Here is a 54,596-nt window from a genome sequence, read left to right as displayed (position 1 = left end):
AAACGACCGAGCCTGCCGAGGCTGACGCTTCGCTAAGCGAGCCTGTGTCGATCGAGCCGGTGGCTGCGGCGGCCGCCGAAGAGCCGGCGGCTACTGTGAGCGACGAGGTGCCTAGCACCGAAAAGCCAAAGAAGCCGCGGCGCGCAGCCAAGCCCAAGAAGGCGGCCGCCGAGGCTGTCGCCGAGGAGCCGACCGCGGAAGCGGCCGTTCAGGCAGCCGCCGCGACGCCAGCCACGGCATCGGACGGGGCAGCGGTCGCCGGGGAGACACCGAAGGCCCGGCCATCACGCCGCAAGGCGGCAGCCGCCGATACACCTATCGTACCGGTGGTTTCCTCGACCGTCGCCGATGAGCCGGAAGCCAAAGCCGAATCCGAAGAAAAGCCCAAGCGTGCCGGCTGGTGGCAGCGGAAAGGCTTTTTCTAGGCTTTTCAAATTCTTGAATTGATTTTCTGACAAAAAGAATCCCGCGCCGATCGAAACGAACGGCGCGGGATTTTTCATATCCGGCAGGTCGTGATCGCTATGGCGCGAAGATCGACCAGTTCATCATCCTGGCGAGCTTTTCCAGCGCGATCGAACCCAGCTTGGAATTGCCGTTGGCGTTGAGGCCGGGCGACCAAACGGCAAGCGAGGCGACCCCCGGCACGATACCCAATATACCGCCGCCAACGCCGCTCTTGCCGGGAATACCGACGCGGAAGGCGAAATCGCCGGAGCCGTCATAGTGGCCGCAGGTCAGCATCATGGCGCCGATGCGCCGCGCCCGCTCCGCCGACACCACCTGATACCCGGTCGCCGGGTTCTTGCCGCCATTGGCGAGGAAGCGACCGGCCATTGCCAGTTGCCGGCAGCTCATGGCGATGGCGCAATGATGGAAATAGACGCCCAGCGCCAATTCCGGCGCATGATGGAGATTGCCGAAGGATTTCATGTAATTGGCGAGTGCGAAGTTGCGGTAGCCGGTGGCCCGTTCGGAAGCCGCGACCTCGCGGTCGATGATGATGGTCTCGTCGTCGCAGAGGAACTGGATGAAGCGCAGGATCTCGCCGATCGCCTCGCGCGGCTGGTGGCCGGCAAGGAGGATGTCGGAAATGACGATAGCGCCGGCATTGATGAACGGATTGCGCGGAATGCCGTTCTCATGCTCGAGCTGGACAATCGAGTTGAACGGGTTGCCGGACGGCTCGCGCCCGACCCGCTTCCACAGCGCGTCGCCGACATTGCCGAGCGCCAGCGTCAGGGTAAACACCTTCGAGATGCTCTGGATCGAAAAAGCCTGGTCGGCATCGCCAGCCACCAGCACGCCGCCGTCATTGGTGACGGCCGCGATACCGAATTTCTTCGGATCGACCTTGCCCAGTTGGGGAATGTAGGTCGCGACATCGCCGCGATCGGTGCGTTCAGCCATTTCCGCCGCGACTTCCGCCAGCGCCTGTTCGAGCTCCGGCATGGCGCTACCTCAACCAGCGTTCGATGCGCGCCATCGCCTCGACCATGTCGTCGTGGCTGCCGGCATAGGAAAACCGCATCGTGCGGTGGCCCGCCCGGGTGTCGAAGTCACGGCCGGGCGTCGCCGCCACATGCGCCTCGGCCAGCATCTTGCGGGCAAAGGCCATGCTGTCATTGCTGTGCCGGGTGACATCGCAAAAGGCATAGAAGGCGCCATCCATGGGCGCCGCCAGGGGAAAACCCAGCTCCGGCAGGCGCTTCATCAGAAGCTCGCGATTCCAGGCATAGCGCCGCTTCACCGCTTGCAATTCCTCGGTTGCGGTAAAGGCCTCGATCGCCGCGATCTGCGACAGCTCCGGCGGCGAGATGTAGAGGCTCTGGGCGATGCGCTCTACCGGCCGCACGAGGTCTTCCGGCAACACCATCCAGCCGATGCGCCAGCCGGTCATGCAATAGTATTTCGAGAACGAGTTGATCACCGTCACGCTGTTGCTAAAGGCGAGTGCCGTGGTGTCTGGGGCGCCATAGGCCAGCCGATGATAGATCTCATCGGAAATGACGGCGATGCCGAGGGATTCCGCCGTGGTGACCAGGGCCGCCAGTTCATCGGCCGGTATGACGGCGCCGGTCGGATTGGCCGGACTTGCAAACAGCACGCCCTTCAGAGGCTTCTCCCGATGCGCGGCCTGCAGATGGCCGGCATGCAAATAAGCCGCGTCGCCGAGCTCGATTTCGACCACGTCGATGCCAAGGGCTGCCATGATGTTGCGATAGGCGGGATAGCCGGGCGCGGCGATGGCGACCCGGTCGCCGGGATCGAACATCGCCAGGAAAGCGAGATTGAAGGCCGCCGACGATCCGGTGGTCACCGCGATCCGGCCAGGATCGACATCGAGGCCGTAGTGATCCGCGTAATGCCCCGCGATCGCTTTGCGCAGCGGGGCCAGGCCCAAGGTGTCGGTATAGCCGATGCGTCCAACCTCCAGCGCCTTGGCCGCGGCGGCGCGAACCCCGACAGGCGCCGGATCGGATGGCTGGCCGACCGCCATGGAAATCACCGGCACGCCCTGTGCCTTCAGCCGGTTCGCTTCGGCCAGCACATCCATGGCGTGGAACGGCTCGACATTGCCGCGATGGGAGAGCGAAACGACCATTTTTACCCCTGTTGCGAGGATTGAGCGCGCCAGGTCCTGACGCATGCGCCGCACAAATGCCCGATTGATGTGAGGATCACAAGTTGAGGAAGTTTTTCAGGCGCCGACTTTTCATCTTTCGCCCGCTCGTCTACCAGTGGACACATTATGTTGAGCCGACCCAGATCGACGATTGCCCGGGCAGCGCGTGTCTTCGCGACGATCTCGCTTGCCGCCGCGGTTGCAGTGGCCGGTTCGGTGACCGCCTTCGCCCAGGGCGTGCCAGTGGTACGCGACGCCGAGATCGAAGCTCTGGTACGCGATTATGCACGGCCGATCTTCAAGGCGGCCGGGCTGGCGAATGACGGCATCGACATCGTGCTGGTCAATGATTCCAGCTTCAACGCCTTCGTCACCGGGCGCCGGCTGTTCATCAACACCGGCGCGCTGATGACGGCTGAAACACCGAATGAAATCATTGGTGTCATCGCGCACGAAGCCGGGCATATCGCCGGCGGCCACCAGCAGAAACTGCGCGACCAACTCGAACGCGCCAAGACCATGGCCATCATCGCCACCTTGCTCGGTGCCGGCGCCATGGTCGCCGGCGCGACGACAAACAGCCGCGGCCTTGCCGGGGCCGGCATGGGCGTGGCGGCTGGCGGCGGCGAGATGGCGCAGCGCAGCATCCTCGCCTATCAGCGCACCGAGGAAATCACGGCCGACCGCTCGGCTATCACCTATCTCAATGCCACCGGCCAGTCCGGCATGGGCATGCTGAAGACCTTCCACCGCTTCCAGACCGCGCTGTCGCTGTCGGGCGCGCAGGTCGATCCCTACCGGATCAGCCATCCGATGCCGCAGGACCGCATCGCCAATCTCGAGGTGCTGGTCAAGCAGAGCCCCAATGTCGACAAGCTCGACGCGCCGACGCTGCAGCAGCGCCATGACATGATGCGGGTGAAGATTGCCGTCTACATGGAAGGCCAGGCCGCCGCGGCGCGGCTGATACAAAAGATGCGCGGCGGCATGGCGGCGCTATACGGCGATGCCCAGTCGACCTATCTCTACGGCAACCTCGACGCGGCGCTCGCCAAGACCAACGCCCTGATCAAGGCGCAGCCCAAGAATGCCTACTTCCAGGAACTGCGCGGCGATATATTGATGAAGGCGAACAAGCCTAGGGATGCGGCCGACGCCTACGCCAAGGCTGTCAGCCTCGATCCGGCACGGTCCGGCCTGCTGCCTGTCTCGCTTGGCCAGGCGCTGATGGCGGTCGGCACGCCCGACTCGCTCAAGAAAGCTGTCGTGCAGATCAACAATGGCCTGGGGCGCGACAAGGAAAACTCCACCGGCTATCGTTATCTGGCGCAGGCTTACGGCGAGCTGGGAGACATACCGGGCGCCGAGCTTGCCACCGCCGAAGGCCATTTCTATTCCGGTAACTACAAGGATGCGAAGATCTTCGCCATGCGGGCGCAACAGCAGATGAAGCGCGGCGAGCCGCGCTGGATACGCGCCCAGGACATCATAAACTACAAATCATCAGGCAAGAGCCAGTAAACTCATGAACCCTCCGGCCGTGTGCTGCGACACAGCCAGACCGGAAAACAGGCAGAAGGAACGAGAACGATGAAGAAGGCACTGCTGCTGTGCACCACGGGGGTTGCGGTCGCCCTTGCCATGCTGGCTTTCGGTTTCGTGGCCGGCAATCCGCAGGTTGCGAAGGCCGGAACGGCGCAGCCTGTCCAGACGGCGCAGCCTGCCCAGTCGGCCGTGGCCGATACCAAAATCGACCGCGCCGAGGTCGAGGGAATCATCCGCGACTATCTCCTGAAGAATCCGGAAGTGCTGCTCGAAGTGCAGGACGCACTCGAGGCCAAGCAGAAGGAGGAGCAGCGGCTCGCGGCGCTCGGCGTCATCAAGAACGCCAAGGACCAGATCTTCAACTCCACCTTCGACGGCGTCGTCGGCAACCCGAACGGCAAGGTAACGATCGTCGAGTTCTACGACTACAATTGCGGCTTCTGCAAACGCGCCATCGAGGATATGCGGGCCCTGACCAAGTCAGATCCGGATCTGCGTTTCGTGCTCAAGGAATTCCCGATCCTCGGCCCGGATTCGCAGAAGGCCAGCGTCGTTTCGATGGCGTTCCACCTGATGATGCCGGAGAAGTACGGCGAGTTCCACAATGCGCTGCTCGGCGGCCAGGGGCGCGCCACCGAGGCAACCGCGATCAAGATCGCACTTTCGCTCGGCGCCGACGAGGCGACGCTGCGCGAGAAGATGAAGGACGCGTCGATCCCCGAGGCCTTCTCCAAGACTTACGACCTTGCCAACAAGCTGCAGATCACCGGAACCCCTTCCTACGTCGTCGGCAACGAGGTCGTGTTCGGGGCGCTCGGGCAGGAAGTGCTTGCCGAAAAGATCGAGGCGGCGAAAGCCGCGCTTTGACCGGCGAGTGGTTTTCTTCACGGGCACGTTTCGGCCTGTTGTGGACAGTGAAAGAACGCACTTGCGCTCTTTCCGCGGGCGACTATGCCCGGTATAGAGGCCCAGCGCGCCGGCTTGACGTCGGCGCCGGAAAAGGTCGACTTTTTTGAAAACGGTTTTCGTCCTGAACGGTCCCAATCTCAACGCGCTCGGCAAGCGCGAGCCGGGCATCTATGGCGGCAAGACGCTCGCGGCCATCGCCGACGACTGCAAGCAGGCAGGCAAAGCGCTCGGGATCGAGATCGATTTCCGCCAGTCGAACCATGAAGGCGATCTTGTCGACTGGATCCAGGAAGCCGGCGACAAGGCCGCCGGCATCGTCATCAATCCAGGCGCCTACAGCCATACCTCGATTGCCATCCACGACGCCATCCGCTCGATCGCGCCGCTGCCGGTCGCCGAAGTTCACCTTTCCAACATCCACGCGCGGGAACCGTTCCGCCACGTCTCGATGGTCGCGCCGGTCGCTGTCGGCATGATCTGTGGCTTTGGGCCGCTCGGCTACACGCTGGCGCTGCAAGCGCTGGCCGCACGCCTATGACCGGCCAACAAACAGAAGGCTCGAAAATGTCGATAAAGAAGACCGGTGTTGACCAGCAACTGATCCGCGATCTGGCGGGCATACTGAACGACACCAACCTGACCGAGATCGAGGTTGAACTCGGCGACCTGAAGGTACGGGTGTCACGGCAGGCGCCCACCGTCCATGCGATCGCCGCACCGCAACCGGCCTATGCGCCGGCAGCGGCATCCCAATCTGCCGCCGTGGCTGCCCCGGCCGCGGTCGACGTGTCCAAGAACGCCGTCCCTTCGCCCATGGTCGGTACTGCCTACCTGGCGCCGTCGCCGGACGCCAAGCCGTTCATCGAGGTCGGCCAGAAGGTCAAGGAAGGACAGACGCTCTTGATCATCGAGGCGATGAAGACGATGAACCAGATTCCCTCGCCGCGCGCCGGCACGGTGACGGCGATCCTGTTCGAGGACGCGACGCCGGTCGAATACGGCATGCCGCTTGTCGTGATCGAGTAGAGCGAGCCGGATGTTCCAGAAGATCCTCATCGCCAATCGCGGCGAAATCGCACTTCGGGTGCTGCGCGCCTGCAAGGAACTCGGCATCCAGACGGTGGTGGTGCATTCGACCGCCGATGCCGACGCCATGCATGTGCGGCTGGCCGACGAAAGCGTGTGCATCGGTCCGCCGCCGTCGCGCGACAGCTATCTCAACATCCACCAGATCGTCGCGGCCTGCGAGATCACCGGCGCCGACGCTGTGCATCCGGGCTACGGTTTCCTGTCGGAGAACGCCAAGTTCGCCGACATCCTGGCGGCGCACAACATCACCTTCATCGGTCCGTCCGGCGACCATATCCGCGTCATGGGCGACAAGATCGAGGCCAAGCGCACCGCAAAGCGCCTTGGCATTCCGGTGGTGCCCGGCTCCGACGGTGCGGTGACCGAGGAAAAGGAAGCCAGGCGGATCGCCGCCGAGATCGGCTATCCCGTCATCATCAAGGCGTCGGCCGGCGGCGGCGGACGCGGCATGAAAGTGGCGCATACCGAGGCGGACCTCGAAATCGCCCTGCAGACGGCGCGTTCGGAGGCCGGCGCGGCCTTTGGCGACGACGCGGTCTACATCGAGAAATACCTGGAGAAGCCGCGCCACATCGAGGTGCAGGTGTTTGGCGACGGCTTCGGCGGCGGCGTGCATTTCGGCGAACGCGACTGCTCGCTGCAGCGGCGCCACCAGAAAGTTTGGGAAGAGGCCAATTCGCCGGCGCTCAACGCCGAGGAACGGTCGCGCATCGGCGGCATCTGCGCCAAGGCGATTGCCGATCTCGGCTATTCGGGCGCCGGAACGATCGAGTTCCTGTACGAGAACGGCGAGTTCTATTTCATCGAGATGAACACGCGTCTCCAGGTCGAGCATCCGGTGACGGAAGCGATCACCGGCATCGATCTGGTCCACGAGCAGATCCGCGTCGCTTCCGGCGGCGGCCTTTCGGTCAAGCAGGAAGACATCAAGTTCAACGGCCACGCCATCGAATGCCGCATCAATGCCGAGGATCCGCGCACCTTCACCCCCTCGCCCGGCACGATCACCCATTTTCATACGCCCGGCGGCCTCGGAATCCGCGTCGATTCCGGTGTCTACTCCGGCTACAAGATCCCGCCCTACTATGACAGCCTGATCGGCAAGCTGATCGTGCATGGGCGCAACCGAGTCGAATGCATGATGCGGCTGCGCCGGGCGCTCGACGAATTCGTCGTCGACGGCATCAAGACGACGTTGCCGCTGTTTCGCGATCTCGTCGGCAATGCCGACATCGCCAACGGCGACTACGACATCCATTGGCTGGAAAAATATCTGGCCAAGGGCGAATAGCGCGGGGACGCGATGACCCGTCCATACGCGCCAGGCTATCGCATCCCCACCGACCTTCTGCTCAAGGCATACGCCTCGGGCGTGTTCCCGATGGCCGAAAGTGCTGGTGACCCGGAAGTGTTCTGGGTGCGCCCGGAAACGCGCGGCATCATTCCGCTCGAGGGCTTTCACACGCCCAAAAGCCTGCAGAAGACGATCCGCAGGCACCCGTTCGACATCCGTTTCGACTTCGACTTCGAGGCGACGATCGACGGCTGCGCCGAAAAGCGCGAGGAGCGCCGCTCGACCTGGATCAACGCGCCGATCCGCGAAGCCTATGTGCAACTGCACCGGATGGGACACTGCCATTCGGTCGAGGCATGGCGGGGGGGGCGTCTGGTCGGCGGGCTCTATGGGGTCTCGCTCGGGCGGGTGTTTTTCGGGGAAAGCATGTTTTCCAAAGAGACGGACGCGTCGAAGATCTGTCTCGTGCATCTCGTCGAGCGCCTGAAGGCACGCGGCTTCGCGCTCCTCGATACGCAGTTCACCACCGAGCACCTCAAGCGCTTCGGCGCGGTCGACGTGCCGCGCGGCAAGTATGAGAAGATGCTGGGCGACGCGCTGAAGGGCGAAGCGATCTTTTTTCCGTAGGGATCAAGCCCTACTTGGCGGTGGCCTCGAGCGGCGTCTGCGCATGGAACATCATCTTCCAACCGTTGACGCGATGGACATAGCCGGTGCTGACCAGTGCGGCGTAGGGTTCGCCATTCTCGCGCGTCGCATGCGCCTCGTAGGTCAGCATGACGATGTCGCTGCCCGGCTCGATTATGCCCTTGAGCTCGATGTCGAGATCGCGCCAGCGGTTGGGCTTGGTCGCGGTCTCGGCCAGATCGGCATTATCCATCGCCTTGGCCATCCGCGGAAACGCCACCAGGCATTCGGTGTCCGCGTTGGCGGCGTAGTAGGCACTGTCACCCGTCCAGAACCCCTTTTCGAGTTCCAACAACTCGGCCTTGTTGGCCATGATCCGCTTGCTGTCCGACATAGCATATCCTCCGGGCACGTCTTGATGCTCCAACGCGCGCCCGCCATGGCGGTTCCAAGAGATCAGTTGGCGGTGGTCGTGTCCGGTTCCGCGGCGTCGTCCGGCTGTGCCGCGTCCGGAGTGACCGGGGGCTTGGGCCTGGCCGAGGCGGGCTTGGTCGCGGCCGGCTTCGAGGCGTCGGCTTTCGCTCCGTCGGCCTTGCCAGCATCAGGCGCCGGTACATCCGACTTCTGCTTGCATTCCTTCAGCCAGACGTCATAGACGGCGTGCTCGACGGCATTGAGGCCAGGGCTTTCGGCAAACATCCAGCCGGTGAAGATGCGGCGGATCTTGCGGTCGAGCGTGATCTCGTCGACCTCGACGAAGGAATCGGTCTTCGGCTCCTCGTTCTCCGGCCGGGAATAGCAGACGCGTGGCGTCACCTGCAGGGCGCCGAATTGCACCGTCTCGTCGATATAGACATCGAAGGTGATGATGCGGCCGGTGATCTTGTCGATACCGGCGAACTCGGCGACCGGGTTGGCAATGCGATCCGATCCCGCTGCCGCTGGCGGCGCCGGGGCGGCAGGTGTGGGTGAAGCCGCAAAGGCGACGGTGCTGACGGCGAGGCTGGCGGCTAGCGTCAGACCGCCTGTCGATATCAGGTTGAAAAAGCTCATGCAGGGGTACCGGTGGTTCGCGCCCAGGTGATTCCATCGATCGCCAAGGCTAGTCGCCGTTTTCTGATCAGCAAGCAGCTAAACACCAATTGTGGCGATAAAGGACCGGCCTGCACCTTACGGTTACAAACCCGCGCCGTTACGACCCCGGCGTCCAGGCGTCGTAGTCGCCGGTGACCTGCGGGCGATGTTGGTTGGTCAGCACCGAGCCCTTCGGGCGATAGGCCGCGGGCGTGCCGGTCAGATTGGGCAGGTGCGGCTTTTGCCAGTCGCGCGGCCGGTAGTCGTCGCTGGGGGGAGCGACATCGACACGATGGTGAATCCAGCCGTGCCAGCCCGGCGGAATGGCCGACGCTTCCGAATAGTTGCGGTAGATGACCCAACGGCGCGTACGGCCTTCCGAATCGATACCGCCTTCATAGTAGACATTGCCGGCCTCGTCCTGGCCGACCCTCTTGCCGTACCGCCAGGTGTGCAGGCGCGTTCCCAGCGTCTGGCTGTTCCACCAGGTGAAAAACTGCGTCAGGAAAGTCTTCATCTCAGAACCCTCGCGCTGGTGGCGCCCGTTTCCTGCTTATGGCGTCAGGCCCTCGGGAAGGCAAGGGTTTTGCCGCGGGAGCGCGCAAATGGCGCGCCAGGGACCCGACACAAGCCTGTGATCCCTGGGCCTGTGATCCCTGGGGTGGCCGGATGCACGCTTGCCAAGCCTTGCCGCTCTTTCTAAAGCTCTGCGCGCCCATGCGGAAATCCTCTGCGCCCAGGGGCTGAAGGAGGCGACGATTGGCCAAGCAATTGCCGACCACCGACATTCGCATCGGTGCCGACCTGATTCGCCGCCGCAAGGGCGGCACGCCGATCGTCTGCCTCACCGCCTACACCTACCCGATCGCCCGCCTGCTCGATCCCCATGTCGACCTTCTCCTGGTCGGCGACAGCGTCGCCATGGTCCTGCATGGCCATGAGACGACGCTGGGCGCCTCGCTGGAGATGATGATCGCGCACGGCCAGGCCGTGATGCGGGGCTCGGCCAAGGCCTGCGTCGTCGTCGACATGCCGGCCGGCACCTATGAGGATTCAGCCGCGCAAGCCGTGGCCTCGGCGCGGCGCATCGTTGGCGAGACCGGTTGCCAGGCGGTGAAACTCGAGGGAGGCGTCGACATGGCCGCTCAGATCGCGGCGATCGTGGCCGCCGGTATCCCGGTCATGGGCCATATCGGCCTGCAGCCGCAATCGGTCGAGAAAGACGGCGGCTACAAGATCAAGGGCCGGACGGACGAGAATGTTGCCGCCCTGATCGCCGACGCGCTCGCGGTCGAGAAGGCCGGTGCGTTTTCCCTGGTCATTGAAGGAACGATCGAGACGGTCGCCGCGGACATCACCGGCCGCATCGCCATTCCAACCATCGGCATCGGCGCCAGCAGCGAGTGCGACGGCCAGATCCTGGTCATCGACGACATGGTCGGGCTGACCGTCGACCGGGTGCCTAAATTCGTCAAGCAATACGCCGATCTGCGCAGCGTGATCGCGCATGCCGCCGAGCGCTACGCATCGGAGGTACGGGACCGCGAATTCCCCGGCCGTGCCCATGTCTTTTCAAAAACAAATGGCGGGGATGAAGCATGAGCCGGCCCGACGTCGTCGACAGCGTTGCCGAGCTTCGCGCACGCATCCGCGACTGGCGGCGCGATGGGCAGCGCATCGCCTTGGTGCCAACCATGGGCGCATTGCATGACGGGCATCTTTCGCTGATCAAGATCGCCCTCGAAAGAGCCGATCGATGCGTGGTGTCGATCTTCGTCAATCCGACGCAGTTCGCGCCGAGCGAGGATCTCGACAAATACCCGCGCCAGTTGGCCCGCGACCTCGATATGCTGACGATGGCCAAGGCCGATCTCGCCTTCACGCCTGATGTCAACGAGATGTATCCCCTCGGTTTTGCGACGAAAATCTCGGTCGGCGGCCCGTCAGCCGGGCTCGAAACGGACTTTCGACCCACCTTTTTCGATGGCGTCGCCACAGTGGTGGCCAAGCTTCTCCTGCAGGCCGTACCCGACTTCGCCATCTTTGGCGAAAAGGATTATCAGCAGCTTTGCGTCGTCAAGCAGCTTTGCCGCGACCTCGACCTGCCCGTCGAGATCATCGGCGCACCGACCATTCGCGACGCGCATGGCCTCGCCATGTCGTCACGCAACGCCTATCTCGATGAAGCCGAACTCCAGACCGCCCGCCAGTTCAATCTTATCCTGCGCAAGGCGGCAACGGCGCTGGCGGCGGGCGCAGGTCAGGAAGAAACGATCGCCGAAGCAAGCCGAGCCCTGATCGTCGCCGGCTTCCAGAAAGTCGATTATGTCGAGGCCCGAGAAAGCCTGACACTTGCGCCATGGCGGCACGACCGAATGGGCCGCGTCCTCGCCGCCGCCTGGCTGGGAAAAACCAGGCTGATCGACAATGTGGACGTTTCCACCGCCTGATCGGCGTTCGCGCTATCGATTGCTGTTTGCAGTCTCAACGCTGCCGGCGCCAGGCACACAGCGGAAACTCGAATTGCTGATACGCGAACTGTCGCCACCTGCGACCGCGCCGATCCTGGCCTTCACCCGTCCCGCTTGCGGCTTTCCCAGCCTACTCCTCGGTCGGCATATGCAGGTACATTGACTGGATGCCGACCCTGCCCGGACCCGTGAAGCGGTTGACGATGAAATTCATGTTGGCGCCGAAGAAGCCGCTCGACAGCCGGTCGATCTTGGTTTCCATCCTGACCGAGGCATCCTTGAACAGCCAGCCGCCGGGTTCGATGTCGATGGTTTCGCCCGGAGCGAGCGTCTTTTCAAAAACGTTGCCGTAGCCGTGCAGCCAGACGATGCCGTCCCCGGTATCGCCGCGAAACCGGTCGATGAAGAAGCCGCTCTGGCCGAACAGCATTGTCGCCAGGCCGCGTACACGCTCGAACGTGTAGTCGACATTGCCGGTGGCGGCCAGGAACTGGTGCTCGCGCACCTGGATCTCCTCGCCTTGCCGCAGGTGAATCGGCACGATGTGACCGGGTCCGTCGCGGCTGAAGGCGACGACGCCCGCTCCCGACGCCTCGGTGACGAAGATCTGCATGCCGGCCATCATGCGCTTCAGCGCCCCCTTCAGCGATTTCAGGCCGATGGTGATCGTGGAATTTTTCCACAGCAGGATGTGGTGCTCGAAATAGACAGGCATCCGCGTCACGTCGACGGAGAGCACGGGCACCAGTTCGCCCGCTATGTGATAGGTGACGCCGCCAAAGGTTTCGCCCGACACCTCGGTCGGCATCAGTTCCGGCAGGCTTGGCATGGTTCCCCCCAAGCCGTCCCGCGCGCGTCGGTTTATTCCGGCTTCGAGCGGGTCGGCCTGAGCAGCTTTGGTGCCGGACATCAGGGCCGTCAAACGAAAACGGATCCCGGGACGGGCACTCGCGCGAAGGTGATCACGCCGCTAGGTGGTCAGGCAGCAAGTACCCGTTCATAGATCAACGCCGGGATGGCCGAACCGGCGGAGCCGCAATTCTCGGTGCGGCCGGCTTGAACGAAGCCATTGGCTTGATAGAAGGCAACGGCGCGGGTGTTCTTCTCTTCCACTTCGAGCCGAATCCCATGGGCTTCCGGAAAACTCTCGATGATTTCGTCGAGCAGCATGCCGCCGATGCCTCGGCCCTGCAGCGCGGGAAGCACATAGAGCTGCCTGAGCATAACCACGCCGCCGTCACCGACGGCTTCGGCAAACGCCATACCGCCAATGCGCTTGCCGTCATCGGCAACGAGGAACTCGCTGCTCGGCTTGACCAGCCTGGCCTTCAACGAAGCGATGGAGTGCCATTCATTGGTGATCTCGGTGACCCGTTCGGCGCCGTAGATCGCGTCATAGGTGGCATGCCATGTTTCGACCAGCAACGCCCGGACGGCTGCGAGGTCGCGATCCCCGGCGGTGCGGACGAACATGCCTTTACTCGATGCCCAGCTTGGCCTTGACGAGATCGTTGACGGCCTGCGGATTGGCCTTGCCGCCAGTCGCCTTCATCACCTGGCCGACGAACCAGCCGGCCATGGTCGGCTTGGCGCGTGCCTGCTCGACCTTGTCGGGATTGGCCGCGATCACCTCGTCGACCGCCTTCTCGATGGCGCCGGTGTCGGTGACCTGCTTCATGCCACGGCTTTCGACCAGTTGGCGAGGATCACCACCCTCGCTCCAGACGATCTCGAACAGGTCCTTGGCGATCTTGCCGGAGATGGTGCCTTCCTTGATCAGGTCGATGACCGCACCGAGTTGGTCGGGCGAAACCGGAGCGGATTCAATGTCCTTGCCGGCCTTGTTGAGAGCGCCCAGCAGATCGTTGATGACCCAGTTGGCGGCGAGCTTGCCGTCGCGCCCGGCCGCTACCTTCTCGAAATAATCGGCGATCGGCTTTTCCGACACCAGGATCGCTGCGTCGTAGGTCGAGAGGCCGAGCGAGGAGATCAGCCGCGCCTTCTTGTCGTCGGGCAGTTCCGGCAATGCCTTGGCCAGGGCGTCGACATAGGCCTGGTCGAATTCCAGCGGCAGAAGATCGGGATCGGGGAAGTAGCGGTAGTCGTGCGCCTCTTCCTTGGAGCGCATCGAGCGCGTCTCGCCCTTGACGGCATCGAACAGCCGCGTTTCCTGATCAATCTTGCCGCCGTCCTCGAGGATAGCGATCTGCCGGCGCGCCTCGTAGTCGATGGCCTGGCCGATGAAGCGGATCGAATTCATGTTCTTGATTTCGCAGCGGGTGCCGAATTCGCCCCCTGGCCGGCGCACCGAGACGTTGACGTCGGCACGCAGCGAGCCTTCGTCCATGTTGCCGTCGCAGGTGCCGAGATAGCGCATGATGGTGCGCAGCTTGGTCACATAGGCCTTGGCCTCGTCGCCGGAGCGCAGGTCGGGTTTCGACACGATCTCCATCAGCGCCACGCCGGAGCGGTTGAGGTCGACATAGGACATGGTCGGGTGCTGGTCGTGGATCGACTTGCCGGCATCCTGCTCCAGGTGCAGGCGCTCGATGCCAACCTCGATGTCCTCGAACTCGCCCTGGCGGTCGGGACCGACGGAAACGATCACCGTGCCCTCGCCGACGATCGGCTGTTTGAACTGCGAGATCTGGTAGCCCTGCGGCAGGTCCGGATAGAAATAATTCTTCCGGTCGAAGACCGACTTGTGGTTGATCGCCGCCTTCAGGCCCAGGCCGGTGCGGATCGCCTGCTTGACGCATTCCTCGTTGATGACGGGCAGCATGCCGGGCATTGCCGCATCGACTAGGCTGACATTGGCATTGGGCGCAGCCCCGAATGCGGTCGAGGCGCCGGAGAAGAGCTTTGCCTCCGAGATGACCTGAGCGTGAACCTCAAGGCCGATAATGATCTCCCAGTCGCCGGTGGCACCTGATATCAGGCGTTTTGCGTCGGGTGTACGGGTATCGATGATGCTCATGGCCTGCCGTCAAATTCCGGATGATTGCCGAATGCGCTGCACATTCAGCAGGTACAAATCGTACCCGCTTCGCTAGTGCAAACCGCCAGAAGAGACAAGCGCAAAGCCTCGGTCTGGCCTTCCCAGCCATTTTCGCCTATAGGACGCTCATCCCAATGGAGAGTGGATGTCCACTTACGCTCAGTCCCGGTAAGGCCCTGACCTCTCGATGAGGCAGGGCAGAAAACCTGAAACCCCGTGCCGCGAAACTTCGCGGCGGCGGCATTTTTCGTTTTCCCGGAAACTCTTCACATGGATATTTCGCGTACTGAACAGCGCATCCTGCACCTGCTCGCGCAGGGCGGACGCATTGAAATCGAAAAGAACGACAAGAAAAGGATCGCTTCCGTCAAATGCCTGACCCGCGACGGCTGGCATTATCCTGATGTCGATCTCGACCTGTTTCGAAAATTGAAACGCAAGAAGGCGGTTTCGTCGTCGGGCGGCGGGCCCTACCGCATCACAAGGCGCGGGCTCGCACTCGTCCGCTCCGAACTCGACAACAGATAGACCAGGGTTCCGCCGGTCGGCCCTCCGGCCGGCGGCTTCTTTCACAGTTCAGGCGGTGGCGATGTAGGCGCGTATTTCCTCGGCCTCCCGCTCGACGTCCTCGATGCGGCGCTTGACCACGTCGCCGATGGATACGATGCCATCCAGCAGGCCGTCCTTTTCCACCGGCAGATGGCGGAAGCGGCCCCTGGTCATGATCTCCATCACCTCGTTGACGGTGTGGTTCTCATTGCAGATCTTCACCTTCGGCGTCATGGCCGAGCGCACCGCGATGTCGAGCGCGGCGGCTCCTTCCTTGGCGATCACCCGCACGATGTCGCGCTCGGAGAGGATACCGACGATCTTGCGATCGCCATTGGTGATGACCAGTGCGCCGATCTTGTGTTCTGTCAGGATGCGAATGGCTTCGCTGAGTTTTTCGTTGGGCCCGAGCGTCAGCACGTCATGGCCCTTGCTCTCGAGAATTGCCTTAACTGTCATGGCGTCCTCCTCTACTTTGCCAACCGGTTCCTGACCTGACCGGGTTTCGCATAAGAGTGAACATCGTGCGCCGTGATGGGTTGCATTTCAAGTGTGGTCGGGGGCTTCCCATTCAGGCGCTTGCCATCCCCTGTCGAACCAGCGCAGGCCGAAGAAGCCCGCGACAAAGCCGCCTATATGGGCCTCCCAGGCGATCTGGCCGTCCACGCCCGGCGCGAAACCGAGAAGGCCGGTGGCGAGATTGATGATCATCCACATGGCCAGGAAAATGACGACGCCGCGCGAGCGCAACACGATCGCGACCGGCAGCACCGGGCCGGCGAAAGCAGCCTTGCCGGCCGAGCGGTCGGTGTGGAAGCCAAAGCGCGCCGCGGCCCCCATCATGCCCGATATGGCGCCCGATGCGCCGACCAGCGGCGCTTCTCCGTATGGATGCATGGCCCAGAAGAGCGCCACCGAAGCCAGTCCGGTGGCGGCAAAGAACAATGCGAACCGGAGCGCGCCGAGACGATTGGCCAGCGGCGAGCCAAAGGCGGCGAGCCAGACCATGTTGATGGCGATATGGGCAAAGCCGCCATGCATGAAAGCGTAAGTGAAAGGCCGGGTGAAAAGGAACCAGTCGAAGCCGTATTGGCCGGTATAGAGGACCGGAATGAACGCCCCGTCATAGAGCAGCGTCATTTGCTGGGCGTCGTTCAGCACATAATGCTGCAGCAGATAGACGATCGCGCAGATGCCGATCACCGCCAGCACGATCGGCGGCAGGTTGAACACCGGCTCACGCGCCGGCGGCGGCATGGCTTCGGCCGGTTCGGGCTGGGACGGATATTGCGGTTCGCTCATCTGCAATCGCACTCTATGCTGGTTCAGTCCGGGGCTGGTTCAGTCTGGGGCTCGTTCGGCCTGGCCAGCATCTAGATCACCGCCGATGGAACCGCAAACGGCGAATCGTCCCGCTCGGAATCACAGGAACGAATCAAAAAAGAAGCCGTCCAAGGTTTCCCTTGAACGGCCGGTCGAGCCCCCTGCTCCCCTAAAATTCTTGACTGAAGTGCTGCCGATCGTCGCGAAACGACCGCTTCTGGAGTGGTTTTGGTGTGCCACGCGGCTCGCCAGGGCGCAACGTAAACCACTTGTTAACCTTAACGGCCCCGACCCGTGAACAAGTGTTAACGACGCTGGCACGCTTCCTGCTCCGGAACGCATGTAGGTCATCGGAGGGCGCCCTTCTGTTCACCGATGGGACATCAGACGACAGAATGCGCGGAGCTTTTTAGTATGAACCAAAACGGATCGATCACGCTGTTCCACTATTGGAACCGCCTGCGTGACGGACGCCCCGCTCCGAAGCGATCGGAAGTCGAGCCGGCCGACATCAAGTCGCTGCTGGCCGATACGTTCATCCTGGAAAGGGACACGCGTGGTCAGCCCGTGTTTCGTCTGGCCGGCACCAGGCTCTGCGCCTGCTACGGCCGCGAACTCAAGGGGTTTTCCTTCCCGTCGCTGTGGCGCGAAAAGGATCAGCGGCTGGTTTCGCGGCTGATCCACGGGGTTTTCGACCAGAAATCGGTCGTGCTGATCATTTTCGAGGGCTTCAGCCGCAACGGCCGCTCCAACAAGTTCGAATTGCTCGCCCTGCCGCTCGATGGCGGCATTGAAAATCCGCGCTGCCTCGGCGTGATCAGCGCCGCGGAGAAGCCGTTCTGGCTGGGCGCGGATCCGATCACGGACGCCTTGATCGATTCAATACGCGTTATCGACCCGGAGAAAGAGCTGCTGAACAACCGTCCGGCGATCGACGTTCCCTCGCTCGTTCCCGACGAGATCGGGGCGCCCGACACGATCTCGGCGCTCGGCCGGGCGCGCCGCATCCGCCACCTCGTCGTCTTCGACGGCGGGCGCGAAGATAGTTGATGATCACACAGTCCCGCGGGCCTGTTTTTCCCCTTTGTTAACCCGCTTTGTTGTACTTCTCTGATGAAGTCCCTCGCATTAAGGCGCGGGATGCCAAACGGGGTGTAGGCAGTCATGAGGTCAGCGGCGGTCGACTATGCGCCGTCCCAAGCTGAAAGGCGTAACTTTCAGCGCGTCCGGGTCAAGATATACGGACGATTCATGCTGGAGGACCGCACCGAGCACCCCTGCCAGGTCGTGGACATGTCGCCTGGCAACGTCGCGCTTCGCACCGACCGCATCGGCATGCCCGGCGAGAAAGTCATCGCCTATATCGATCATATCGGTCGCATCGAAGGTGTCTTGACGCGCACTTTGCCGGACGGCTTCGCAATGACGGTGATTGCGTCCGACCGCAAGAAGGACAAGCTCGCGGCGCAATTGACATGGCTCGCCAACAAGCACGAGCTCGACCTGCCGGAAGACCGCCGACACGAGCGCGTCTCGCCACGCAACCCGACCAGCGTGCTGCAGCTCACCGACGGCCGTCAGTATCAGTGCCGGATCATCGATCTGTCATTGTCCGGCGCCGCGATCGAGATCGAGGTCAAACCGGCGATCGGTGTCCAGGTCATGCTCGGCACGATGCGCGGCCAGATCGTCCGGCATTTCGAAGATGGCGTCGCCATCGAATTCGCCGTCATCCAGCGCCCCGAAACGCTCGATTCGGAATTCAACACGCCGCGCGCCTGATCAGGCAGCAAGTACACCTGTCAGGCCGGCCCTCGCGGCCGGCTTTTTGATTCCGGAGTGCGTCGATCGATGCGTCCTCGGGGCGACAGGTCGCCATAGTCAGATAGGGCCCGCGCGAGGCCCACCAGATAAACCAATCCCGCAATCCGAACAATTCAATACTCAAATGATTCAAATTTTATGTTTATTCTACGGGCGTTTTACTTAAAATCTACTCCGTGCTTTTGCGTCAAATAAATCCACATGTGGCAATGTCTCCTTCGAACGGGGAGACTGAATAATGAAAAGAACGAGGGGCAAGCTGTTGCTGGTGGCAATGGCGATGCAGTTTTCCGCCTGGGGATCAGCATATGCCGCGGGACCGGCCTACATGCATACCGGCGGACGCACCACGCAGCCTGTTGGCCACTATGAATTCTGCCAACGCATCCCGGGCGAATGCAACGAGAAGACCCCCAAGGGAGAACCGGTCGACCTGACCCGCAAGCTCTGGGCGTCGATCGTCAGCATCAACAATTCGGTCAACACCCGCGTCAAGCCGCGCACCGACATGGAAAACTACGGTGTCGAGGAATACTGGGCCTACCCGGACAGTGGCTATGGCGATTGCGAGGACTACGCGCTGGAAAAGCGGCGCGAGCTGATGAATGTGGGGGTGCCCGCCGGCGACCTTTTGATGACGGTTGCGCGCCAGCCGAACGGCGACGGCCATGCGGTTCTGACCGTGCGCACCAGCCTCGGCGAGTTCATCCTCGACAATCTGGAAACCAAGGTGCTGTCCTGGACGGACACCGACTACACCTATCTCAAGCGTCAATCGACGGAAAATTCCGGCGTTTGGGTAACGATCAACGACGGCCGTTCCGACGCGGTCGCCAGCGTCCGCTGAGGACGCCAACAAGGTCAGGCGCGTTGCACGGCTGCGACGCGCTCAACGAGAAACCCGGTCGAGTCCCCACCCTCCCCGTCCCCAACGACCGGGTCAAAGGAGCCGGCCCCGTCCCCGGGCCGGCTCCGCCATTTCTGTAGGGAAGATGCTAAACTGACCCGATGACACGTGGCGCATCGCGCCGCCCCCGCCTTTCCACGCACAACAGATCGATGCACAATCGGGCCGTTGGTTTCGTTTCCTGGGTCACATTGATGCTGGAAATCCCGGAAGATCGATGCGAGCGCCATCGCCTATTCAGGGCGATCGACGACGCCTTCAAGGCCGGTGACTTCGACGAACTCGGCAAAGCCTTGGGCGGCTCGCCTCGCTGGTTCGACGAGCGCATGCCGTTCGAACTCGGTCTTGGCAATCCGCTGGAATATGCGATCTACTGGAGCCCTCTCGGCTTCGTCGCAACGCTGATCGAAGCCGGATCGAGCCCGAACTACGAAGATCATGCCGGATTTCCCCCGATCATCGCGGCGCTGTCCACCGAACGCGCGGACAAGCTCGACATCATCCGCATCCTCGTCGATCACGGCGCCGATCCCAACATGCGGGGCGTCAACGACTGGACGCCGCTTCACTATGCGGTGGCCATCCGCAGCGTCGAGGCGATCCGCCTGCTTCTCGCCGCCGGCGCGGACCCGACGCTCGAAACCCGTATCGATGACTACACGACGGCCCTTGAGGAGGCCGACAAAGCCGGCTTTGAAGCCGGAGCTTCGTTGCTGCGCGATGCGACGGCCAAGCGACGCTCCAAGGGACGATGAGTTGCAGCGACGAACCGGGCGACACCCATCGCCAAAGCCGGCTTCAGACCTTTTTCAGCCCCGCCTTGAAGCGCCCGGCGTTGGCGACGTAGTGCGCGGCGGAGCCACGCAGCCGCTCGACCGCCGCGTCGTCCAGCACCCTGATCGCCTTTGCCGGTGAACCGACGATCAGCGAATTGTCCGGGAATTCCTTGCCTTCGGTGACCAGGGCGCCGGCGCCGACCAGTGAATTCTTGCCGATCCTGGCGCCGTTCAGCACGATGGCGCCCATGCCGATCAGGCTGTTGTCACCAATCGTGCAGCCATGCAGCATGGCGCGATGGCCGATGGTGCATCCTTCGCCGATGGTCAGCGGAAAGCCGGGATCGGTGTGCATAACCGTGTGTTCCTGCACATTGGTGCCGGCGCCGATGACGATGGGCTCGTTGTCGCCCCTGATGACGACGCCGAACCAGAAGCCGGCATTGCGGCCGATCCTGACGTCGCCAATCAGCGTGGCGTCGGGCGCGATCCAGTTCGAATCCGCATCGGCGAAGCTGGGCTCGGTTCCATCGATCGCATAAAGCGGCATTGTCGGTCTCCGAATCGTCTCAGGCTGGAAACCCTAGGAGACGGACCGCCCAGGAAGCAATGGCGAGCACGACGATGCCCAGGGCCAGCGACCAGGCAATAGCGGTGCAGCCACATGACAGGAGCGCCACTATCGAAATGCGGTCCTGGCGCCGCGCATCGAGGGCTTCGTTGACCAGCATGAACGGCCCGGCACCGGCAGTGACAGCCAGCGAGCGCAGCACATGCGAGGGCGACACATAAGGCTCGGCGAAGGCGACCTTGCGACCCGATACCAGTTCCATTGTCGAGCCCGTCAGGCCGCAAACCGTCAGCCCGACGACAAAAGCGAACAGCAGGAGTTCCATCTGGGCCATATTAACCCTCCATTTACCATGAAATCGCACAGTCGTTTCAGAAAGGCTGCAAGAGCCGTGCCGTGCGATGTGTGCCGCCGCGGGGCACCCGGATGGTGATGGACGAGGACCGAAATGAAGCAGGCAGCGATCGCCGACGGCCCAGAACTCACCGTGGTCGATTCCAAGCTGATGAAGCGGGTGTTCTACGCGTTCGCGGCTCTGGCCTTGCTGTCGATAGCCATCAGCCTTGGCGGTAAATGGTTCGGCCGTTCCATTGCCATGGCCGGATACACCGACGACGCGACCGTGCGCGAGGTGGTGATCGGCCACAACATCATCACCGTGCCGGCCAATTTCATCAGGTTCGAGCCAGCCCGGCGCGACGGCATCGCCTCGCGCCTCGACCTCTATCTGCGCTATCCCCAGATGGACGGCTACAGCGAGGCGTCGCGCGATGATTTCAATCACGCCGGAGCCAACAGGAACATCATCTTCCTGTCCTTCGAGCAGCAGATGATGTCGCGCGACATGAGTGGCCGGTTCGCGCCAATCTACAGCGCGTTGATCGTCCAGCCCGGCATTCCAGGGCTTGGCGGCACGACGGTCTATGGGTTCAATGAAAAATCAGGCTACATGAACGAGGTGCTGGTCGTCGGCAAGCGCGCGGGCAAGGACCCCTTCGTGGCCCGCTGCCTCAGCGGTCCTAGCGCCAGCGAATCGCTGGCTCCTTGCGAGCGGGACATCCATGTCGGGGATGATCTCAGCCTTACCTACCGCTTCCCAAGGGAATTCCTCGGCGACTGGCAGACGCTGGACGCGGCGATCACGGCCGAGGCAGGGCTGCTCCTCAAGGCCAGACATTGACCGGCTGAAAGCGGGCCGGCCGCGCTCGACGCGGCCTGCCGTGGCATTGCGGGCTCAGGCCAGGTCGATGTCCAGGATCGCCATCGAGAAATTATAGTCGCCGTCGTCCTCGTCCTTGAAGACGATGCCGAGGAATTCGTCGCCGACATAGACCTCGGCCGAATCTTCCTTGCGTGGCCTTGCCTTGACCTCAAGCTTGGGGTTCTGGAAGACGCGCTTGAAATAGGCGTCCAGCTTTCTGATTTCGTCCGGCTTCAAAAGTCTTCTCCGATCATCGGGCTTGCTCGTTTGAACGGCGCTTCTGGCACGTCGACAATGGCGATGTAAAGGCAAGCCGGTCTTATTGCACCGGAAGCGGCAATGCCGCCGGGCAAATCGCAATCATGCGGGCACTGCCAGCAAATCAGATATCGAAACTGATCACGTGATCCATCTTCTGCGACGGCAGAAGCTGGTCCATCTGGCGCGAAGGCTGGTCGCAGCCGGTCTCACCGACCACGCGGGCCGGCACGCCGGCGACCGTCTTGTTGTGCGGCACAGGCGACAGCACCACCGATCCGGCGGCAATCTTGGAGCAATGGCCGATTTCGATGTTACCGAGAATCTTGGCGCCGGCGCCAATCAGCACGCCGTAGCGGATCTTGGGATGGCGGTCGCCGCCGGCCTTGCCAGTACCGCCCAGCGTCACGCCATGCAGGATCGACACGTCGTCCTCGATGACCGCAGTCTCGCCGACGACGAGGCCGGTGGCGTGATCGATAAAGATGCCCTTGCCGATGCGCGCGGCCGGATTGATATCGGTCTGGAAGACAGCGGACGAACGGCTCTGCAGGTAGAGCGCGAAATCCTTGCGCCCGTGGTTCCACAGCCAATGCGCCAGCCGATGGGTCTGGATGGCGTGAAAGCCCTTGAAGTAGAGCACCGGCATGATGAACCGGTCGCAAGCCGGGTCGCGGTCATAATAGGCCTGGATGTCGACGCGCACCGTGGTTGGCCAGTCCTTGTCGTCGGCGAGCATCGACTTGAAGGTCTGGCGGATGAGATCGGAGCCGATATCCTGATGGGCAAGCCGCTCCGCGATCCTGTGAATGACCGCCTCTTCCAGGCTTTCCTGGTTGAGGATCGTCGAATAGAGGAACGCGGCCAGCAGCGGGTCGCGGTTGACCGCTTCCATCGCTTCGTCGCGGATCGAACGCCAGATCGGATCGACCGGCTGCAACGCGCCGTGGCGGGAAATGCTGATGCTGTTCATCGACGTCTTATCCTGCGTCCTGCTAGTCTGCCTGCTTGTCCGGCCGCACATATAAGCCAGATCATAGCACGATTGAACTCAATTTTCCTTAGTGCTGTGTCAAATGGATTTGGTTCGCAGGAATTCAAGCAGCCATGGAAAACGAACCCTTGATCGACGACGCCCTGAAAACCGAGCTTTCTGTCCTCTACCATGCCGCCGGCCGCCATTACCACAACCTCGCCCATATCGAAGCGATGCTAACGCTGGCCGGCGACTATCGAACGCTTCTGGACGACCCCGAAGCCGTCGAAGCGGCGATCTGGTTCCACGACGCCATCTACGACAGCAGAGCCAAGGACAATGAGGCGCAAAGTGCCGCGCTTGCGGAGCAAAAGCTCGCCGGCCGCACCGATGCCGGGCGCCTGAGCCGCGTCAGCGCGATGATCCTCGCCACCGCCACGCACCAGTTGCCGCTGTTCGACGACGCAGCGGCGACGCGCGACGCCAGCCTGTTCCTCGATATGGACCTGTCGATCCTGGGCGCTGACGCAGTTGCGTTCGATGCCTATGAACGGGCGGTTCGCCGTGAATATGGCTGGGTTGAAGAGCCGATGTGGCGTGCTGGCCGCGGCGCGGTGCTTAAGACCTTCCTTGCCCGACCGCATATCTTCCACACGCAGGAGTTCCAGCAGCGCTTCGAGCCGCAGGCAAGGCTGAACATGGCGCGTTCGCTGCAGGCCTTGACCTAGCTTAGTTTCGGAATCCGAGGCGCTCGTCCCAGGAACCGGCGCCTCAAAGCGGATTTTCGGCGTAGAACTCCAGCACCCGCTGCTTGAAGGTCTTGTCCCCGACGGCCAGCATATGGTCGCGGCTCTCGATGTAGAAGGCCCTGGCGTTGGGCATCAGCGCCGCGAGCTCGTCCGGCGATCCACCAATGTCGTCGATGGTACCGACCGCGATCAGCGTCGGCTGTGCGATGCGGGCGATGTCGTCCTCACCAAGCAATTCCCGCGACGTGGCGATGCAGGCGGCAAGCGCCTGGCGGTCGCTGCGGGTCTGGTCGGCGAAGGCGCGAAAAGCGCGGCCGCGCGGATGGGTGGTCGCGGACGGATCCTCGGCAAGAAGGGCGGCGGCGATCGGATCCCAATCGCCGACCCCATCGATCATGCCGATGCCGAGGCCGCCAAAGACCAGCGTCGCCACCTTGTCCGGATCGGACAGCGCCAGGAAGGCCGCGATGCGCGCGCCCATCGAATAGCCCATGACATGGGCCCGCTCGATACCGAGATGATCGAGCAGGGCTGCCGCGTCCGAAGCCATTTTCGCGGGCGTATAATCGGCCTCGTCGTAACTCTTGGATGACGCGCCGTGGCCGCGATTGTCGAAGGCGATGGCGCGATAACCGGCATCGTTGAGCGTCTTGAACCAGCCGGGCGACACCCAGTTGACATAGTGGCTCGAAGCAAAGCCATGAATCATCAGCACCGGATCGCCCGCGCCCGAGGCCGGCTGGCGGTCGAGGAAGGCAAGATCGAACCCGTCATGGGAAAAAAACTGCATGGGAGGTGATCCCCGGCTCAGTCGGAGTCGACGTTCGGAGAATCGCCCTTGTCGGCGGGCGGCATGCCAGGACCCGATGCCGTGCCGATTGCCGGATGGCGCAGCAGATCGCCGTCCGCGATGCCGTCCCTGGCGGCAGTGCCGGCCTTGAGTTCGAGCACGAAGCGGACCGGCTCGCCCGGCGACACGATCGCCTCGGATTGCGGCTCACCCTGCTTGATCGCGCGGATCCTGCCGTCCTGGCCGACAAAGATCAAATCGAGCGCCATCGGCGTGTTCTTCATCCAGAAACTGACGTCGCGCATCTCGTCGAAGACGAACAGCATGCCATGATTGGCGGCCATGTCCTCGCGAAACATCAGGCCGGCTTCCCGCTCGGCCTCGGTATCGGCGACTTCGATCGAGAAGGAGCGTTTGCCATTCTTGGTCACGGCAACCAGCGGCGCGGAATCAACTGGAAGGATCATCGCCCGGCCATCGGCCGCGCTGGGTACCTGGAAATAGAAGAATGCGGCGGCGGCGACCATGACGGCAGCCACGGCGCACATCACGCCCGCCGTCAGCCCGTTCCTGTGTGTCATATGAAATCCTCGGCCGGTTCGCCCTAGTGCGAGACCGGCAAGGTGCCCATATCGGGGTGAATTTCGGCGGCCATAAGGCCTTTGTCACCGCGGCCGAAACGGACAAGCACGACCTGCCCCGGCCGAAGCTCGGTGATGCCGTAGCGCCGCAAGGTCTCCATATGGACGAAAATGTCCTCGGTCCCCTCGCCGCGCGTCAGGAAGCCAAACCCCTTGGTGCGGTTGAACCATTTGACCAAAGCGCGTTCGAGCCCGCTCTCCGGCGTCACCGCGACATGGGTGCGCTGTTCCTGCATTTCCGCGGGATGGACGGCGGTGGTGACATCCATGGAAAGCACACGGAAGGCCTGCAGCCCGCGCTCGCCTTGCTTCACAAGACAGACCACGCGTGCGCCTTCCAAGGCTGTCTGGAAGCCGTCCCGTCGAAGACATGTCACGTGGAGGAGGATATCGCCCGAAACACCGTCATCGGGAAGGATGAAGCCATATCCCTTGGCCACATCGAACCACTTGATGGCACCGGCGATTTCGGCCAAGTCGGCGGCGTCGCCGCCTTCGTCGCGCGTCAAGGCGTCGCCAAGGGTATTGGCCCGCCCGGTCAAAGAGGCCTTTTCCCCCATAAGAATGCCCCCTTTATTCAAGAACACCGCAACTGATTCTTGATACCAGATTAACACCGCGGCTTCCGGTGTGTGCAAGAGCTGACGTGCCTTTTTTCACGGTTCATTGCGGGAATACCGGATTTGTTCTTTGCCGGCGCCGCCTGACGCCGGACGATTGCCCTTTGACCGGGCCGACCCTATGTTGCGCGCGACCCAACAGATCGAGGAAAACACATGCGCTATCTGCACACCATGGTCCGCGTCGCCGATGTCGAAGCCTCGCTCGATTTCTACTGCAACAAGCTCGGGCTGAAGGAAGTTCGCCGCTATGAAAACGAGCAGGGCCGCTTCACGCTGATCTTCCTGGCGGCGTCCGAGGACGAGCAGAGTGGCATCGCCGACAAGGCGCCGCTGGTCGAACTCACCTACAACTGGGATCCTGAAGACTACAAGGGCGGGCGCAATTTCGGCCACCTCGCCTACGAGGTAGACGACATCTACGCGACCTGCCAGCGACTGATGGACAATGGCGTCACCATCAACCGGCCGCCGCGCGACGGCAACATGGCCTTTATCAGGTCGCCGGACGGCATCTCCATCGAGCTTCTGCAGAAAGGCCCCGCCAAGGCCAAGGCGGAACCGTGGGCATCGATGGCAAACACCGGAAGCTGGTAATCGATCACCTTTTCGAGTGGCCGGCGGCCACTCCCATGGTGTTTCGCGTGGCTGTGCCTATCTATCCGGCTATGGCGCCTTCAGCGAAAAGCGGCGCCACGTCACGAGATTGAGCTTCGGAGAACCCCTTTCATGCCGACCAGCCATGCCAATGTCGCCACGGCGCACGCGAGCCGCTATCTGCAGCAGTTGTGCAAACATTGGGCGCACAAGTTTCCCGTCGAGTTCGACCCCAACCACGGCGTCATCGACCTTTCACTCGGCCGCACGATCATGGACGCCGACGGGGCAGCGCTGCACATCACGGTATCGACCGACGAAGCCGCTTCGATCGAGCGGCTCGAAAGCGTCGTTGCCGACCACATCAAGCGCTTTGCGTTCCGCGAAGAACTGGCCTTCGACTGGAAACGCGCCGAGGCGGCGTAGTTCTTTCTGCGTGTCGCCGCCGCGCATTTCCGGCGAGACGCATGGCTCAATCGCTATCGGACTTGCGCGCCATCTCCAGCAGCGCCAGCACCGAGCGCCAATTCCGGGCCGTGCCCGGCACTTTCAACGTGCGTGGAATGAGGTTGGCGAACACCGATTTGCCAAGCCCGTCCGGCGCGCTGAGATAAAGGACGTCGCCCTTGACCTCGAAGCGCTCGGGCCCGATGCATTTTTCGGCCAGCCGCGCCACCTCATCGGCGGTCGGCTCACGCTCCAGCGCGTAGGCATGGAGCTTCGTGTGGTCGGCGGCCGCTTCCGGATAGGGATTTTCGCGCACCAGCCGTTCGAACCATCCGAAATCGCGCACCATGATGCGCGAATGGAAACCCCATTTTGCCTCGAAAGCCGCCTCGATTCGCTTGGTCAGCGCCGCCGCGTCGCCCTTGTCGGACCGGAATACGGCATTGCCGCTCTGCACATAGGTGGAGACGGCGGAAAAGCCGAGATCCTCGAAGAACGACCGCAGCTCGGCCATCTTGACGATGCGGTTGCCGCCGACATTGATGCCGGAAAACAGGGCGATGAAGACCTTTCCGCTCATATGATGAAACCCGCCAGTGTTTCGTTGTCGGTGATGTCCTGATACTGGACGCCCTCGGCCTCGAAATTCGCCTTGAGCAGATCGAAATTGCGGCGATCCTTGGTTTCGATGCCGATCAGAACCGAGCCGAAGTTGCGCGCCGACTTCTTCAGATATTCAAAGCGCGCGATGTCGTCATCCGGACCCAGCATTTCGAGGAAGTCGCGCAAAGCGCCCGGCCGCTGCGGGAAGCGGATGATGAAGTACTTCTTCAGGCCTTCGAAGCGCAGCGCCCGTTCCTTGACATCCGGCAACCGCTCGAAATCGAAATTGCCGCCTGACACCACAGCGACAATGGTCTTGCCCCGGATTTCCTTCCTCGAAAAATCCTTCAGCGCATCGATCGCCAACGCGCCGGCGGGTTCCAGGACAACGCCTTCGATGTTGAGCATCTCGATCATGGTCGCGCAGAGCCGGTTTTCCGGGATCAGCCGCACGCTGTCGGCGGCAAACTCCTTGAGATAGCGCAAAGGTTCGCGGCCGATCTCGGCGACCGCCGCGCCGTCGACGAAGTTGTCGACCTTGGCGAGCCTCAGCCGTTTTCCGGCCGCAAGGCTCTCGCGCAGGCTCGGCGCGCCGGCCGGCTCGCAAAAGACGAAACGCGCATCGCGGCCCTGATCGGCGAAATAGTGCGTCACCCCGGCAGCCAGACCGCCGCCACCCACCGGCAGCATGACGATGTCGGGCATGCGCCCGCCCGACATCTGGTCCGCGATCTCATAGGCAACCGTCGCCTGCCCCTCGATGATGTCCTTGTGGTCGAAGGGCGGCACCATGTGGGCACCGGAGCTTTCGGTGAATTCGAAGGCGGCGCGGTAGCAGTCGTCGAAAAAATCACCGACCAGCCTGATCTCGACGAAGTCGCCGCCAAACAGCCTGGTCTTGTCGATCTTCTGCTGTGGGGTCGTCACTGGCATGAACACGACGCCCTTCTTGCCGAAATGGCGGCAGACAAAGGCAAAGCCCTGCGCATGATTGCCGGCGGATGCACAGACAAACAGCTCGGCCTGGTTGCCTTCGCCAAGCGCCTTGCGGAAGAAATTGAACGCGCCACGGATCTTGTAGGACCGCACGGGGCTCAAATCCTCGCGCTTCAACAGCACCCGCGCGCCAGTCTTTTTCGACAGATAGTCATTTTCCTGCAGCGGTGTCTGCGGGAAGATCTGGCGGATCGCGGAGGCGGCGGTGGCGACGCGCGCGGAAAAGCTGGTCATGGCAAGATCATCCCGGATCGCCCGCTGGCGAGTTAGACAATAACCCTATTACACATCCGGAACCCTATTACACATCCAGCTCCGCAAGACCATTGCCCGGTCGAGCCCGTGCCTGCAACGGCGCCTTCCCGAAATGCTTGCAAGCACTTGCGAATGTTTGTTCACGCTTTTTGATCGAGCCTAGCCGGGCATCGTTGGACGCCCGAAGTCGACATCCGGCGGGATGCAGGCCCCTGCCTTCCGCCACGTTGCGGCCTTCCTGCCGCTTTGGCTTTCGCGCAACACTGCGATGACCGTCACGAGGCGCCGACCGCATTTTGGCTGGACATGACTTACTTCCGCCGCACTTCGCCTGCTGGGGAGATATCGCGGAGGGTGGATGGCCCTTTTTGGGCTCGATCGGAATTTTTGACGTGCATTTGAAGACGATTTGCATTCTAGCGCTCGCCTTGCTGGTGGCAGGCTGCGGCGGCCGCAAAACCGAGGAACTGCTCGGCAGCGCGGTCATGTCCGCGCCGGTGACGGAAATCGCGGGCAACCACTCGATCTTCATCGCCACGACGCGCAAGAAATCCGACGATCCCAACAAGGTTTTCGACGGCGAACGCTCGGCGACGCTGAACTACGCCCGCGTCAACGTCACCGTTCCGGGAGTCCACACGACCGGCCAGATCGAGCGTCGCTCACGCGGCAAGTCGGATGATCCGGCCAAATATTTCATGGCTTCCGAGGTCGTCGGCTACGATACCCAACCGAAATTCTCCAGCGCGCTCAACGCCGACATCGCGGCGCGCGGCGGCCGGGTGATGGTCTTCGTCCATGGCTACAACACCGGTTTCGACGACGCCGTCTATCGCCTGACCCAGATCGTGCATGATTCCGGCTATCCCGGGACACCGGTGTTGTTTTCCTGGGCCTCGGGTGCCAAGACCACCGACTATGTCTATGACAAGGAAAGCGCCAGCGCCGCCCGCGACCAGCTCGAAGTGACCCTGCGAATGCTGCAGCAGTCCGGTGCGCGGCGCATCGACATTGTCGCCCATTCGATGGGGACCTGGGTGACAATGGAAACGCTGCGCCAGATGGCCATCAGCGGCGACCGTGATCTCGGTGGCAAGCTTGGCGACGTGGTGCTGGCCTCTCCCGACATCGATGTCGACGTGTTCAAGAGCCAGATGCGCCGCTACGGCAAGCCCGACAAGCCGTTCATCCTGCTGTTGTCGGACGATGACCGGGCGCTCAGGCTCTCCGGCCTGATCGCCGGTTCGCGGCCGCGCGTCGGCGATTACAAGGATGCCGCGGATCTTGCTTCCTACGGCGTGACGGTCGTGGATCTCTCGAAGGTCAAGGGCAGCGACAGCTTCAACCATACGAAATTCGCCGACAATCCGGCCCTGGTGAAGATGATCGGCCAGCGGCTGCGCGAGGACGATGGTTTCGCCAGCGATCGGGACGTGACCGACCGCATCAGCCTGCTTGGGCAGTAGATGCGGCGCAGCGGATTTCACCGTGCACCATTGCCGAGCTTTGAACTGGACCGCGCCGGCCTCTGGCCTTATCGGAATAGTCAGTGACGTCATGCGTTTGACGTCCCCCGCTGCGGGAGCCGACGTGTGACTGTGCGTTTGAAGGGTTTGCTCGTCCTCGCATTTGCGCTCGCCATCGGCGGCTGCGCCGGCCCTACGCATGACCTCCTCAACAAGACCACCATCGCCGCACCGGCTTCGGACATCGCGGCCACGCATGAGATTTTTGTTGCGACGACGCGCCAGAAGGCAACGAAGGATCCGCGGCAGGTGTTCGATAGCGATCGTTCCCTGACCACCAGCTATGCCCGTGTCGACGTCACGGTTCCGAAGAGCCATCAGGTCGGCGCCATCGAGCGCGCCAAGGGGACCGCCAACAGCAACCCGGCCAAGGACTTCACAGCCAAGGATGTCACCTACTATGAAGGCGCGCCGCAATTCGCCAAGGCGGTCGGCGCCGACATCACCATGCGCGGCGACCGCGCACTGGTCTTCGTGCATGGCTTCAACAATGGTTTCGACGACGGCATCTACCGGCTGACGCAGATCGCCCACGACACGAAATATCCGGGTACCCCGGTGCTGTTCTCATGGGCCTCGAGCGCCAAGACAACAGGGTATCTCTACGACAGGGACAGTGCCAATGCCGCGCGCGACGACCTCGAGGCAACGCTCAGGATGCTTGCCAAGACTCGGGTCAAGAGCATCGACATCATCGCCCATTCAATGGGCACCTGGTTGACGATGGAGGCGCTGCGCCAACTCGCCATCACCGGCGACCGGGATCTCGGCGGCAAGCTCGGCTATGTCATCTTGGCCTCGCCGGACATCGATGTCGACGTGTTCAAGAAGCAGATGATCCGCTACGGCAAACCTACCAAGCCCTTCGCCATCCTGCTTTCAGGCGACGATCGGGCCCTGAAGCTGTCGTCCCTCATTTCTGGCGACAAGCCGCGAGTCGGCGATTACGGCAATGCGGCGGACCTCGCCTCCTATGGCGTGGCCGTGGTCGACCTGACCAAGACGAAGGGCGGCGACGGCGGCCTCAACCACGCCAAATTCGCCGACAACCCGTTCCTGGTGCAATTGCTCGGGAACAGGTTGCGCACGCCTGCCGGCCTGGCCGCGGACGAGGACCCGGCACAGCTTAGCAATATCGGTCAGGGTCTCGGAAAGGTCGTCGGCTCCGCCGCCGAAGTCATCATCACGACGCCGTTCAAGGTGCTGACCATCGCCACCGGCGGGTAGACAGCCAAGAGCGGACGGCTGGCCTCAGACGAACAGATCGACTTTCTGGAACGTCGTCACGTCGATCAGCCCGACGTCGGAAATCCTCAGCTCGGGAATGACGACCAGCGCCAGCAGCGAGTGCTGCATGTAGGCGTTGTTGAGGGAGCAGCCCATCTTGCGCATCGCCTCGGTCAGTTTCTCAGCCTTGGCGGCGACGATCTCGGCGCGCTCGTCCGACATCAGCCCGGCGATCGGCATTTCGACCAGTGCCAGTTCCTTGCCTCTGGAGAACAGCACGACGCCGCCGCCGACTTCTCCCAGCCGATTCACGGCCAGCGCCATGTCCTGCTTGTTGGTGCCAACGCAGATGATGTGATGGGCGTCATGGGCGACACTGGAGGCCATGGCACAGTCGGCCATGTAACCGAAACCGGAGACGAAGGCATTGGTGACACCGCCCGTGCCCTTGTGCCGCTCGACCAGCGCGATCTGGCATATGTCGTTGCGGCGATCCATGGCGACCAGCCCATCCTCGACTGGCAGATCGGCCTCCAGTGCGCGCGTGGGTGCCTGGTTCTCGATGACGCCGATCACCCGCACCCGCACTTCGTTGGCGCCCTTGGGTGCCGCGATATCGAAATCGCCGGCCTTCAGTTTCTTGCCGAGCTTGACGGTGTTCTTCGCCGTCTTCGGATAATCATAGGCCGGAATATCGATGTCGAGCTTGCCGCCCTTGGCCAGCCTGACGCCGCGCGCATAGACCTCGTCAATGCTCATTGCGGTGAGATCGGAGACGATCAGCAGGTCGGCCAACCGCCCCGGCGCGATCGAACCGATCTCGCGTTCCAGCTTGAAATGCTGGGCGGTGTTGAGCGTCGCCATCTGGATCGCGGTCACCGGTTTCAGCCCCTGTTGGATGGTGTGGCGCACCACCCGGTCCATGTGGCCTTCATGGACCAGCGTGCCGGAATGGCTATCGTCGGTGCACAGGATGAAATTGCGCGGATCGATGCCGCTCTCCGTCACCGCCTTGATCTGCGAGGCAACATCGTACCAGGCCGAGCCCAGCCTGAGCATCGCCTTCATGCCCTGGCGCACGCGGGCGATGGCGTCCTCGGCGCGCGTGCCCTCGTGGTCATCCTCGGGTCCGCCGGCGACATAGCCGTGGAACGGCAGACCAAGATCGCGCGAGGCATAGTGGCCGCCGACCGTCTTGCCAGCCTTGACCGTCGCGGCGATCTCGCCCGACATCACCGGATCGTTGGCGGCGACGCCAGGGAAATTCATCACCTCGCCAAGTCCGATGATGTTTTCCCAGGTCATCGCTTCAGCGACATCGGCGACCGTCAGCTCGGCGCCGGCATGTTCAAGCCCGGGCGCCGAGGGCACACAGGACGGCATCTGCACATGCACGTTGATGGGCATGGCCACCGCCTCGTCATGCATCAGCCGCACGCCCGGCAGGCCCAGCACATTGGCGATCTCGTGCGGATCGATGAACATCGAGGTGGTGCCGTGCGGGATGACGGCGCGGCAGAATTCGGTGACCGTCACCATGCCGCTCTCGACATGCATGTGCGCGTCGCAAAGGCCGGGCACGAGATAGCGTCCGCCTGCGTCGACCACCTTGGTGCCCTGCCCGATCGTGTGGCTGGCATTCGGCCCGCAATAGGCGAAGCGGCCGCCTGATATGGCGATGTCGGTGCCGGCGATGATCTCGCCCGAATGGACGTTCACCCAGCGCCCGTTGCGGATCACGAGATCGGCGGGTTTGCGGCCCATCGCGACATCGACCAGATCGGTCGCCATTTCGGTCCACGGTTTGGGTTTCGTCGCACGGGCGGGCGGCTTCCTGGCCATCAAAGACTCCTGTTTGCCCGACTGTGCCAAGCCGACGGCGTTTTGGCCAGCGAGGAAGCGTGGATTTGCCCGGAGATTGCCGGATCGGCGCCGAAGCCGACCTCAACTATTCCTCGATCGACGGCACGGTGGAATTCGGCGGGCCCGGAAATGTCGTAGGCGATTGATCGTGTGCTGGTCTACGGCATAGGCGGCGTCGCCCTCGCCGGCGTCGAGACGTCGCAAGATGCGGGCACCGCCTTCTCAGACACACGCACCACCGTCGGCTGGACCGTCGGTGTCGACGTCGATTACGCGCCGACCGACAAGTTCTGAGCGTCGCCACCGCGTTGCTCAACAAGCTGCGCGCAGACCGATCTTGCCGGAAGTGGGGGGCGGCCGGCGTCCCCAGTGGGCGGGGGAATGGGTTGGGCCTGAGAGGCGCCGGCCATGGCGGATCAAGTCCGCCGCGCAGATATTTACCGATGCCCACGGCGCGGATAATTCCGTGATCGCGCCAGTATCGTTGCGCGATCTCCTCTGGGTTGCGTGTTCAGGCACCGCAGAACACGACTTGACGGGCTGTGTCTGGCATCTGAAAAGGGCTGGGCTGCGGACGTGGCGGAATTGGTAGACGCAAGGGACTTAAAATACGGCTCCGGCAATCCCGATGTGTCCGTAAAGGTCCCGACCAGCTCGGTTTTTCGGTAATTGTCTAATCTCGATAGCCGCTTGCGTACCTCTACGTCCCTGCCCCTCATCGCCCGTCCGGTGCCAATTGCGGTGCCAATTTTTTCCTGCGAGTATCTGCATGAGGCGCATCAGCGGGTTGCGATAGCACCGATGCCGGTGGCGAGGGAAGGGGTTTGGACAAGCAAAGACATAATCCCCAAAGTCATCGCGACAGGGTTTCAGAATTGGCAGACTGTTGCCTGCGCGGCCATACTTGTTGGGTGTCGCCCAGGCGCCCGCTCCGCGCCTTTTCCGCAAGCCCGCGCTTCTGTTGCCTGCGGCATATGCGCGGCCTTGTCAGTATTTCGATTGCTCCCGGCGTGGCATTTGTCGCATTCTATTTGTTGCGCCTGGTCGTGAGCGCATCGCCCAGGTCGTGCTTGTCGGGATCCTTCAGGTTTTCGCCCGCTGCGTCACGATCTTCAGCCGGATCATCCTTCGCCGGCAAATAACCGCGAGGACGGTTTTCCGGCGGGCCTTCCCAGCGTGGCTTCTGATCGGTGCTGCCGGGAGGGCCATTGTCGCGTGAGGTCATATAATCTCCCTAGATTGTGGAGATCTGGATTGGTCAACCGTGTTTGACTTGCCTGGTCGACGGCCCGCATCTCCTGGAACGGGATGCTGCCCAACCAGCCACCGAGCGAGTTGTTCCAATCGCAGGCCAGATAATCAGCATCCACATTCCGACAACGAGGTATCGACAGGGGAGACTTGCCGCTGCTAGGCCCAGCCGGTCGCGCTCTTGAAGGAACAAGCTAGCCGACGCTAAACTCGACCTCTCGAAGCATGTCGGAGACGGTGATGAACGGTGGAGCAAAAGAGGGCTTGCCCGCCTGCGCCGAACGCTGGGCGCTCGCCCTGACCGAGCGCAGGAGCGTCACCGGGAGCGAGGATGAAGCATCGTTCGGGCCATGGCTTGCCGGCAAACTTCGCCAAGAGACAGCCTTTCGCCATGCGGAAATCTGGACGATCGAGGTCGAGCCCGGAGACGGCCGACACTGCGTGGCGATGCTGCTGCGCGGAGGTGGCCGGGCCACTGTGGTGCTGACGGGACATTACGACACCGTCACGACGCGCGACTATGGCGAGCTTGAGGAACTCGCGACCCGGCCGGGCCTGCTCACGCCTGCGCTCGGCAAGACCCTGGCCACAGCCGAGACGGCCGCCGCCCGACGCGCACGCGTCGATTTTGCCTCCGGAGAGTTTCTCGCCGGACGCGGTCTGCTCGACATGAAGGCGGGCCTTGCCGCGGGATTGGCCGTCTGCACGCAATTCGCGGAGAGCATCAATCCGGCGGGGAACATCTTCTTCCTCGCCGTACCCGATGAAGAGAACAACTCGGCCGGCGCGCGCAGGGCGGCGCAGGCTCTTCCTACCATCGCCGACGAATGCCAACTGGAATTTGCGGCCGCGATCAATCTCGATGCGATCGCGGACGATGGCGACGGCAGTAAGGGGCGAATCATCGCGCTGGGCACTGTGGGCAAGCTGCTGCCGACGGCTTATGTTGTCGGCGTTCCCGCCCATAGCGGTTTTCCGCTGAATGGCTTGAATGCCGCGACGCTGGCTGCCGCGATAGCCACGCGTGTGGAATGGGCGCCGGAGCTGACCGATCAGTCCCGGTCGGAGCCCGGCACGCCGGCGAGCCTGCTCAGCATTCGCGACGGCAAGGCCGGCTATGACGTGACGACACCGGCAAGCGCCTATGCCAGCTTCAATGTACTGAGCTATCGCAGGACACCCGGCGAGGTGTTCGACCGGTTCGAACAGCTTTGCGCACAAGCGGCTTCGACTTGCCTGGGCGCTCTCAAACAGCGGCTCGGCCCGGGTAACGAGCCGGCCGCTATCGACGCAGTCGACAACATTGCCCTATACCGTTACGAGGCTGTCGCTGACCGCCTCGATGGGAAAGCCATATCCAGGGTTGGCGCACTGGGCGCGTCGCTCGCGGCCAGTGAACTTTCGCTACCTGAACAATGCCGGCTTGTCATCGAAGAGGCATGGCGGCTGAGCCGTTTGTCAGGTCCGGCGGTGGTCATAGGCTTTGGCTCCATACCTTACCTGCCAACGAACCTGTCGCAGACCCCCGCAGCCAGAAGGCTGCGCGCGATTGCCGGCGACATTGCCGCCAACGCAGACGGACTCTACGGCTGTACGATTGCTTGCGCCGATTATTTCGCCGGCATCTCCGATATGAGCTTCTTTGGTGAAGCGGCAGAATCCTCGCTCGATGTGGTCGCCCGCAACACGCCTATGTGGAGCGACGGGGTGCGCTGGCCCGCGCACCGAGGCCTTGCCAATATCCCGACGATCAATATCGGCCCGTGGGGGCGTGATTATCACACGCCGCTCGAACGGCTGCACACTGGGTATGCGTTCAGCGTCCTGCCACGTGTTCTCAGCCAAACCTGCAGGGCCCTGCTTAACGCGGAGTGACGCAGCCCCGCCTCATATCCCTGCGTGGGCAAGGGCACAGGCCGGTTCCCGCCCGAGTTCAGGGCTTGGCTGGCTGCGTGGGCTGGGTGCCTTGCTGATCCCCGCCGGAGCTCGTCTGAGGCGTCGGATTGCTGTCGACTTTCGGATTTTTGTCGACAGGCTGACTGTTCACCGTATCGGTCTTGGACTTGGCCGGATCCGCGCTGTTCTCATTGCACCCAGCCAACGCGAAGAGCGCCGCAATTAGCAGAATCGTTCTCATTTCAAGTCCTCCTGACCTGCTTTCGGCACCACGTCGGACCAACGTCCCGTGCGGTCGAAGCGAACCGACAGGCCCTGTTTCATTGCCTTCCTGGCCAGCATGAGGTCGAGTTCCGCATCATTGACGGGGCTGCGCATGACCGACCGGATGACATTGCAAGCCAGTTCCGTCGAGACGAAGTCACAGGTTTTGCTTCTGGCGACGACATACTGCTCGATCAGTATATCAACGCGCCTGAGGGCGATGTCTTGCGCATACTGCATCCGCGGCTCCCTTTGCCGCCGAACTGTCGGCCACGAAGGTTGTTCCACCTTGCCCGAGAAAACTTGTCGACCGGGAGCGCGTCGTCGGACGCGGGCAACCGACCACGGAACAATCCTGGCTTGGGATGGTTGGGGGCGGCGGTCAGGAGCGGAGGATATGATGACGGCAACTAAACTCGCGGTGGTAACCGGGGCCTCAAGCGGCATCGGCAAGGAACTTGCCAAGCTCTGCTCGAAGGCCGGTTATAACCTTGTCATCGCGGCCGATGAGCCGGCGATCAAGCAGGCGGCAGAGGCGCTGTCTTCGCACGACGTGGCGGTCGAGGCGCTTGAGGTCGACCTGGCAACCGTGGAGGGCGCCGACAGATTGGTGTCGCGGATCGGAAATCGGGATATCGACCTGCTCTTTCTGAATGCGGGGCGCGGCCTGGGTCACGGCTTCGTCGACCAGGACTGGAACAAGATCCGTCGCATCGTCGACACCAATATCACCGGAACAATTTATCTGGCCCATCAACTGGCCGCGAGGATGGCCAGGCGCGGACGCGGGCGTATTCTGTTTACCGGATCGATCGCCGGCTTCATGCCGGGCACGTTCCAGGCAGTCTACAACGGCACCAAGGCGTTCATCGATTCTTTCGCCATCGCGCTACGGCACGAATTGAAGGACACCGGCGTCACCGTGACGGTGCTGATGCCCGGTGCGACGCAGACTCGGTTCTTCGAACGTGCCGAAATGATGGACACCAAGGTCGGCACCGACGAGAAGGACAATCCGGCCGACGTCGCGCGCGCCGGCTATGACGCGTTGCTGGCGGGCGAGGAACAGGTCATCAGCGGCTGGAGGAACAAGCTCCAGGTGGCAGCCGCCCATGTCACCCCGGCTGGCACCCTGGCTGAACAGCACCGCAAGATGGCCGAACCGGGATCGGCTCCGAAAGGCTGACTTGTCGACGACACGCCGAGGCCGTCGGCCGACACCCGGGCGGCCCCGCATCTTTCCACATCCACCGGCCGACGCGATCGCATCGGCCCTTCCAGCCCAGGGAGCAACATGATGAAAGCCCTCACATGGCACGGCAAAGGCGATATACGCTGCGAACAGGTAGCCGACCCGGCAATCGAGGACGACCGCGACGTTATCATCAAGGTGACGTGTTGCGCCATATGCGGATCGGACCTGCATCTCATGAACGGCTATATGCCGACCATGAAGTCGGGCGACGTGCTCGGCCATGAAACCATGGGTGAAGTGGTCGAAGTCGGCAAGGGCCATTCGAAGTTCAGGAAAGGCGACCGCATCGTGGTGCCTTTCAACATTTCCTGCGGCGAGTGCTGGTTTTGCAAAAGCGGGCTGTTCTCGCTGTGCGACAACTCCAATCCCAATGCCAAGGAGGCGGCCAAGGTGATGGGACAGTCGCCGGCCGGCCTGTTCGGATACTCGCATCTGGTCGGCGGCTACTGGGGTGGCCAAGCCGAGTATCTGCGCGTTCCGTTCGCCGATGTCGGCCCCATCAAAGTGCCCGACGGGTTGGATGACGAGCAAGTGCTGTTCTTGTCCGACATCTTTCCGACCGGCTATATGGCGGCTGAGAATGCCGGCATCGAGCCGGGCGACACGGTGGCGATCTGGGGCTGCGGTCCAGTCGGCCAATTCGCCATCCAAAGCGCATGGATGCTCGGCGCCGGTCGTGTCATCGCCATCGACAAGGTTCCCGAGCGGCTCGCCATGGCCCGCGACCACGGCAGGGCCGAGACGCTCGATTTCAGCAATTCCGACATCTATGACGCCCTGATGGCGATGACCGGCGGTCGTGGCCCGGACCGCTGCATCGATTGCGTCGGTACCGAATCCGATCCGGGCGCCAGCTTCGACGCCATGGTCGACAAAGTGAAGGCAGCCGTCTATCTCGGCACCGACAGACCGCATGTGCTGCGCGAGGCGATCTACTGCTGCCGCAAGGGCGGTACGGTCTCCGTTCCCGGCGTCTATGTCGGACTTCTCGACCATATCCCGTTTGGCGCCGCCATGAACAAGGGGCTCACCTTCCGGATGGGTCAGACACATACGCAGCGCTACCTGGAACCGCTCCTGGCCAAGGTTCAGGAGGGCGAGATCGATCCCTCCTTCGTCATCACCCACAGGGCGGATCTCGACGCCGGTCCCGACCTCTACAAGACCTTCCGCGACAAGCAGGATGGCTGCATCAAGGTGGTAATGCGGCCTCATGGCTGAGACTGAACCAGCCTTTCCACCCAAGAATGACCTGATGCCGCAAAACCCGCCATCCGGTCGCCAAGTGCCAGCGGCTTTCCATCGCGGAGGGGACGAAACCGATACCGACGCCGGAGCCCGCCGGTGGCCCCAAGACCGTCGGCCCCTACCCTATAGTCAACACCACACGACAATCCCGCTGCCAATCGCAACATCGGCCGAAAGCGTCAGGCCGGCGCCACGCCGCGACCGACGGATGAACCGATTGACTGACACTTCCGGCCCCGAGGATACCGATACCTTGGAAGCCATCCCGGGCAACGCCGCCTAACGGCGACGACCTGAAACCCTCTGCCTCGGCCGCGGCGCCGGGCGACGGAACAAGCTGGGACCAAATCCGTTGTGCCGAGGACGGACGGTGTTCAGTGACCAAGCGTTTGACCGAAAGAAAGCCGGTTACGGCGACAGGTTTGGGCTCGGTGTCGACCAGGCGCCTGCAGGCCGCGCAGGATGAACGGTCTTGCCAAACAGGCAACGTCCGTTCTTGATCAAAGAAAGGATAGTGGGGTGCGCAATCTGCGAGGCGTGCGGCTTCTTATCGTCGAGGATGAATGGTTGCTGGCCGACGACCTTGCACGCTATTTCAGCAATATGGGCGCGGTGATTCTGGGCCCGGCGGCCACGCTCGAACAGGCCGCGATACATACGCAGACGGCCGAGGCGGCGATCCTGGATATCGACATCAACGGCCGCCGGGTATCCCCTATCGCAGACCAATTGCTCCGGCGGGGCGTGCCCTTCGTGTTCTTCAGCGGCGTAGGCGATATCACCATTCCTGAGCATCTGCGTTGTGCCAGCAATCTTTGGAAATCCTCCACCAGCAAGGAAGTCTCCAATGCCTTGTTCCCGCCGTTCTCGCGCGACGACGACAAGCCGACCTCTCCCGACGACGTGTTCGCGCTTCTGCCCAAGCTGAGGCTGGCGGCGCGTTTGCTACTCGCAGACGTCAACGCTTCCGATCGACTGGTCGAGAGGACGCTCGAATTGGCGCTCCGCGATATCGACCAAAGGCAGGCCGGGCTCTCCACCGAGGATTGGCTGAACCGCGTCATGCACAATGTAGTCAGTTCCGGCGGTGCCGGCCTTCTGAACTGAGGCTGCAATGCCGCGACGCGCTACCGATCTATCCGTGCGCCGCGGACCGAGGCTGTCGCTCTAATACGGTCACGCTTGACGAATTTTTTGAAGCGGCTGGTCTTACCGGCGCCGGTCTTGGCCCGATGAAGAAACGCCAGATCATGTCCTCGAAGATACGAAAGAACTCTTCCCATTCGATAGCTACGAATGATTCTTCCGGTTCGCCGAAATCGATGCTTAGAACGCCACCTTCTCGCCGGCCGCGCACCCGGCTGGCCTACCTTTCCGCTCCTCTGCCTATTTGCGGATGTCGTCATGTCGATTGTCGTCTGCGCTTCGGACATAGGAGGTCTCCTGTCGATTTCGGTGCCGCCACGTTCTGCCTTCCCCGTGGCGTCGAGGGTGCCTAACACCATCCCGACGGCGGTGTTCCAGGAACAATTGCGACCGGCATCCGTTGGTGGCCATCAGCGATTGAGAGGTCCCGCATGGTTGCGCCACGAGCCGCTTGGAAAGGTTTTTTGAAGGTCGGATCCGTCACCTGTGGCGTGAAGATAATTGGCGCCACCAGCGAGGCCTCCAGGATCCATTTCAAGATACTCAATCGCAAGGACGGGCTGCCGGTCAAAAGTGCCTATGTCGATGAAGCAACCGGGGAGGCCGTTGATGCCGAGGATCAAGTGAAGGGTTTCGAAATCGACACTGACGACTACGTCCGCATCGAGCCTGACGAGATCAAGAAGCTGAAGCTTACCTCAGCCCATACATTGGAGGTCGGCGAATTTGTCGAGTTGGGCGATATCGACACACGCTACCTTGAAAAGCCCTATTACCTGATCCCTGCGGACGGCGCGGCGGCCGAGGCCTTTGAAGTGATCCGCAAGGCCATGGAAAAGAAAAGGGTCGCTGCCCGCTCTTGTGTGGTCCTCTATCAGCGCGGTCGTGAAGTCCTGATCCAGCCCTTCGGCAAAGGCATGCTTCTGACCGAGTTGCGCAGCGACAGCGAAGTAATCTCCGAGCAAAGCGTTTTCAAGGAGATCAAGAAAGTCGAATACGATTCCGACCTTACCGAAATCGCCAGCCTGCTTATCGAAAAGAAAGTGACCAGGTTCGATCCCTCGAAATTTGAAGACACTTACGAAGATGCGCTGATCGCGATGATCGAAGCCAAGCGCAAAGGCGAAGCGCCGCCAAAATCCGCTCCCCGGCCAAAGGAGAACGTCGTCAACCTTGCCGAGATATTGCGCAAGAGCCTAGCGCAGGAGGGCAGCGGGTCGCGGAAGGGCAAAGCTACCGCCTCCAAGAAGAGATCGGCCTAGTTGCCACCATCAATCGTAGCCGCGGATGTAGGTCGTTCGCGCATGCCGGACCTCCTTGCAAAGCGGGACGCGTGCCGTCACACTGGACGCGAAGAGATCGACATTCCTCAGAGGCGACGATGCCCCGCTCGAGCCAGACCACCCCTCCCACTGGTATCTTGGTGGATTTGAAAATCGCTTCACTCCTGACCGCGATCGAACAGGAGAAGGTACCCGATCGGTTGATCCGACTTGCCGTCGAATTGCAGAACGCGCTTGTCGAAAAGCGGCGGCGGGAATTGACAAACTGATCCACGGGGAACTCGGCCCTTGGACAATCGCTGGATAATCCCATCAGGGATGATGGTCGGTGCCGAGATCAAGCTGTCCGTCCGACAAATGTGCTCGCCGTTCCACCAGTGTCTTGAGTGACCTTTCGCCGAGTGATTCCAGCACGCCGGCGCGCGCCCGATTGAGCCGGCTTTTGACCGTCCCGATCGCGCAGCCGCATATATCGGCGGCTTCCTCATAACTAAACCCCAGCACTCCGATCAGCATCAGGATCTCACGCTGATGTTCGGGCAGCTGCTGAATGGCACGGTGAACCTCCCTGCTCTGGACGGACCATTCCTGCGTGGCTTCCGAAATCGGGCGTAAGGACGCGCAATCGAGGAGACCGGGCGCCTCCCGGACGGCGGCTTTTATTCGGGTGTAATACGTGTTGCGCATGATGGTGAAGAGCCACGACTTCATGCGTGTTCCGGGTTCGAATTTGTCGGTATTGGCAAGCCCCTTAGTCAGTGTCTCCTGCAAAAGGTCGTCGGCGTCATCGGGGACACGGCAGAAGGTTCGCGCGAAAGCCCGGAGGGCGGGTATAAGATCGACGATGGAATTCTCTTCGTTCGGCTTGTTGACCAACGCATAGCGTCCGGATGACAACGATCCAACTCCCAAACAGTACGAGTGTGAATGCAGCCTAAGCTTAATGCGCGGCTGTTTGGTTCGTTCCGCCACGCCTTAAGCTCCGGCGAATAATGTCCGGGCCGAAGCGTCGGACGACATGGCGTCGCCAGCAGCGCTTTTGGAACAAGGCTGGGTACGGGGAGTTAGGTGCCGTGACCGGCCAGCCGGGGCACAACATCGAACCGGCGAAATGGGCCGAGGCTCCGGGTCGGCGGAGTGCAAATTGCGGTTCTACTCTCGCAGGCATGTGAATGGAGCGCGCCTAGGCGGATTCCATCCGATCCTGACCTACAGACCGGACCTGACTCCATTGATTTCCGGTATCAAGGAACCAACTCGCCGTTCGCCGGTTCGGTCGCCATCCACCGGAGAGACAATTCGGCATGTCCAACGCAGCAGAGATACTCATCGAGACACTGATCGCATGGAATGTGGAGGTGGTGTTCGGCCTTCCGGGAGATGGCATAAACGGCATCATGGAAGCGCTTCGCACAAGGCGCGGAAAAATAAAGTTCATCCAGGTCAGGCATGAGGAATCGGCTGCGTTCATGGCATGCGCCTATGCAAAATGGACCGGAAAGCTGGGCGTCTGCCTGGCCACATCGGGCCCCGGCGGCACACATCTCTTGACCGGGCTCTACGACGCGAAGCTTGACCAGGCGCCAGTCCTGGCAATCACGGGAATGCAGTTTCACGATCTGATCGAGACGTTCACCCAACAGGATGTCGACCTCACACGCGTGTTCAACGACGTTGCGGTCTACAATGTTCAGGTCTCCGACGCCGCCCATATGGAAAACGTCGCCAGTCTCGCGTGCCGCACCGCTTTGGCACGCAAGGGCGTTGCTCATCTTTCGATTGCCAGCGACACCCAGGAACAGGAGAGCGAGCCGACGAAACGCTCCAAGCGCAATCGTCCCGAGCACACGCCGCAAAATATGTTCACAGGCCATATGGTGGCGCAAGACGTCGAGTTGGACAAGGCAGCAGCCGTTCTCAACGAGGCCCCGCGCGTGGCGATCCTGGCCGGCCGTGGTGCGCTGGGGGCGGCAAGCGAACTGGAGCGAACTGCCCAGCTGCTGCAGGCGCCGGTGGCCAAGGCCCTGCTCGGCAAGGCGGTGCTGCCGGACGATCATCCCTACACGACCGGTGGCATCGGCATTCTGGGAACACTGGCATCGCAGGATATGATGGAGAACTGTGACGCCGTGCTGATCGTCGGTTCGACTTTTCCATATATCGAGTACTACCCCAAACCCGGACAGGCCCGGGGCGTCCAGATTGATTGCGACGCGCAACGGATCGGCCTGCGCTTCCCGGTAGAGGCGGGGCTCGTCGGCGATGCGGCCGAGACATTGCGCGCGCTCAACCGGCGGCTGACGCAGAAGCCTTCCAATGAATTTCTGCTGCGGGCGCAGGACAACATGGGCAAGTGGCGCGAAATGATGCGGCAGTCCGAGGACGCGCAGGCCCATCCCGTAAAACCACAATTGGTCGTCCGCGCATTCGGAGAAAGATTGGCCAGCAATACGGTGCTGGCAACCGATTCAGGCCAGAATACCGAACTGGCGGCACGCCATGTCGACTTGCGCGAGGGCCAGGCATTTGGCCTCTCGGGCGCTTTGGCGTCGATGTCCTGCGGGCTAGCCTACGCAATCGCCGCCGGGATCGCATTCCCTGGCCGACCGGTCGCCGCCATCGTCGGTGACGGTGGCCTCGCCATGCAGCTCGGCGAATTCTCCACCGCGGTGCGTTACGGCGTTCCGCTGAAGCTTCTGGTCCTCAAGAACAATATGCTCAACCAGATCGCGTGGGAGCAGATGATGTTTCTCGGCAACCCGCAATTCGGCTGCGAACTGGCGCCGATCGACTTTGCCAAGGCGGCCGAGGCAATGGGCGCAAAGGGGTTGCGCATCGATCGGGCCGACCAGATCGAGGCTGTTCTGGACGAAGCGTTCGCCGTCGACGGCCCGGTGATAGTCGAGGCGCTTGTCGATGCCTATGAACCGATGATGCCGCCCAAGATGCCGTCCCACTATGCCAGGAATTTCCGGAAGGCCCTGCCGCAGACGCCGGGCCACGAACAGATCGAAGAGAATATCGCCCGGGAGCCCGCCAGATCTATGATGGATGTCTGACGGGTGCGGGTCCAACAAGGAGAATCCGCCATTGCGCTTTTTCGCGGCACTTGTGATTTCAGTTCTGTTTCAGCTGTCGCCCAGCCATGCTCAGACTGCGGGGCCGCGGGCAGCGGGCGACTTGTCCCTGCCCTTGGATCCGTTGGATCAGGATGCGCCAGATCAGGGTCAATTCGATTTCAGCAACGGGTTTACGCGGGTCGCCATCATCTCCATTGACGACCTTCCCCCGGACGTCAAGATGCAGGCCGAGCGTATCGTTGCCCAGACCACCGCGGATGACCTGCGAGCCTTGCAGAACTCGATCGACGGGTCCCAGCAGGCAACGGCGGCGCTAACGCAGAATGGGCTGAACTCCTCCCAGGTCATCGCGGCCAACGTCGATGGAGACGGTACGCTTACGCTGGTCATTCAGACCACGACATAGAGATCATCCGGAGTTCGAGCCATGGTCACTTCCCGATGCTCAACCGGCAGATTGGATGGGCCCATCACGGGCTACATGCCGCGATCTGGAACATATAGGCAGTACGAGCGCTGGGGCTTGGCGTCCCCGCCGGGCTTGCATTCGTGAAAATATTCATCGTGCGAGCGTTTGATGCGGTGATCGCTGTAGGGGATCAATTCTCCGGTCGACAGCTGATATCCGTTCCGGGTTTCCTTCACGTCCGAAGCAGGCGCCTGGTAGCAGTCGACACCCGAACAGCAGGAGCTGTCATATTGCCATCCGGCCGGGGCCTGGTGGGCGGCGGCCGGAACGACGTGGAACGCCAGGGCAAGAACCGTAGCCAGCGTGCGCCGGGAACCCTGGCTCGATGTTCCTTGCAGGGGCACCGGCGTTCCTTGATCCTTGGACCTTCTGCTCATTGCCGTTGACCCCTATTGCGTGAGGCCTGATGCACGTCGATCGACCCAAGCTATCCCGGTGGCTTCCGGAGCCCGCTGCCCGGGGGGAGAGGCAGCGAGCCACTGGGGACTGACCGGAGGGGGGAAGGCATCCGGCCGCGTCCCTAACAGCGATCATGGCACAATGTTCCAGCGGTTTCCGGTTTCGGCGGAACGCATCTCAATGTGCCCACAACTGCCGCCGCAGCCACGCAGCGATCCTGTTGCCGGTCAAGATCCTGCGGACCCGCGCAGAAACCCACCCTGCCTGCATGGTGGAGCCGACATGACAGCTGCACACGATATCGTGCAATTGCCAGTCGGAGAGTTCGAAGAAGCGCTTGGCTTCGCCGTAGCTGTCATTGCTCAGGCCGCATGCACGCAACAGCGAATCTTCGAACGCGACCGTGATCGGCGAGCCTGCGGCGCGCGCTTCCTGCCGCACCGAGGCGCGCATGTGTTCGGTGCCGGTAAGCGCGGCGAGGCATCGCGACGGGTTCTCCCCGAGAAGGTCGGCCCAACGTTGCAACCTCTGCGTCCTGGTCATGCGCGGGGCAGGCACCGAGGCGTTTACCTCAGCGATCGCCTGCAATTGATCGAGTGTCTGGTGTTTCATGGCTGGCTCCTGTTGCTCGCTCCAGCATCCTTCGCCGGAATCTCGCGGTAAGGTGCGGTCGTGGAAGCCCGCGCCGTCCTGAGGGAAAGAGGCGCGGGCCGATCTGGTGTTTCCACCGATCTTCCGCAGACACCACGCGGCGGCATCTGAAGCGATCCAGAACTGCCAGCGTCGACCAATGTTCCACGCCCGCGTGTATTATTTGGATGATCTTGCCAAGGACGGCCGGGCCTCCGAACCAATCACCCGCCGGCTGACCCGTCATTGAATTCTGCGGCTCGGACGGCGCATGTCAGGGACGACGCAAGCCGAGGACGAGGCTGGTCAACGTAGCGGTCGCGCAAGCCACTGCAACCAGCGTCACGATCCCGGCGGAGTTGCCTGTACCAAATGGGTCGACGTCTTTCGATGGCAACTCACCTGTCGCAGGCACGTCCCCGTGCGCCAGCGCGCCCAGATCCGATCTGCTGCCGTGCCGAACCGAGTAGGCGCGCGTGAATTCCGCACCGAGAAGAAAAATTTCCGCTGAATAGTAGACCCACAACAATATGACGAGGAGACCGCCGGCGGCTCCGTAGGACGACGCGATGGCGCTGGAGCCGATATACCAGCCAATAAACGATTTTCCGACAGTGAACAGAAAAGCAGTGACGACAGCACCGATGCCGACATCGCGCCATGTCAAGTTTCGATCGGGCAGGATTTTGTAAATCGCGGCGAACATCATCGAGATCAGCACGAACGACGAGACCAGATTGATGGCGGCGAGGATCAGGGCGCCAAACGGCATGTGAGCGTTGATGATATCGCCTAACACCGCGATCGCCGCGCTGGCCGCGAGCGATACGAGCAGCATGAAACCCAGTGCAGCGACCAGGCCCAGACTTGCCGCCCTTGCACGCATAAGGCGCGACAACGAAACACCCTGCGGTTCAACCTTCCATATCGTGTTCAGCGACTGCTGCATCTCGCCAAAGACACCTGAAGCGGTTACGAGCAAGGTGGCGATGCCGATCAGCGCCGCCAAGGTCCCGGACGATTTTCGGGACGCGCTTGCCAGTACGCTCCGCAGGAGGTCTGCGCTTTCCGGCCCCATCAGACCCGACAGTTGGGCAGACAAGGCCACTTGGGCGGCCTCGTGACCGAAAGCAAGGCCGGCGATCGCGACGACGATGAGCAGTATCGGCGCCAGTGACGTCGTGGCGTAGAACGCAATCGCAGCGCCGTGGCTTAGCGCATTGTCGTTGACAAAGCCCACGGCACTTTCGCGCACCAGGTTCCAGGTGTCCGTGATCAGGGGTCGCATGGTCGAGACCGTAAGCCGTGCCTGCAATGGCGTTCACTAGCAATGCGCGCGGACTGCCTATGTTCCCGTTGCCGGCGATGTGGTCACTTCAAATGCGCCTCGCGGCCGATGCCAACATTGCGCTGCTTTCGCATACGGCCAGGCGACAACCGCGTCATCCTCGTCGCTTTCCCTGAATCCGATGCGGTTCGGCTTCGCCTGTCATCTGGGAGAGTTCGGTCATCGGACACAGCAAACGCGGCCGCTTCGGATCGGAGATATCGAGCATATCCCAAGGGATGCGATAGAAGCCATCGCGCCGCCGCAGCCTGAAAAGATCGAGCAATGCCGAGCCGATAGAGAAAGCAGAAAGCCGCTCCAGCGCGGCATAGATGCCAACGTGAAATTCGGTCACCACGAGATCGCCGCCCACCTGTTCGGCGTGTATCTCCTCTATATGGCCTACGCTTTTGCCGCGTAGCGACAGCACGCGCCTGCCGGCAAGATGTTCGAGGTTGACGGTGGTGGTCATGCCTACGCCCCCGGTATGCGACCGATGAAATGATCGCGCAGCCAATCCTGCCAGTCGAAGATCGACGTCTCGCGCCCGTCGATGTCGAACTCGATATCGAGCCCGATATCGCGCACCTTCTTCCAGGAAATCCGGTGCGGCTCGCTATGGCGGTCTCCCCCAAGCCACGCGGCAAGCCGGGCTGCCCAGCGACCGGGCCGTGCGCCGAGGCGACGCGCAAGGGTGATCGAGCCGAGCTCGGCCGCGACAATCCGGGGCGGCTTTCCGGGCCGCAGCTCGGCAACCAGCCCGTCGACCTTGCCGATCTTCACTCCCTTCCGGTCGAGTACTTGTTTGTCGAGGACATCGCGCAGCAAGTTCATCATACGTCTCCGAATATCTGCAGCGGAATCGTCACCACCGCGAGCACGAAGGCGAGCGTGATGATGAAGATGACGGCGGCGTTTGAGACGATGCCGTTGCGGTGCGCGCCGACATAGCGCTCGTCGTTGAGCAGAAAGAGGAATGGAACCACGGTCAGCGGCAGGCTGGCGGCCGTTAGCGCCATCGAGAATATGGTGAGCTTGAGCGGGTCGAGTCCCAGCATGATGGGAATGGCGGCCAGAAACAATGAAACGGTATAGACGGTGCTGAACCCGGGATCGTCACGCGGTTTGAGATCCTCACCCCAATCCCAGCCGAAACCTTGCGCCACCAGATAGGCCTGTTGCAGCCCGACTTCGACCGCCGCGCCGAAGCAGGCAATGCCGAGCGAAGCGACGAACAGCACAAAGCCCCAAAAGCCGAATATCGGTATCAGCATCAATGGCAACTGATGATAATCATCCACCTGCACGATGCCATTCGTTGCAAGCACGAGCGCGGATACGATCAGCACGCTGACCGAGATCGTGCCGCCGAAGGTCATGCCGAGCCAGGCAATCGCCCTGTTGACCCCAAGATAGCTCTTGTCCCATTTGTCCTCGATCGCTCCCGAGGAATAGAACATGAACAGGTATGGCGATATCGAAGCACCAAGAATGCTGACCGCCATGAACCAGTAGTTTGCCGCGTCGTGCGCCGGCAAAGAGGGCACGGCGCCAGCCGCGACCGCCTTCCAATCCGGCTTCAGCATGACCGCGCCGACGACGAAACACAGCGTCACCAGACCGAGGATCGAGACGCCTTTCTCGATCAGGCCGAACGTGCCTTTCCAAAGCATCAGCCATGCCAGCAGGGCAGCCGGCAGTGCCCACCACTGAAAACCGATGCCGGTGGCCAGTTCCAGCGCGATCGAAACGCCGCCGATCTCTGCCGACATCACCAGGAAGTTGACCAGCAAAGTCGCGAGCAAAGGCCACAGGAAAACTTGAAAGCCAAACCTCTCCCGAATTCCGTCGGCAATCGTGTGCTGGCTCACAGCGGCAAACCGCCCGGCCATCTCGACGAGAAAAATGATGCAGAGCGTGCCGAGAACCACTGCCCATATCAGGTGGAAACCGAAGGTCGCGCCGGCCTGGGCGGCAGTCGCCATCGACCCCACTTCGAGAAAGCCGCCAACGCTGGTAACGACGCCGAGCGATATTTCCAGAAGCTTCTTCATGGTTTCGGCGCAAAATATCTGGCGTAAGCGGCAGCCAGGGCGCGGGCAGCCGCCTGAGCGTCGTCCTGTGCGTTTCGCACCTCGGAGCGACTGCCGGTTTGCAGCCCCGCTTCGGCCCGCGCGACCGCTTCAGACATCCGGCCCACGGCGGCGGCCAACGCGGCCTGTTCGGCAGGTTCGGCTGATCCGACGGACCGGAGTTGCGACTGGACGTCGGAAAGCGTCTTGCCGACGGATTGCAACGTGCGGACCGCATATCGGGACGGCGCCTCGCCTGCCGCCCAGACATCGAGCGTCATCGCGACCGTCTGGGCCGCCGATGCGGCGGTTCGCGATTGCTGGTCGATCTGATCGGAAGGCGAACATGCGGTGCAAATCGCAAGCGTCAGCAACCACATGGGGCCAAGAGGGCCAGCTTGGCCTTTGCCGTCGATTGCAAGGCATTGGATGCGCCACACGGTAAGCTCCCCGCGCCAGAGACAAGCATCCGGCGTTTTGCCTTGACCTAGCGCGCCGCGACAGTGCGTCAACGGGACCGAAGTCCTGCAGGCCCTCGTATCGGGCCTTGGCAAGTCGGCCTGTAGCCTGAACACCCGTAGCCAAGTCACATGACGGAGGAACAATCGTCGCTGCGGCAAGTTGGATCGTTGCAATACATCGTCAGGTCGCTTGGGCAGGGAAAGAGACGAAAATGACTTCGGAATCGCGTCGCTCGCCACGCAAACCGTATGGCGGACCGGCCGGCGGCTGGGGCTCCGCAAAATCTGTCACAGCAATCACAGTCCAGGAACACGTGCCTCTCAAAGGGCCGAAGCTGCTGGCGTTGCAGAACAAGCCGGAAGGCTATATGTGCGTCAGCTGTGCCTGGGCGAAGCCGGCCAAGACGCACCCGCTCGAGTTCTGTGAGAACGGCGCGAAGGCGACGGCTTGGGAAGTCACGTCGCGGCGCGCCGGCCCAGATTTTTTCGAGAAGCACACTCTGGGCGAACTGGAACGCTGGGCGGACCATGATCTGGAGGAACAGGGGCGGTTGACCCATCCCATGCGCTGGGATGCAGCCACGGACAGGTACCTACCGGTGGCGTGGAGCGAAGCATTCGCCGAGATCGGACGGGAACTGCGTGCGCTCGATCCGCGGCAGGTCGACCTCTACACCTCAGGGCGCGCCTCGCTCGAGACCAGCTACATGTATCAGCTGTTCGCTCGCATGTATGGCAGCAACAATCTGCCCGACAGTTCGAACATGTGCCACGAAAGCTCGTCGGTGGCTCTTCCCGAAAGCATCGGCGCCTCGGTCGGCACGGCGATCCTGTCGGACTTCGAAAACACCGACTGCATATTCTACATCGCCCAGAATGTCGGAACGTCGTCGCCTCGCCTGCTCCACGACCTTCAGGATGCAGTCAATCGCGGCGTAAAGATCGTCACCTTCAACCTGCTTCACGAGCGTGGCCTGGAGCGCTTCGTCAATCCGCAATCGCCCGTCCAGATGCTGACCGGCAAAGAGACGAAGATTTCGTCGGAATACTACCAGGTCAACAATGGCGGCGATATCGCGGCGCTGTTCGGCGTCTGCAAGGCGCTGATCGAGGCCGACGACATTCTAAAGGCCTCCGGCAAAAGCATCGTTGCGGGGGAGGATGGCAAGCCGAAAGATCCCGGCAATGCGGCAATGGTCGCGTTCGCGGCCTCAATGCGCGCAGCCGACAAGAAACACGTGCTCGACCACGATTTCATCAATCAGCACACGACCGGGTTTGAAGAGTTCGCTGAGGCGTGCCGTGGTCATCGCTGGGAGGAGCTGGAGCGTGTCTCCGGCCTCAGTCGCGACCAGATGATGCAGGCCGCTGCGACCTATGCCAACGCCGATGCAGTGCTGTCCGTCTATGGCATGGGGCTGACGCAACATCTGATGGGGGTCCAGAACGTCCATATGGTCTGCAATCTTGCCTTGCTGCGCGGCAATATCGGCAAGCCCGGGGCAAATATCTGCGCCGTGCGCGGGCATTCCAACGTGCAGGGCCAGCGCACCGTCGGGATCACGGAAAAGCCGGGTCTCGTCCCATTGGACAAGCTCGCCGAGCTGTATGGCTTCCAACCGCCGCGCTGGACCGGCCGCTCGACGGTGGAGACATGCGAAGCCATCATGAATGGCCAATCCCGTGCTTTCATCAGCCTCGGCGGCAATTTCCTGAAAGCGGTCCCAGATACCGACGCAATGGAACAGGGATGGCGCAAACTGCGCCTGAGCGTTCAGATCGCGACGAAGCTGAACCGTAGCCATGTCGTGCATGGCGAGATCGCCTACCTGCTCCCCTGTCTGGGGCGTATCGAAGTGGACGAACAGGCGACAGGCCCTCAAGCGGTCTCCATGGAAAGCTCCATCGCCCATTTCCATGGGTCGCGCGGCCAAGCTCAACCCGCGAGCACGGAACTCCTTTCGGAACCGGCCATCGTCGCCGGCATCGCCAAGGCCACGCTCGGTGACACCAAGGTTCCATGGGACGCCTGGGTCGGCAACTATGCCGAAATACGGGACGCCATCGAGCGCACCTACCCGGAAACCTTCAAGGACTTCAACAAGCGGCTTTTCAAACCGGGGGGCTTCGCCAGGCCGTTGCCGGCGCGCGAGCGCAAATGGGTGACACAAAGCGGCAAGGCGAATTTCATCACGCCGGAAAGACTTTTTCCGGAGTTGGGGACTGAGCGGAGCGCCGATGTCCTCCATCTCGCGACGCTTCGCTCCAACGACCAGTTCAACACCACGATCTACGGTTACAGCGACCGTTTCCGCGGCATCAGCGGCACGCGCCGGGTCGTGTTCCTGAACCGAAAGGACATTGCGCGTCTGGGGCTCGCCGAGGGCGAGAACGTCGACCTGACGACAGCAATCGACGCGGCGACCGCTCGCGTCGTGACGAACTTGAAGGTCGTCGCCTATGACATCCCGAAGGGTTGCTGCGCGGCCTATTATCCTGAGACGAACCCGCTGTTCCCGCTGGCGCATCACGACCCGAAGTCGAAGACGCCATCCTACAAACTCTTGCCGGTCCGTCTCAGCCGATCGCGCACCGGTCCTGATGGTTGAATTCCAGAGCGGTATCTTTCCACGAGGATCGCTCTATCTCATTGTTTAACGCAATTCCGGGCCGAAACCATTCTAGTCGCTCCTGGGATTGCTCTCGGGCGGAGGGCCGCTTGGCAGAGAAGGTTTCCAGCTCTTCGAAGGCAGTGTTCGCGCTGGCGGGAGTTCTATTCCTTGCCGCTTCCGGGGCGATCCTGGGATGGTTCCGGCAGCCGAGAGAGCTTCGCCTCGACCCACCCCTCTCGGCCAATCTCGACCGCATCAAGCTGATGCCAAACGGCATCAGCGGATCGCCTCCCGAAAGCTATTTCGCAATCGGCAAACCTTATGAATCCGACGCCTGGAACCTCAGCCAGGGCAAGCGGCTTTATGCGTGGTTCGGTTGCGGCTCCTGCCATGGCGACGGCCGCGGCGGCGTCGGTCCCTCCTTCCTCGATGGCTGGTGGCTTTACGGCCCCGAAATGGTCTCGATCGTCGCCTCCATTCGGGACGGCCGCCCGCATGGCATGCCAGCCTTTCGCGACCGGATGACCTCGGAACAGATCTGGCAGCTTGCCGGGTATGTGCAGACGATCGGGTCCTACAAGCCGAAGGTGGCCGCGCCGAGCCGCAACGACGACAGGCAGACCCGCCCGGCCGAGAATCGCGGGCCGGCGAAGATACTCTTCGACGAAGGGCCGGCGGGCGTTCACCCGGATCAGGGGCCGACACCTTGAAGACGCACCGCGCCCTCCCGCTATCCGTCCTTGTCCTCGCGTCGGGCTGCGGCGGCTATCAGTCGGCGCTCGGCGCCAAGGGCGCACCGGCCATCCATGTCGAGCACCTCATCGTCGGCATCGTCGCGGTATGCACGGTCATCTGGATCCTTGTCATGATGATGCTTGTGCTGGCGCTCGTGCGTGCACGCCGCAGCGTTGCGAGCCAAGCGACCGGATCCGAAAAGCCGCTGACCGTGGCGGTATCGGCGGCGATCGCCGCGACCGTTGTCATCATCGCCGGGATGACCATCGCCAGCTTCTACACCACGCGCAACATCGGTCTTCCCGACAGCACCGCCCTGACCATCACCGTGCGAGGACAGCAATGGTGGTGGCAGGTCTTTTATGCCGATTCCCCGGCAGGCCCTGGCTTTCAGACCGCCAATGAAATCCACATACCCGTCGGCAGGGATGTGCGGCTCCGGCTCGAAAGCCCCGACGTGATTCACTCCTTCTGGGTGCCGAGCCTCGCGGGCAAGCAGGACCTTGTCCCCGGTCGGACCAACAGCCTACTGCTCAGGGCTGAAAAGCCGGGCGTCTATCGCGGGCAATGTGCGGAGTTCTGCGGCCTCCAGCACAGCCACATGGCCATCCTGGTCATCGCCGAAACGCAGGCCGCCTTTGAAGGCTGGGCCGCAACCCAACGCCTGGACGCTGCCGGGTCGGCCGATCCCGACATAGCCGCCGGGCAGGCGTCGTTCATGGCAAAACCCTGTGCTGCCTGCCACACGGTCCGCGGCACGCCTGCCGGCGGCACGACCGGGCCTGACCTCACGCATGTTGGCGGCCGGCGGACGATCGCCGCCGGGCTGCTGGAAACCACCCGCGGCTCGCTGGCGGCCTGGATAGCCGATCCGCAGACGCTCAAACCCGGAAACAACATGCCGATGGTTCCGCTGACGAGCATCGAGCTGCGAAATATCTCCGCCTATATGGAGAGCCTTAAATGACGCAGGATGGCGACGGGCTGCGTGACAGTTCAATGGAAGGGTCCGAACTCCACCGTCGCCTCACGGCGATCTGGTCGACGCCGTCCGGGCTGTGGGGCGCGCTGTCCACGGTCGATCACAAGATCATCGGCCGGCGCTACGTCACCACGGCCTTCGTCTTCCTGGCCCT

At 62.2% G+C, this 54,596-nt stretch carries 63 protein-coding genes and 1 pseudogene (2 of these 64 cut by a window edge); 32 read left to right on the top strand and 32 right to left on the bottom strand.

The window, feature by feature from the left end; translation table 11 throughout:
• On the top strand, positions 1-425 hold the 3' portion of the coding sequence (locus tag EN824_RS12520) for a ribonuclease E/G (protein ID WP_135932338.1). It extends 2,551 nt beyond the left edge of the window; 425 of the gene's 2,976 nt are visible here — the last part of the coding sequence; the start codon falls outside the window, past its left edge; the stop codon is at positions 423-425.
• Between the two features lie 97 nt (positions 426-522).
• Here EN824_RS12520 and EN824_RS12515 read toward each other — a convergent pair whose 3' ends face one another.
• Together EN824_RS12515 and EN824_RS12510 are read right to left on the bottom strand one after the other, a co-directional pair.
• Positions 523-1,452 (bottom strand): glutaminase, encoded by a 930-nt coding sequence (locus EN824_RS12515; RefSeq protein ID WP_127279912.1) that lies wholly within the window; start codon positions 1,450-1,452, stop codon positions 523-525.
• 4 nt (positions 1,453-1,456) lie between these two features.
• On the bottom strand, positions 1,457-2,605 hold the full coding sequence (locus EN824_RS12510; protein WP_135928783.1) for an aminotransferase class I/II-fold pyridoxal phosphate-dependent enzyme: 1,149 nt from the start codon (positions 2,603-2,605) through the stop codon (positions 1,457-1,459).
• Between the two features lie 147 nt (positions 2,606-2,752).
• On the opposite strand from EN824_RS12510, the gene EN824_RS12505 reads away from it, so the two are divergent.
• The 6 genes from EN824_RS12505 to aat all read left to right on the top strand — a co-directional run bounded on the left by EN824_RS12505 (position 2,753) and on the right by aat (position 8,090).
• Positions 2,753-4,147 (top strand): M48 family metalloprotease, encoded by a 1,395-nt coding sequence (locus EN824_RS12505; RefSeq protein ID WP_135932337.1) that lies wholly within the window; start codon positions 2,753-2,755, stop codon positions 4,145-4,147.
• A 69-nt stretch (positions 4,148-4,216) separates the two neighbouring features.
• On the top strand, positions 4,217-5,038 hold the full coding sequence (locus tag EN824_RS12500; protein WP_135932336.1) for a DsbA family protein: 822 nt from the start codon (positions 4,217-4,219) through the stop codon (positions 5,036-5,038).
• Between the two features lie 145 nt (positions 5,039-5,183).
• On the top strand, positions 5,184-5,618 hold the full coding sequence (gene aroQ / locus EN824_RS12495) for a type II 3-dehydroquinate dehydratase (RefSeq protein WP_127279916.1): 435 nt from the start codon (positions 5,184-5,186) through the stop codon (positions 5,616-5,618).
• A 26-nt stretch (positions 5,619-5,644) separates the two neighbouring features.
• On the top strand, positions 5,645-6,106 hold the full coding sequence (gene accB / locus EN824_RS12490; RefSeq protein ID WP_127279917.1) for an acetyl-CoA carboxylase biotin carboxyl carrier protein: 462 nt from the start codon (positions 5,645-5,647) through the stop codon (positions 6,104-6,106).
• A 10-nt stretch (positions 6,107-6,116) separates the two neighbouring features.
• The gene (gene accC / locus EN824_RS12485; RefSeq protein ID WP_127280307.1) at positions 6,117-7,460 is read left to right on the top strand and encodes an acetyl-CoA carboxylase biotin carboxylase subunit; all 1,344 of its coding nucleotides are present in this window, start codon (positions 6,117-6,119) and stop codon (positions 7,458-7,460) included.
• 12 nt (positions 7,461-7,472) lie between these two features.
• Positions 7,473-8,090 (top strand): leucyl/phenylalanyl-tRNA--protein transferase, encoded by a 618-nt coding sequence (aat, locus tag EN824_RS12480; protein ID WP_135932335.1) that lies wholly within the window; start codon positions 7,473-7,475, stop codon positions 8,088-8,090.
• Between the two features lie 10 nt (positions 8,091-8,100).
• Here aat and EN824_RS12475 read toward each other — a convergent pair whose 3' ends face one another.
• The 3 genes from EN824_RS12475 to EN824_RS12465 form a co-directional block, all read right to left on the bottom strand.
• On the bottom strand, positions 8,101-8,484 hold the full coding sequence (locus EN824_RS12475; RefSeq protein ID WP_127869412.1) for a hypothetical protein: 384 nt from the start codon (positions 8,482-8,484) through the stop codon (positions 8,101-8,103).
• Between the two features lie 62 nt (positions 8,485-8,546).
• Positions 8,547-9,143 carry a DUF2155 domain-containing protein gene (locus EN824_RS12470; protein WP_127280304.1) on the bottom strand — a complete coding sequence of 199 codons (597 nt, stop codon included), beginning with the start codon at positions 9,141-9,143 and terminating at the stop codon, positions 8,547-8,549.
• A 139-nt stretch (positions 9,144-9,282) separates the two neighbouring features.
• A complete protein-coding gene (locus EN824_RS12465; RefSeq protein ID WP_127280305.1) occupies positions 9,283-9,681 on the bottom strand; it encodes an NADH:ubiquinone oxidoreductase subunit NDUFA12 in 399 nt (132 codons plus the stop codon).
• A gap of 242 nt (positions 9,682-9,923) precedes the next feature.
• Here EN824_RS12465 and panB point away from each other — a divergent pair, with 242 nt between their 5' ends.
• Together panB and panC are read left to right on the top strand one after the other, a co-directional pair.
• Positions 9,924-10,766, top strand: coding sequence for a 3-methyl-2-oxobutanoate hydroxymethyltransferase (gene panB / locus EN824_RS12460; protein WP_135932334.1), 843 nt, complete (start codon positions 9,924-9,926; stop codon positions 10,764-10,766).
• A complete protein-coding gene (panC, locus tag EN824_RS12455; protein WP_135932333.1) occupies positions 10,763-11,614 on the top strand; it encodes a pantoate--beta-alanine ligase in 852 nt (283 codons plus the stop codon). The genes panB and panC overlap by 4 nt, the downstream gene beginning before the upstream one ends.
• 151 nt (positions 11,615-11,765) lie before the next feature.
• On the opposite strand, the gene EN824_RS12450 is transcribed toward panC, so the two are convergent.
• The 3 genes from EN824_RS12450 to gatB all read right to left on the bottom strand — a co-directional run bounded on the left by EN824_RS12450 (position 11,766) and on the right by gatB (position 14,612).
• Complete coding sequence (locus EN824_RS12450) at positions 11,766-12,464, bottom strand: AIM24 family protein (protein ID WP_135932332.1); 699 nt, start codon at positions 12,462-12,464, stop codon at positions 11,766-11,768.
• Positions 12,465-12,613: 149 nt separating this feature from the next.
• Positions 12,614-13,108 (bottom strand): GNAT family N-acetyltransferase, encoded by a 495-nt coding sequence (locus EN824_RS12445; RefSeq protein WP_135932331.1) that lies wholly within the window; start codon positions 13,106-13,108, stop codon positions 12,614-12,616.
• Between the two features lie 4 nt (positions 13,109-13,112).
• Positions 13,113-14,612, bottom strand: a complete 1,500-nt coding sequence (gene gatB / locus EN824_RS12440) for an Asp-tRNA(Asn)/Glu-tRNA(Gln) amidotransferase subunit GatB (RefSeq protein ID WP_135864222.1) — start codon at positions 14,610-14,612, stop codon at positions 13,113-13,115.
• Between the two features lie 291 nt (positions 14,613-14,903).
• Between gatB and EN824_RS12430 the strand changes: the two genes are divergently transcribed.
• Positions 14,904-15,161, top strand: coding sequence for a YjhX family toxin (locus tag EN824_RS12430; RefSeq protein ID WP_127280952.1), 258 nt, complete (start codon positions 14,904-14,906; stop codon positions 15,159-15,161).
• Positions 15,162-15,209: 48 nt separating this feature from the next.
• On the opposite strand, the gene EN824_RS12425 is transcribed toward EN824_RS12430, so the two are convergent.
• A complete protein-coding gene (locus tag EN824_RS12425; RefSeq protein ID WP_127280953.1) occupies positions 15,210-15,641 on the bottom strand; it encodes a CBS domain-containing protein in 432 nt (143 codons plus the stop codon).
• Positions 15,642-15,728: 87 nt separating this feature from the next.
• The gene (locus tag EN824_RS12420; protein WP_135932330.1) at positions 15,729-16,484 is read right to left on the bottom strand and encodes a rhomboid family intramembrane serine protease; all 756 of its coding nucleotides are present in this window, start codon (positions 16,482-16,484) and stop codon (positions 15,729-15,731) included.
• A 435-nt stretch (positions 16,485-16,919) separates the two neighbouring features.
• On the opposite strand from EN824_RS12420, the gene EN824_RS12415 reads away from it, so the two are divergent.
• The 4 genes from EN824_RS12415 (at position 16,920) to EN824_RS12400 (ending at position 19,991) form a co-directional block, all read left to right on the top strand.
• Complete coding sequence (locus EN824_RS12415) at positions 16,920-17,555, top strand: PAS domain-containing protein (RefSeq protein WP_127869418.1); 636 nt, start codon at positions 16,920-16,922, stop codon at positions 17,553-17,555.
• Positions 17,556-17,669: 114 nt separating this feature from the next.
• A complete protein-coding gene (locus tag EN824_RS12410) occupies positions 17,670-18,287 on the top strand; it encodes a PilZ domain-containing protein (RefSeq protein WP_127281204.1) in 618 nt (205 codons plus the stop codon).
• Between the two features lie 280 nt (positions 18,288-18,567).
• A complete protein-coding gene (locus tag EN824_RS12405; protein ID WP_127869419.1) occupies positions 18,568-19,176 on the top strand; it encodes a transglutaminase-like cysteine peptidase in 609 nt (202 codons plus the stop codon).
• 254 nt (positions 19,177-19,430) lie between these two features.
• Positions 19,431-19,991 carry an ankyrin repeat domain-containing protein gene (locus tag EN824_RS12400; protein ID WP_167531247.1) on the top strand — a complete coding sequence of 187 codons (561 nt, stop codon included), beginning with the start codon at positions 19,431-19,433 and terminating at the stop codon, positions 19,989-19,991.
• A 43-nt stretch (positions 19,992-20,034) separates the two neighbouring features.
• Here EN824_RS12400 and EN824_RS12395 read toward each other — a convergent pair whose 3' ends face one another.
• Together EN824_RS12395 and EN824_RS12390 are read right to left on the bottom strand one after the other, a co-directional pair.
• Entirely contained in the window at positions 20,035-20,562 is a 528-nt protein-coding gene (locus EN824_RS12395) for a gamma carbonic anhydrase family protein (RefSeq protein WP_135864217.1), read from the bottom strand.
• A 19-nt stretch (positions 20,563-20,581) separates the two neighbouring features.
• Positions 20,582-20,917 carry a hypothetical protein gene (locus tag EN824_RS12390; protein WP_135918657.1) on the bottom strand — a complete coding sequence of 112 codons (336 nt, stop codon included), beginning with the start codon at positions 20,915-20,917 and terminating at the stop codon, positions 20,582-20,584.
• Between the two features lie 114 nt (positions 20,918-21,031).
• On the opposite strand from EN824_RS12390, the gene EN824_RS12385 reads away from it, so the two are divergent.
• On the top strand, positions 21,032-21,763 hold the full coding sequence (locus EN824_RS12385) for a hypothetical protein (RefSeq protein WP_127869423.1): 732 nt from the start codon (positions 21,032-21,034) through the stop codon (positions 21,761-21,763).
• Positions 21,764-21,817: 54 nt separating this feature from the next.
• Here EN824_RS12385 and EN824_RS12380 read toward each other — a convergent pair whose 3' ends face one another.
• Entirely contained in the window at positions 21,818-22,021 is a 204-nt protein-coding gene (locus EN824_RS12380) for a DUF3126 family protein (RefSeq protein ID WP_006200852.1), read from the bottom strand.
• Between the two features lie 145 nt (positions 22,022-22,166).
• Positions 22,167-23,015: a serine O-acetyltransferase gene (gene cysE, locus EN824_RS12375; protein WP_127280041.1), complete on the bottom strand. Its 849-nt coding sequence runs from the start codon at positions 23,013-23,015 to the stop codon at positions 22,167-22,169.
• A 134-nt stretch (positions 23,016-23,149) separates the two neighbouring features.
• On the opposite strand from cysE, the gene EN824_RS12370 reads away from it, so the two are divergent.
• Positions 23,150-23,746: a hypothetical protein gene (locus EN824_RS12370; protein WP_135880251.1), complete on the top strand. Its 597-nt coding sequence runs from the start codon at positions 23,150-23,152 to the stop codon at positions 23,744-23,746.
• 43 nt (positions 23,747-23,789) lie between these two features.
• Here EN824_RS12370 and EN824_RS12365 read toward each other — a convergent pair whose 3' ends face one another.
• The 3 genes from EN824_RS12365 to EN824_RS12355 are packed head-to-tail and all read right to left on the bottom strand — an operon-like array spanning position 23,790 to position 25,758.
• Complete coding sequence (locus tag EN824_RS12365; protein WP_135864210.1) at positions 23,790-24,557, bottom strand: alpha/beta hydrolase; 768 nt, start codon at positions 24,555-24,557, stop codon at positions 23,790-23,792.
• Positions 24,558-24,574: 17 nt separating this feature from the next.
• Complete coding sequence (locus EN824_RS12360) at positions 24,575-25,138, bottom strand: DUF192 domain-containing protein (protein WP_135932329.1); 564 nt, start codon at positions 25,136-25,138, stop codon at positions 24,575-24,577.
• A gap of 23 nt (positions 25,139-25,161) precedes the next feature.
• Positions 25,162-25,758: a cold-shock protein gene (locus EN824_RS12355; protein ID WP_127869719.1), complete on the bottom strand. Its 597-nt coding sequence runs from the start codon at positions 25,756-25,758 to the stop codon at positions 25,162-25,164.
• A gap of 216 nt (positions 25,759-25,974) precedes the next feature.
• On the opposite strand from EN824_RS12355, the gene gloA reads away from it, so the two are divergent.
• Positions 25,975-26,415, top strand: coding sequence for a lactoylglutathione lyase (gene gloA, locus EN824_RS12350; protein WP_135932328.1), 441 nt, complete (start codon positions 25,975-25,977; stop codon positions 26,413-26,415).
• Between the two features lie 132 nt (positions 26,416-26,547).
• Positions 26,548-26,841: a DUF2218 domain-containing protein gene (locus tag EN824_RS12345; protein WP_135880248.1), complete on the top strand. Its 294-nt coding sequence runs from the start codon at positions 26,548-26,550 to the stop codon at positions 26,839-26,841.
• Positions 26,842-26,887: 46 nt separating this feature from the next.
• Here the strand turns inward: EN824_RS12345 and EN824_RS12340 are convergent, their stop codons facing one another.
• Positions 26,888-27,442, bottom strand: a complete 555-nt coding sequence (locus EN824_RS12340) for a DUF1697 domain-containing protein (protein ID WP_135880247.1) — start codon at positions 27,440-27,442, stop codon at positions 26,888-26,890.
• Positions 27,439-28,695, bottom strand: coding sequence for a threonine ammonia-lyase IlvA (gene ilvA, locus EN824_RS12335; RefSeq protein ID WP_135918661.1), 1,257 nt, complete (start codon positions 28,693-28,695; stop codon positions 27,439-27,441). Before ilvA ends, EN824_RS12340 begins: the two co-directional genes overlap by 4 nt.
• A 413-nt stretch (positions 28,696-29,108) precedes the next feature.
• Between ilvA and EN824_RS12330 the strand changes: the two genes are divergently transcribed.
• Both EN824_RS12330 and EN824_RS12325 read left to right on the top strand, forming a co-directional pair.
• Entirely contained in the window at positions 29,109-30,182 is a 1,074-nt protein-coding gene (locus EN824_RS12330) for an alpha/beta hydrolase (RefSeq protein WP_135928791.1), read from the top strand.
• Between the two features lie 126 nt (positions 30,183-30,308).
• Positions 30,309-31,469: an alpha/beta hydrolase gene (locus EN824_RS12325; protein WP_135932327.1), complete on the top strand. Its 1,161-nt coding sequence runs from the start codon at positions 30,309-30,311 to the stop codon at positions 31,467-31,469.
• A gap of 24 nt (positions 31,470-31,493) precedes the next feature.
• Here EN824_RS12325 and ade read toward each other — a convergent pair whose 3' ends face one another.
• On the bottom strand, positions 31,494-33,311 hold the full coding sequence (ade, locus tag EN824_RS12320) for an adenine deaminase (RefSeq protein WP_135932326.1): 1,818 nt from the start codon (positions 33,309-33,311) through the stop codon (positions 31,494-31,496).
• A gap of 171 nt (positions 33,312-33,482) precedes the next feature.
• On the opposite strand from ade, the gene EN824_RS35925 reads away from it, so the two are divergent.
• On the top strand, positions 33,483-33,626 hold the full coding sequence (locus EN824_RS35925) for a hypothetical protein (protein ID WP_245520698.1): 144 nt from the start codon (positions 33,483-33,485) through the stop codon (positions 33,624-33,626).
• A 733-nt stretch (positions 33,627-34,359) separates the two neighbouring features.
• Here EN824_RS35925 and EN824_RS12310 read toward each other — a convergent pair.
• Positions 34,360-34,557, bottom strand: coding sequence for a hypothetical protein (locus tag EN824_RS12310; RefSeq protein WP_127280503.1), 198 nt, complete (start codon positions 34,555-34,557; stop codon positions 34,360-34,362).
• Between the two features lie 266 nt (positions 34,558-34,823).
• Here EN824_RS12310 and EN824_RS12305 point away from each other — a divergent pair, with 266 nt between their 5' ends.
• Complete coding sequence (locus EN824_RS12305) at positions 34,824-36,458, top strand: M20/M25/M40 family metallo-hydrolase (protein ID WP_189522166.1); 1,635 nt, start codon at positions 34,824-34,826, stop codon at positions 36,456-36,458.
• A 58-nt stretch (positions 36,459-36,516) separates the two neighbouring features.
• Here the strand turns inward: EN824_RS12305 and EN824_RS12300 are convergent, their stop codons facing one another.
• Together EN824_RS12300 and EN824_RS12295 are read right to left on the bottom strand one after the other, a co-directional pair.
• Complete coding sequence (locus EN824_RS12300) at positions 36,517-36,720, bottom strand: hypothetical protein (protein ID WP_135928796.1); 204 nt, start codon at positions 36,718-36,720, stop codon at positions 36,517-36,519.
• A complete protein-coding gene (locus EN824_RS12295; RefSeq protein WP_135880241.1) occupies positions 36,717-36,983 on the bottom strand; it encodes a hypothetical protein in 267 nt (88 codons plus the stop codon). The genes EN824_RS12300 and EN824_RS12295 overlap by 4 nt, the downstream gene beginning before the upstream one ends.
• A 160-nt stretch (positions 36,984-37,143) precedes the next feature.
• On the opposite strand from EN824_RS12295, the gene EN824_RS12290 reads away from it, so the two are divergent.
• From EN824_RS12290 to EN824_RS12280, 3 genes are all read left to right on the top strand, one after another.
• Positions 37,144-37,929 carry an SDR family NAD(P)-dependent oxidoreductase gene (locus tag EN824_RS12290; RefSeq protein ID WP_135864196.1) on the top strand — a complete coding sequence of 262 codons (786 nt, stop codon included), beginning with the start codon at positions 37,144-37,146 and terminating at the stop codon, positions 37,927-37,929.
• A gap of 111 nt (positions 37,930-38,040) precedes the next feature.
• Positions 38,041-39,219, top strand: coding sequence for a zinc-dependent alcohol dehydrogenase (locus tag EN824_RS12285; protein WP_127280007.1), 1,179 nt, complete (start codon positions 38,041-38,043; stop codon positions 39,217-39,219).
• Positions 39,220-39,708: 489 nt separating this feature from the next.
• The gene (locus tag EN824_RS12280; RefSeq protein WP_127869435.1) at positions 39,709-40,353 is read left to right on the top strand and encodes a response regulator; all 645 of its coding nucleotides are present in this window, start codon (positions 39,709-39,711) and stop codon (positions 40,351-40,353) included.
• A gap of 20 nt (positions 40,354-40,373) precedes the next feature.
• Here the strand turns inward: EN824_RS12280 and EN824_RS35920 are convergent.
• Positions 40,374-40,644: pseudogene (locus tag EN824_RS35920) on the bottom strand (hypothetical protein).
• 179 nt (positions 40,645-40,823) lie between these two features.
• Here EN824_RS35920 and EN824_RS12270 point away from each other — a divergent pair.
• Positions 40,824-41,654, top strand: coding sequence for a Ku protein (locus EN824_RS12270; RefSeq protein WP_127280005.1), 831 nt, complete (start codon positions 40,824-40,826; stop codon positions 41,652-41,654).
• A gap of 333 nt (positions 41,655-41,987) precedes the next feature.
• On the opposite strand, the gene EN824_RS12265 is transcribed toward EN824_RS12270, so the two are convergent.
• Entirely contained in the window at positions 41,988-42,572 is a 585-nt protein-coding gene (locus EN824_RS12265; protein ID WP_335930831.1) for a sigma-70 family RNA polymerase sigma factor, read from the bottom strand.
• 407 nt (positions 42,573-42,979) lie between these two features.
• Here EN824_RS12265 and EN824_RS12260 point away from each other — a divergent pair, with 407 nt between their 5' ends.
• Together EN824_RS12260 and EN824_RS12255 are read left to right on the top strand one after the other, a co-directional pair.
• Positions 42,980-44,734, top strand: coding sequence for a thiamine pyrophosphate-dependent enzyme (locus EN824_RS12260; protein WP_127869436.1), 1,755 nt, complete (start codon positions 42,980-42,982; stop codon positions 44,732-44,734).
• 31 nt (positions 44,735-44,765) lie between these two features.
• The gene (locus tag EN824_RS12255; RefSeq protein WP_127280194.1) at positions 44,766-45,161 is read left to right on the top strand and encodes a hypothetical protein; all 396 of its coding nucleotides are present in this window, start codon (positions 44,766-44,768) and stop codon (positions 45,159-45,161) included.
• Positions 45,162-45,232: 71 nt separating this feature from the next.
• On the opposite strand, the gene EN824_RS35215 is transcribed toward EN824_RS12255, so the two are convergent.
• The 7 genes from EN824_RS35215 to EN824_RS12220 all read right to left on the bottom strand — a co-directional run bounded on the left by EN824_RS35215 (position 45,233) and on the right by EN824_RS12220 (position 50,092).
• Complete coding sequence (locus tag EN824_RS35215) at positions 45,233-45,601, bottom strand: hypothetical protein (protein ID WP_127869437.1); 369 nt, start codon at positions 45,599-45,601, stop codon at positions 45,233-45,235.
• A 199-nt stretch (positions 45,602-45,800) separates the two neighbouring features.
• Positions 45,801-46,235: a hypothetical protein gene (locus tag EN824_RS12245; RefSeq protein ID WP_127280192.1), complete on the bottom strand. Its 435-nt coding sequence runs from the start codon at positions 46,233-46,235 to the stop codon at positions 45,801-45,803.
• Between the two features lie 292 nt (positions 46,236-46,527).
• The gene (locus tag EN824_RS12240) at positions 46,528-47,541 is read right to left on the bottom strand and encodes a YihY/virulence factor BrkB family protein (RefSeq protein ID WP_127280191.1); all 1,014 of its coding nucleotides are present in this window, start codon (positions 47,539-47,541) and stop codon (positions 46,528-46,530) included.
• Between the two features lie 154 nt (positions 47,542-47,695).
• Complete coding sequence (locus tag EN824_RS12235) at positions 47,696-48,052, bottom strand: hypothetical protein (RefSeq protein ID WP_127869438.1); 357 nt, start codon at positions 48,050-48,052, stop codon at positions 47,696-47,698.
• Positions 48,053-48,054: 2 nt separating this feature from the next.
• Positions 48,055-48,414: a hypothetical protein gene (locus EN824_RS12230; RefSeq protein ID WP_127869439.1), complete on the bottom strand. Its 360-nt coding sequence runs from the start codon at positions 48,412-48,414 to the stop codon at positions 48,055-48,057.
• Complete coding sequence (locus tag EN824_RS12225; RefSeq protein ID WP_135915522.1) at positions 48,414-49,634, bottom strand: divalent metal cation transporter; 1,221 nt, start codon at positions 49,632-49,634, stop codon at positions 48,414-48,416. Before EN824_RS12225 ends, EN824_RS12230 begins: the two co-directional genes overlap by 1 nt.
• Entirely contained in the window at positions 49,631-50,092 is a 462-nt protein-coding gene (locus tag EN824_RS12220) for a hypothetical protein (RefSeq protein WP_245512034.1), read from the bottom strand. The genes EN824_RS12225 and EN824_RS12220 overlap by 4 nt, the downstream gene beginning before the upstream one ends.
• Positions 50,093-50,325: 233 nt before the next feature.
• Between EN824_RS12220 and EN824_RS12215 the strand changes: the two genes are divergently transcribed.
• The 4 genes from EN824_RS12215 to ctaD all read left to right on the top strand — a co-directional run.
• On the top strand, positions 50,326-52,722 hold the full coding sequence (locus EN824_RS12215) for an FdhF/YdeP family oxidoreductase (protein ID WP_135932324.1): 2,397 nt from the start codon (positions 50,326-50,328) through the stop codon (positions 52,720-52,722).
• Between the two features lie 152 nt (positions 52,723-52,874).
• Positions 52,875-53,435 (top strand): cytochrome c, encoded by a 561-nt coding sequence (locus EN824_RS12210; RefSeq protein ID WP_135864299.1) that lies wholly within the window; start codon positions 52,875-52,877, stop codon positions 53,433-53,435.
• Positions 53,432-54,427 carry a cytochrome c oxidase subunit II gene (coxB, locus tag EN824_RS12205; RefSeq protein WP_135864190.1) on the top strand — a complete coding sequence of 332 codons (996 nt, stop codon included), beginning with the start codon at positions 53,432-53,434 and terminating at the stop codon, positions 54,425-54,427. Before EN824_RS12210 ends, coxB begins: the two co-directional genes overlap by 4 nt.
• Before the next feature lie 32 nt (positions 54,428-54,459).
• A protein-coding gene (gene ctaD, locus EN824_RS12200) for a cytochrome c oxidase subunit I (RefSeq protein ID WP_245464465.1) crosses the window boundary here: on the top strand, positions 54,460-54,596 show its beginning. Its footprint extends 1,735 nt past the window's final position; 137 of the gene's 1,872 nt are visible here — the first part of the coding sequence; its start codon is at positions 54,460-54,462; its stop codon lies off the right edge, out of view.

This window comes from Mesorhizobium sp. M8A.F.Ca.ET.181.01.1.1, assembly GCF_004792025.1.
In the GTDB taxonomy this organism is placed as follows: domain Bacteria; phylum Pseudomonadota; class Alphaproteobacteria; order Rhizobiales; family Rhizobiaceae; genus Mesorhizobium.
This window is presented reverse-complemented; position numbering and strand designations above follow the sequence as displayed.

Excerpts from the sequence above, each read along its gene's own strand:
- EN824_RS12515 (WP_127279912.1), bottom strand. The coding sequence starts at position 1,452 with ATGCCGGAGCTCGAACAGGCGCTGGCGGAAGTCGCGGCGGAAATGGCT.
- EN824_RS12510 (WP_135928783.1), bottom strand. The coding sequence starts at position 2,605 with ATGGTCGTTTCGCTCTCCCATCGCGGCAATGTCGAGCCGTTCCACGCC.
- EN824_RS12505 (WP_135932337.1), top strand. The coding sequence starts at position 2,753 with ATGTTGAGCCGACCCAGATCGACGATTGCCCGGGCAGCGCGTGTCTTC.
- EN824_RS12500 (WP_135932336.1), top strand. The coding sequence starts at position 4,217 with ATGAAGAAGGCACTGCTGCTGTGCACCACGGGGGTTGCGGTCGCCCTT.
- accB (WP_127279917.1), top strand. The coding sequence starts at position 5,645 with ATGTCGATAAAGAAGACCGGTGTTGACCAGCAACTGATCCGCGATCTG.
- accC (WP_127280307.1), top strand. The coding sequence starts at position 6,117 with ATGTTCCAGAAGATCCTCATCGCCAATCGCGGCGAAATCGCACTTCGG.
- aat (WP_135932335.1), top strand. The coding sequence starts at position 7,473 with ATGACCCGTCCATACGCGCCAGGCTATCGCATCCCCACCGACCTTCTG.
- EN824_RS12475 (WP_127869412.1), bottom strand. The coding sequence starts at position 8,484 with ATGTCGGACAGCAAGCGGATCATGGCCAACAAGGCCGAGTTGTTGGAA.
- EN824_RS12470 (WP_127280304.1), bottom strand. The coding sequence starts at position 9,143 with ATGAGCTTTTTCAACCTGATATCGACAGGCGGTCTGACGCTAGCCGCC.
- EN824_RS12465 (WP_127280305.1), bottom strand. The coding sequence starts at position 9,681 with ATGAAGACTTTCCTGACGCAGTTTTTCACCTGGTGGAACAGCCAGACG.
- panC (WP_135932333.1), top strand. The coding sequence starts at position 10,763 with ATGAGCCGGCCCGACGTCGTCGACAGCGTTGCCGAGCTTCGCGCACGC.
- EN824_RS12450 (WP_135932332.1), bottom strand. The coding sequence starts at position 12,464 with ATGCCAAGCCTGCCGGAACTGATGCCGACCGAGGTGTCGGGCGAAACC.
- EN824_RS12445 (WP_135932331.1), bottom strand. The coding sequence starts at position 13,108 with ATGTTCGTCCGCACCGCCGGGGATCGCGACCTCGCAGCCGTCCGGGCG.
- gatB (WP_135864222.1), bottom strand. The coding sequence starts at position 14,612 with ATGAGCATCATCGATACCCGTACACCCGACGCAAAACGCCTGATATCA.
- EN824_RS12430 (WP_127280952.1), top strand. The coding sequence starts at position 14,904 with ATGGATATTTCGCGTACTGAACAGCGCATCCTGCACCTGCTCGCGCAG.
- EN824_RS12425 (WP_127280953.1), bottom strand. The coding sequence starts at position 15,641 with ATGACAGTTAAGGCAATTCTCGAGAGCAAGGGCCATGACGTGCTGACG.
- EN824_RS12420 (WP_135932330.1), bottom strand. The coding sequence starts at position 16,484 with ATGAGCGAACCGCAATATCCGTCCCAGCCCGAACCGGCCGAAGCCATG.
- EN824_RS12415 (WP_127869418.1), top strand. The coding sequence starts at position 16,920 with ATGAACCAAAACGGATCGATCACGCTGTTCCACTATTGGAACCGCCTG.
- EN824_RS12410 (WP_127281204.1), top strand. The coding sequence starts at position 17,670 with ATGAGGTCAGCGGCGGTCGACTATGCGCCGTCCCAAGCTGAAAGGCGT.
- EN824_RS12405 (WP_127869419.1), top strand. The coding sequence starts at position 18,568 with ATGAAAAGAACGAGGGGCAAGCTGTTGCTGGTGGCAATGGCGATGCAG.
- EN824_RS12400 (WP_167531247.1), top strand. The coding sequence starts at position 19,431 with ATGCTGGAAATCCCGGAAGATCGATGCGAGCGCCATCGCCTATTCAGG.
- EN824_RS12395 (WP_135864217.1), bottom strand. The coding sequence starts at position 20,562 with ATGCCGCTTTATGCGATCGATGGAACCGAGCCCAGCTTCGCCGATGCG.
- EN824_RS12390 (WP_135918657.1), bottom strand. The coding sequence starts at position 20,917 with ATGGCCCAGATGGAACTCCTGCTGTTCGCTTTTGTCGTCGGGCTGACG.
- EN824_RS12385 (WP_127869423.1), top strand. The coding sequence starts at position 21,032 with ATGAAGCAGGCAGCGATCGCCGACGGCCCAGAACTCACCGTGGTCGAT.
- cysE (WP_127280041.1), bottom strand. The coding sequence starts at position 23,015 with ATGAACAGCATCAGCATTTCCCGCCACGGCGCGTTGCAGCCGGTCGAT.
- EN824_RS12370 (WP_135880251.1), top strand. The coding sequence starts at position 23,150 with ATGGAAAACGAACCCTTGATCGACGACGCCCTGAAAACCGAGCTTTCT.
- EN824_RS12365 (WP_135864210.1), bottom strand. The coding sequence starts at position 24,557 with ATGCAGTTTTTTTCCCATGACGGGTTCGATCTTGCCTTCCTCGACCGC.
- EN824_RS12360 (WP_135932329.1), bottom strand. The coding sequence starts at position 25,138 with ATGACACACAGGAACGGGCTGACGGCGGGCGTGATGTGCGCCGTGGCT.
- EN824_RS12355 (WP_127869719.1), bottom strand. The coding sequence starts at position 25,758 with ATGGGGGAAAAGGCCTCTTTGACCGGGCGGGCCAATACCCTTGGCGAC.
- gloA (WP_135932328.1), top strand. The coding sequence starts at position 25,975 with ATGCGCTATCTGCACACCATGGTCCGCGTCGCCGATGTCGAAGCCTCG.
- EN824_RS12345 (WP_135880248.1), top strand. The coding sequence starts at position 26,548 with ATGCCGACCAGCCATGCCAATGTCGCCACGGCGCACGCGAGCCGCTAT.
- EN824_RS12340 (WP_135880247.1), bottom strand. The coding sequence starts at position 27,442 with ATGAGCGGAAAGGTCTTCATCGCCCTGTTTTCCGGCATCAATGTCGGC.
- ilvA (WP_135918661.1), bottom strand. The coding sequence starts at position 28,695 with ATGACCAGCTTTTCCGCGCGCGTCGCCACCGCCGCCTCCGCGATCCGC.
- ade (WP_135932326.1), bottom strand. The coding sequence starts at position 33,311 with ATGGCCAGGAAGCCGCCCGCCCGTGCGACGAAACCCAAACCGTGGACC.
- EN824_RS12310 (WP_127280503.1), bottom strand. The coding sequence starts at position 34,557 with ATGACCTCACGCGACAATGGCCCTCCCGGCAGCACCGATCAGAAGCCA.
- EN824_RS12305 (WP_189522166.1), top strand. The coding sequence starts at position 34,824 with ATGAACGGTGGAGCAAAAGAGGGCTTGCCCGCCTGCGCCGAACGCTGG.
- EN824_RS12300 (WP_135928796.1), bottom strand. The coding sequence starts at position 36,720 with ATGAGAACGATTCTGCTAATTGCGGCGCTCTTCGCGTTGGCTGGGTGC.
- EN824_RS12295 (WP_135880241.1), bottom strand. The coding sequence starts at position 36,983 with ATGCAGTATGCGCAAGACATCGCCCTCAGGCGCGTTGATATACTGATC.
- EN824_RS12290 (WP_135864196.1), top strand. The coding sequence starts at position 37,144 with ATGACGGCAACTAAACTCGCGGTGGTAACCGGGGCCTCAAGCGGCATC.
- EN824_RS12285 (WP_127280007.1), top strand. The coding sequence starts at position 38,041 with ATGAAAGCCCTCACATGGCACGGCAAAGGCGATATACGCTGCGAACAG.
- EN824_RS12280 (WP_127869435.1), top strand. The coding sequence starts at position 39,709 with ATGAACGGTCTTGCCAAACAGGCAACGTCCGTTCTTGATCAAAGAAAG.
- EN824_RS12270 (WP_127280005.1), top strand. The coding sequence starts at position 40,824 with ATGGTTGCGCCACGAGCCGCTTGGAAAGGTTTTTTGAAGGTCGGATCC.
- EN824_RS12260 (WP_127869436.1), top strand. The coding sequence starts at position 42,980 with ATGTCCAACGCAGCAGAGATACTCATCGAGACACTGATCGCATGGAAT.
- EN824_RS35215 (WP_127869437.1), bottom strand. The coding sequence starts at position 45,601 with ATGAGCAGAAGGTCCAAGGATCAAGGAACGCCGGTGCCCCTGCAAGGA.
- EN824_RS12245 (WP_127280192.1), bottom strand. The coding sequence starts at position 46,235 with ATGAAACACCAGACACTCGATCAATTGCAGGCGATCGCTGAGGTAAAC.
- EN824_RS12240 (WP_127280191.1), bottom strand. The coding sequence starts at position 47,541 with ATGCGACCCCTGATCACGGACACCTGGAACCTGGTGCGCGAAAGTGCC.
- EN824_RS12235 (WP_127869438.1), bottom strand. The coding sequence starts at position 48,052 with ATGACCACCACCGTCAACCTCGAACATCTTGCCGGCAGGCGCGTGCTG.
- EN824_RS12230 (WP_127869439.1), bottom strand. The coding sequence starts at position 48,414 with ATGAACTTGCTGCGCGATGTCCTCGACAAACAAGTACTCGACCGGAAG.
- EN824_RS12225 (WP_135915522.1), bottom strand. The coding sequence starts at position 49,634 with ATGAAGAAGCTTCTGGAAATATCGCTCGGCGTCGTTACCAGCGTTGGC.
- EN824_RS12215 (WP_135932324.1), top strand. The coding sequence starts at position 50,326 with ATGACTTCGGAATCGCGTCGCTCGCCACGCAAACCGTATGGCGGACCG.